Genomic DNA, 57,671 nt, shown 5'->3' with positions numbered 1-57,671 from the left:
ATGGCGGTTGTAACCCACTCCCCTACGCCATCAGCTGTGAGTATAACAGCGTCCTGATAGGGCGAAGGGTAAAAAGCAGAGGCTGCGTGTGAGGTATGATGAGGAACAAAAAGCAACTTCTCAGCATCAAATTTCTGCTCGTTGTTAAGCGTCGTCAGAGCCGATAACATATTCTTTTTTAGGAATATTTTTTCCTTTAACCATACGGGTATGGCTTTTATAAACGAAAAGAAACCTTTTGGCGCAAAAGCCAAATAGGTTTCTAATAGCCGCTCGAACTTTTGAAAAGGTTTCTCATAAAAAACCACGTAGGTTATTTCAGATAGTTTGATCTGGGCTTCGGCAAGGCAATAGCGGATAGATGCTTCCGGGAATTGTTCGTCGTTTTTAATTCTCGAGAACCGCTCCTCTTGTGCCGCCGCCACAATTTCCCCGTTGTGGATTAAACAGGCAGCACTGTCGTGATAATATGCCGAAATGCCAAGGATATACATGTTAAAACAGCGTATAAATAAATGGCGCCAGAGCCGATCCCTGTACTAACACGATCAGCAAACCAATCATTAAAAGAAACAATACCAGCGGCAGTAACCAAAAGCGTTTGCGCGATTTGAGGAAAAGAAAAAACTCTGCTATAACGTTCATTTTTGCCCGATTAAAATTGTTGTTTATAAGAGCTTTCGCTTGTTGTAGCTGTTGTATCGAAATAAGTTTCCCGTGGGGATTTCCATTCCAGATTGAGCAGGTTTTGCCTGAGTAATCTCATTATTAAACCCATAGGGACGATAATAAAGACATAAACCAGCAGTAAGATCAGAACGGTGTTAACTGCTCCCATAACGGCGCCAATCTTATCCCAAACAATTCGCAAAGGGTTTAGCAACCTTGGTATAGCAAGCGCAAGTACTATTAACAACCCACCAATAACCCCAAGGGTAGTGGTTTGATGATGCCTGATGAGCAGCTGATAACCAAAAATGAGCAGCAACATTGCCCCTGTTATCAGGCCAAATTTCTTGTTAACGCTGTCTTTTTTTATCATCTCAGCTTGGGTTAATTATACTTGGCAGCCGCTTCGTCTGCACCTATATGATGGTAGTCAATTGCTATCTCTCGCTTTAGAGCATCATTCTCGGCAATGGAGTTTAATTTGGTTTTAAGCTCAATAATTTGATGAGCAACTTCCAATATTTGAGGTAGCGAAGCATCCTGCGGGTGCATTTCTATTGCCTGTTTCAAATAACTTACTGCTTCCTCCGGCGAGTCTGTTTTCAAACAGGCGATATAGAGGTTTTGCAGGTTTTCAAACGACGGTTCCTGGCTGTAGGCTTTTTTGAAACAGAATAGTGTATTTTCCGGATCGCCAAGTTCTAGACTTATTCGCCCTGCAAATATCTTATAGGTGATGTTTAAAGGGTTATCAAGCATGGTTGCTTCCACCGCTTTTAACGCGGTTTTCTTGTCGTTAGCGTGCATGCTGGCCTGAAAAAGCTGATTCATAGCTTCGCTCCAGGTTATGCGGTTAACAGCCATTGCTCCCGCCAACTGTTCGTCCAAAGAATTGCCCCTTTTAAAATTTTGCGGAATAGGCTTGTTAAAAGGCCAGCCGGATTCGAGCATCATCACCGTGTAGGCACCATACAGAGAATCGACTTTGGTCACCGGCATTTTAATCAACAAGTCTGCAAAGGGCATGCTCTTAACCGACTTAGATTTGATAAGGTTTGCTTTTTGAATGGATTTGTAAAAAGCATCCGACAGCAAAGCATAGCCGTAAAGGTTTGGATGCACGTGTTCCAGCAGTGTTTCATTGCCCAGAATACCCTGTGGCGATGCGGCCGAAAAAGAAGTTCTTGCATCTACCAGATGCACTATACTATGTTTAGCTGCAATGGTATTGATTGCATTGTTAATGTCTTCAGGAGCACGAAAACGAAGCAAGTCGAGATCCCTTGCTTTAATAAAAAGCTGCTTAGCTGTGTTGTAATCCCCCTTAGCATAAGCTGCTTTAGCCAGGGCGAACTGATCTGCAGCATTAACGTTACCTGTGCCCTTGCTGGTAAACGGAGTTAAGTCTTTTTCGTTACTTACCAGGTTGCTTAAAAACACAGGGATGTTTTTCTTCTGCATCAAGTCGCATAGCTCGCCTATGTTTTGTGTAAACTGACGAATACCAGCTTTGTATTCTGGCGAATTGTATGGTATCTCCTGGTTGGCAGCCATACGCTTCATCAGGGTTTCTCTTTCGTCGATTTTGGCAGCGCCACCATTTTTAAGTTTACCTACAAGGCTACCGATTAGTTGAACCAGCCTCGATCTGCGAAGCTGTATCAACGTTTTTACAAGCACCCTGTTATTACCTGCATTACTTGTAGATCCTACCCCCAAGGCGCCGTAATATTCGTTATGTCCCGTGTAGATTAACACCGCATCTGGTTGGTAGTCTAATACTTGTTTGCCAAAATCTAATACGGTGTACGAGTTTACAGCGGTGAGCGAAACGTTAACCACCTCAAAGTTTATATCCGGATAGGTACGCTCCAGGCGGTATTGCAGCCAACGATGAAAAGAACCGTTATGCACATAAGGATATCCTGCGGTAGTAGACTCGCCCAGTACAAATATCCGGAAGGTATTGGCGGTTTTATTGATCCTGAAAGGCTCGATATTACCTCTGGTCTCATTTACCGTATCTGAAAAATAACGCTGCGAAGCATACTTATTCATCACCCAATAATCATGATTATCGGGATATTGAATAAACAGTGCTGTATCATGTCCATACCCAAACAATCGCAAGGCGCCCTCTACCAAAAACAAAACAATAACAGGCAACAGGAACGCCATGAGCTTAAACGCTCTCAGTTTAGTTTTAGATAATCGCTTTTCTTCCATACTCATTCGCCAGATACGGCTTATCTATTTAGTTGGAAACCATACTTGCATTTCGCCTTTGCCTCTGTTTGCCCATGAGTAGTACGGTATAGCAGTAAAAGGCACTTTGCTACCTCTATTTAACACTTCTCCTTTTAGTTCGGTAATGCCATTTAATTTGTTGGCATCAAATACCGGCTGTAAATTGGCGTTAAGCGGCACCGCCATTGCGTCTACTTTCGCGGTATTGTCTGTCCATTCTGCACAGTAAATAATCGGCCCGCGTTGCAGGGCTACTTTATCCTTATCGTTGGGCAAGTTACTGCTGGCCATCACTTTTCTTACCGGCATAGGCAGGTTAAGTTCAATCTGATCGCCTTTTGTCCACTTATGTTTTACCACGGCGTAGCCATTTTGCAGTTCATACTTCACTGACTTACCATTAACTTTTACTGTATATTTTTCGGTATTGGTAGTTTGAAAATGATAAAGATCTAACGGGATAGCATCATTTTTTGCCCAACCCGGTATACGCACATATACATCAAACTCTTTTGCTTTTTCAGGATTTACAGAAATTTTCAGCCCGCCATTCCAAGGGTAATCATTTTGCTGCGATAGTTGAACAGGTGTACCGTCAATCTGAAGTGTAGCGGTGCTGCTTATAAAAAGATTCACATATATCTTATCACCACGATTGGCATAAATATACCCCGGTAACGACGGCAGAAAGCGAACCAGGTTTGTAGGGCAACAAGAGCACTCGAACCAGCTAGAGCGTTGTGGCTCCAGTGAATTATGTGTAAACCCATCGGTTACCTGCATAGCGTTGGTGTAAAAGAAAGATTTTCCATCCAGGCCAACGCCGGATATTAATCCGTTATAAAGCACCTTCTCCAGCAGGTCGATGTATTTAGAATCGCCATGTAGTAAAAACATACGTTGGTTCCAGAAAACGTTGCCTATAGCGGCACAGGTTTCGTTGTAGGCTGTTGCGTTGGGTAATTCATAGTCAGCACCAAAGCGTTCGCCATCGGGTATTGCGCCTATGCCCCCTTGTACATATATCTTTTTGCCTACCATATTATTCCAAATGGTATCTATGGCTTTAATATATTGTTTATCGCCAGTTAAAGCAGCTACGTCTGCTATACCCGAATACAGATACATAGCTCTAACGGCGTGCCCCTCAGCTACGGTCTGATCTGTTACTGGTTCGTCATCCTGCCAATACATTCCGTTTTTCCATTCATCCGGATTACTTTTATCATAAGTCCGTTTGCCCCTTTCGTCAATGAAGAATTTAGCGAGATTCAGATAGTCTTCCTTACCTGTAATTCTATAAAGCCTAACTAAACCCATTTCCACAATCTCGTGCCCTGGTGCTACATGCCGTTTTCCGGGGCCAAATGTTTCAACCAGCAAATCGGCATTTTTTAAGGCGATATTCAGAAAATTCTTCTTCCCTGTAGCAAGGTAATGGGCCGCAGCAGCTTCAAACATGTGGCCCGAGTTATAGAGCTCGTGGCTTAGTTCGTTTTCTTTTACCCATCTTTCGCTGCCCGACCATGGATGTGGGTTAAGCGGATCGATAGTGCGGGCGGTGTACAAATAACCATCCGGCTCTTGCGCTTTGCCAACTATAGCAATCAGCGAATCTACATAATGATCGAGTTGAGGGTCTGGATGAACCTGCATTGAGTATGATGCGCCCTCTATGGTTTTATAAATATCGGTATCATCAAAAGGGTATTTGGTGCAAAATTTACCGCTCTTTGCAGCGGCCATTTCAAAGTTTTTTACCCGACCGGTATTCTCGCATCTGGCAAATGAAGCCGGTATGGTAACAGTTCGGTTAACTTCAATTCTTTTAGACCAGAACTGGTCGGTTAGCTTTACATCCGTAAAACTTACCGGCTGTATAGGGTAATCTTTGTGCTGCGCGTTTGCGGCAAAAGCAACTAAACATAATCCAAATAGTATATTTTTCATCACGTCAATTTTCGTGTCCGATAATCAGGAATGGTTGTTTTTATTAATGCTAAAAGCACAGCGCCAATTTTGGTTGACACTGTGCCCTTAATTTACTAAAGATATTAATACCCTGGGTTTTGCTTCAAGTTTCCGTTAGTGTGAAGCGCACTTGTTGGAATTGGCAGCAAGGTCCGGTAATCACCATTAGGCGAATGTGACAACCAGGATTTTTTAGTAAAAATCCCAAACCTGATCAAATCCTGCCGTCTCCGGCCTTCCTGCGCAAATTCCCAACCTAATTCGTCGAGCATCCTGCCGTACTGAATATCGGAAACCGACTCGTGCGTGGTTGCCAAATGGTTTCTTAAACCATAATCATAAACTGAAGGCCCCTGTATCTGCGCCGCCGTTACGGTTGCTTTTGCCGGGTTATTCATAAAGCTGCGCTGCCTTACCTGCGTTACCAGTGTTGCTGCAGTTCCGGCATCGCCAGATCTTAGGGCAGCTTCTGCTTTCATCATTAATACGTCCCCATATCTTAACAAAGGAAAATCGTTGCTCATCCCCACCAATTCGCCAACCTGAATTTCATATTTACCCAGGCGATAGCCATGTACTTCCTGGCTCGAATCTACACCAGGCAACTCATTGATGTAGGCGAGCGGCTTGCCGTTATATTTATCCATAGTTCCCAATAAAACAGCACCCGAAGCGGTGTATTGCTGTCCTTGCACCCAGTTAGCCTTTAAACGGGCATCGTCCGGGTCGAAGGTGTTGATAAATTGCGGAAGCGCACAAATACCACCCCAAGGCGAGTTCTGGAAATTATAGGTTGCCTGATTTTCTGGCTGCAATGTTTCCATGTGTAAAGTCCACGCGGTAGAACCGTCAGAGGTGTACACATTGTCAAATGGAATAGCGAACACAATTTCTTTTGACCCCGCATTGTTGGTTGAAAAGACAGTTGATTGAACCGCTTCTAAGCCATACAAGCCGGAGTTAATTACCTGGTCGCATGCCTTAATACAATCAGCCCAATCGGCAGTGCCTGTATATACTTCAGCATTCAGATAAACTTTTGCCAAAAGCGCATAACCAGCCCATTGGTTAAAGCGGCCATAGGTTGTACCATCATTAAGCTTACTTAGTAAGGGCACGTTTGCGGTAAGTTCGGATACTATAAAAGTGTATACTTCCTTACGGGTATTTTGCGGAGGCAAGTAACCGGCCTCTACATCAAATTTGGTGATGATCGGCACATTTCCGAAGAAATCGCAAAGCGCATAGTAAAATGAAGCCCTTAAAACTTTTAACTCGGCCTCCAGCTGATCTTTACCCGAAGTAACAGGGATAAGGTTATTATCTAACTGATAAAGCAAACGGTTACAGTTGGTAATACCGGCATAGGCGTTGGTCCAGATCTGGTAACTATTATCTTCGTCGGCAGTCCATTTGTGTTCATGTACGCGTCTGTATATCCCACCATCTACCCATCCGTTTGGCCGGGCTGGTATAACGGTTTCATCAGCCGATATCTCGTTAGTTCTCCATACCGCATTAGCGCTTCGTCCCAATTCGAGGGTACGCCAATTGGTGTAGGGTACGCCTACTAACGCCGCCACATCTTTACTGGTAGGGCTAAACTGACTCGAGACAATGGTTGCGTAATCATTATCGTTGAGTTTTGTACAGGAATAGGCCAGCATTAAGGCGAGTATTCCAAAACATAGTAAATATCTCTTTTTCATGTTAATCTCTTTTTTCAATCCTTAAAAACTTGCAGATAAACTAATCGTGTAGGTTCGTAGAGTAGGGTAAGTATCACGTTGATCAATACCTGGTGCTAAGCCGCTACGATCAACCTCCGGGTCTATCCCTTTATAGCCGGTAATGACGAATGCGTTGAGCATTGAAAAAGCAACTCTTGGATTGTGGATGTATTTTGCCTTTAAATTTCTGAAGGTATAACCTAAATTAATGTTGTCAACTTTCCAGAAATCGCCGTTCTCTACATAATAGCTATTGTATTCCAGCGGAACATTTTTATTAAGTACGGCAGTACCAAAAACCGGATCGTAAGCAGATTTCAGCCTGTTGTAATTAATAATACCCGGGTTCTCGTAATACATTCTTTGAAAGTTGATCACCTGGTAGTCAAAGGCGCCTCTCATAGTTACGCTGAAGTCCCAGTTTTTATAGGCAATACTATTGTTCCATCCACCGTAGTATTTTGGCAAGCCATTTCCGATAATCTGCTTATCGTTAAATGAGTGACCGAATTTATCGTAAGGAACACTTGTGCCGTCTGGCTCCTGGTAAATCCAATAACCATCCTTCGAAACGCCGGTAACTTTGTAACCGTAAAAATCTCCGATGTTATGCCCAACCTGAACAATACTGGTGAAGGTTTGAATAGGATCGCCGGTGTATCCAGTTGTAAAATAAGGCACAGTTGCCTGGTATAGATCGTTAGAAAGGCTAACCAGCTTGTTGGTATTGGTAGAGAAGGTAAACGTACTGGTCCAGTTAAAATTCTTGTTTTTTATTGGTGTAATGTTCAATGTTACCTCAACACCCTTATTCTCCATGGTACCTACATTGGCCATTGTTGTCGGGTAAAGATTTGGTGGGCTTGGTACATTGTAGCTATACAACAGACCTTTAATCTTTCTGTCGTAGTAATCAACACTACCCGTAATAAAACCTTTTAAAATGCTATAATCTAAACCAATATCTGTTTCGTGCTTTTCTTCCCATCTCAGGCTTGGGTTAGCGTTTTGGCTTGGCGACAAAGTTTGAATCCACTGTCCGTTATACAGAATGTAATTGCCGTAGCCCAGCAGGCCTACCGCAAGAAATCCGGCTGCAGGCTGATTACCGGTTACACCGTAGCCTGCGCGTAACTTCAGGTCGTCAAAAATATGCTGATTTTGCATAAATGACTCCTTGGTGATGCGCCAACCTGCTTGTACAGATGGGAATTTACCATATGGCTCGCTGGCGCCGTATAGTTGACTGGCACCATCAATACGTAAGCTGGCCAATAACAGGTATTTCTCTTTATAGTTATAAGTGCCCCGGGCAAAATAACTGATGAGGTTAGTTTGTGTGCGGCCGCTAATTATAAAATCCTGACCGTCTTTTTGCGCGGTTCCTAGTTGGATTTGATTGTAACCAAATTGATCTGTAGGAAAATTGTGGTTAGTAATACCCGAATTAAAATAATCATAATCCTGGTATTCATACCCACCAAGAACGGTGAACCGATGATCGCCAAAGGCTTTTGAATATTCTGCAGAGATATTTAGAAAGCGCTCTACAGTTTGTCCGGTAGAAATATTGGCAACCCCATTTTGGTTATCTCTTAGGGTAGATATATTTTGCGAGTTGGCATAGTAGAGGTTTTGATAACCGCTTTTGGTATACGATCCGGTTGCAGCTATGCGCAAGCCACTAACAGGCAATAAGGTAACCGTAGCGTTATACTTACTTCTGAAAGACGTTTGCGGCTGATCTGTATTATACAAATCCGACACCGGGTTTTGATATTGAAAATTAGTTGGCTCCTGGTAATAGCTGCCATCTGGCATTTTCACCGGGGCTGTAGGGTTCATTATTAATGCCTGTCTGTAATCATAAGGCGCAAATGGGATATCGTTAAAATTTGTTTGAAGTATTCCTAAGTTAAATTTTAACTTTCCGCCAAGCGTAGTATGGTTGATATCTACCCTACCTGTAAACTGCCCGTGGTTTGATTGCTGAAAAATACCATTCAGGAATCTGTAATTGGCAGATGCCAGGTAATTGGTTTGGTCATTACCACCGGTGAAGCTTAAGTTATGAACGCTTGATACCGGAAAATCCTTACTGATGGCTTTTATCCAATCTGTCGAGCTACCTTTATCATAGCTCGGATCTCTTAAGCCAGCAGCAATCTGAGCGCGATAATCATCGGCTGTTAATAGTTTCGGGGTTCTGGTTAACTGAGAAACACTCTCGCTTCCGCTATAGTCAATGCGGTTTATTTTATCACCCTTTGCGCGTTTGGTGGTAATAATGATAACACCATTAGACCCACGCACACCGTATATAGCCGCAGACGATCCATCTTTCAGGACAGACATTTCTGCTATATCTTCTGGCGCTACGGTCAAAAGATCGCCTGGAACACCGTCAATAATTACTAAAACACCAGTATTGGCACCATTAATGGTATTCGTTCCCCGAAGTAAGATTTGAGATTGTGCGTTAGGGTCTCCAGATGGGTTTGATATACTTAAACCGGCAACTTTACCTTTAAGCAATGTTCCCGCATCTGTAACAGGACCCGTAACAAAATTTTCCGATTTTACAGTTGATACAGCACTAGTCACATCGGCTTTTCGTTGAGCACCGTATCCAATAACAACTACCTCACTAAGCGATGCATTATTAGGTGTCATTATTACACTTATTGATACTTTATTCCCTATCGGCTCTTCTTTTGTAACGAAGCCTACAATAGAGAAAACAAGTGTTGCGCTAGGGGACGCATTTAAAGAAAACTTTCCCTCCAGGTCAGTTTGTGTACCCTGATTAGTTCCTTTGATTTTTACGGAGACACCGGGTAAAGGCTGCCCGTCTGCTTCTTTAACGGCTACTTTTATTTTAATTTCAGCATTTTGAGCAAATAAGCTCATTGGCGAAATCAACAAAATTAACCATAAAGACGCCAAACCACAGCATAGATTGAGTCTAAGTTTTTTCATGAAATTCGGTTTAACTGGTTTACTATAATTGGTATGTAAATCAAATATAAAAAGAAATTTATAATTGTATATAAAACACTAAAAAATATTTTTTTAGTGTTTTATATACTGAAAACTAATTTTAGGCCACCTAGCCAAATAGCTATAAAAAGGCCAAAAAAGTCCAAATTTCGCCCAAAATCAAATATTACAAAAATAAAATTTCCAACTTTTAAAAGTTCCATTTATACAATTATTATCAATATAATAGCTTAATCGAGCTTTCATGGCTTGCGAAAAGGAGCAAAAAGAAGCGAAAAAAAGCTCACTTTGAATAAAAAAGCATCTTTGTTGCCAACATTTATTGTAATCAACGCGTATTATTGGCTTACATCGGGACTTATTATGTAAATTTTACACTTAAATAGATCACAAATAACTTTGGTCTTTTATCTTTGAAGCGGAAGAAGTATATTGAACACGATTACTTAACCTATCAATCAAAATTTTTAATCAAAAGAATAGTAAATGATCAGATACGCCAATGAAAGTCGTTTTGTGCAGGCTGTAGATTGTATAGTTTTTGGATTTGACGGCGAAACATTGAAAATCTTGTTGATACAGCGGGGATTTGAGCCAGAGAAAGGCAAATGGAGTTTAATGGGAGGGTTTGTTAAACCGAACGAAAGCCTCGAACAGGCTTCTACGCGGATCCTTAAACAGCTTACCGGCCTTGACGGTGTTTATCTGGAACAGATGCACACCTTTGGCGACCCGAGCAGGGATCCGATGGAAAGGACCATTTCTACAGCTTATTTTGCGCTAATTGATATCCACAAATACGAGCAGCAGCTTAACAATGATTATCATCCCGAATGGTTTTCGGTAAAACGCATGCCCAAACTCATATTCGATCAGCAGGAAATGGTTGAGATGGCCCAGCGCAGCATCCGTTATAAAGCGGCTCTCCATCCTATATTATTTGAGCTTTTGCCCAAAAGGTTTACACTACCGCAATTACAGATCCTGTATGAGAGTGTTTACAACACCACTATCGATAAAAGAAATTTTAGCAAAAGGGTATTGGCAACCGGCTTGTTAATAAAGCAGGTAGAAAAAGATAAGTCGAGCTCAAAGCGGGGGGCGTATTACTATCACCTTAACATGCAAAAGTACTATGCTAACTTTCAGTCGTTCCTCAACTTTATCCCTAATCCTACTAATCTGATAAGCCAATAGCGTTTTTTTATTTCTTCGAAGGGTTATCGGCATTTTTAACACCTTCCGAGGTCATGATTACTCGCTTAATAGTACCATCTTTATTGTAGTAGAGATAATCGATGCATACCGAGCGGTGAAAACTACCGGCATCTGCCGCCAGGGCTCCGTTATGATAGATGAAGTAAGATTTTCCCTTGAAATCAATGATAGCCTGATGGTTGGTATTTGAATTTCCGGCCAATTCGTTAATAATCCCTTTATACTCCCAGGGCCCGTTTACGCTGCGACTCATAGCGTAAGCTATTTTTTCGGGAAATTCATAAGCGTACGACAAGTAGTACCAACCATTACGTTTATGAATCCAGGGCGCTTCTGTATAATGCGGCAGTTTAATGGTTTGAATCGGGCCGTCAAGTTCGGTCATATTTGATTTCAGCTTGGCATAATAACAAATACCGTTCCCCCAAAACAGGTAGGCTTGCCCATCGTCGTCAATAATTACAGTCGGGTCAATATCATCCCAGCTATGTGCAACGGCCTTTGTCATATCATTGGTGACTAAAGCAGAGCCACGGGCATCTTTAAACGGCCCCAACGGACTGTCGGATACAGCAACGCCAATCGCTTTACCCGGTATGGTTCCATGTTCAACAGCCACGTACCAATAAAATTTACCATTTCGTTCAATCACCTGCGATGCCCAGGCATCAGCCTTGGCCCAGGCAAAATCTTTTACATTTAAGGGAGATTGATGCTCCGTCCAGTTCACCATGTCTGACGATGAAAAGCAGGTCCAATTGTGCATCACGTAAGCATTTCTACCGATGGGCGCCTCATCGTGTCCTGTGTATAAATAAACCTGTCCTTTATAAACCATCGCAGCGGGATCGGCAGTAAATTTATGTCTGATAATGGGGTTACCATCGGCATGAATCACCGTATCACCACTTTGGGCATAAATGAAGCTGCCGGTAAACACGAGCAGAAATATCAATATTAATCCTCTTAAATTCATAGTCTTATTTTGATGAAATAGTTTTTACAAGCGGCCAGTTATCCTGCCAGCTTAATTGTTCGATGCGAAGTTTCGATACACCACGATCGGCCGCGTCGTATCCGTGAAAAACGAGGTAATCTTTACCGTCAAAATCGCACACCGCGTTGTGTCCTACCCCGTACCAATGCTCGTCGCCGGCCAGCAAGATATCGCCGCCTCCGTAACGCATTTCAACTCCTTTGCTATCCAGATAAGGGCCGGCTAATTTCTTCGATCGGCCAACAATCATTTTATAAGTACTTTGCGGCCCTTTGCAACAGTAGTCTATCGATGCAAAAAGGTAAAAATACTTTCCTTTACGAAAGATAAATGGTGCTTCTATGGCATTTCCGCCTGCATCGGGCGGGTTATTATCAACGGCAGGCATACTAGCTTTTGGATCTTTCTTTCTGCTGGCAATAGTGGGAAGATCTGTAAGCGACTGAGCGACCGCAAGACGATCCTTAGTAAGCTTAACCAGTTTCAACCCATCCCAAAACGAGCCGAATGCCAGGTAAGGCGTGCCGTTTTTATCAACTATCAAATTTGGATCTATAGCATTCCAATTATCCGTACCCGGATGCGACTGTATAATTTTACCATGATCAACCCATTGATAATCTTTACTGTCCGGATTCAAGGTTTTGTTGGTGGCAAGCCCAATACAGGAAGTGTTTTTTCCGAAAGCTGATACGGCATAAAACAGGTAATATTGCCCATTATAATAAGAAATGTCTGGCGCCCATATATGGTTTTTGAATCCGGGGACTGCATCTACCGCCCATTGCGGCGCTGTTGTAAACACAGGCTTTTCCTGCTTCCAATGCACCCTGTCTGTAGATGACCATTCGTCAATACCAAAACCTGTACAAAAAAGGTAATAAATACTGTCTTGCCGTATCATCACCGGATCGTGCACAGAAATATCTGTCTTTAACTCCTGCCCGCGTGAATGCAATGCGGCGACAGAAACTATTAAAAACAGAACAATGCGCTTGAAATTATTCATTTTTTCTTAATTCATTTTAACACGAATCACATTGAATGAATAGGGCTTTAAAACCGTTTTAATATTATTACTCACTACAGCAATACCTTGCTTTTTGGGGCTTACCGCGTTCATATTGCTAAAAGAGTTTACGGCTGCAAGGTCACCATTCTGAAGTGTAGTTATTGTACCCGCACTATTTATCTTCTTGCCTTTAACCACAAAGTTTACCGAAGCCGCAGCCTTAGCGGTGTTAATAAATTTAATCACCAGTTCGTTAGTGTTCGCATCAAGCACTGCGGATGCAAATGCACCATCCTGCCCGGTAACCGCAGCCTGATTTAAGGTAAGCGGCACCACATCGGTCCCTTTGTTTAATGAGTATAGTTGTTGCACATAATAATTTGGTGTGGCATAAGAGCCCAGATTATTAAACCAGATTAAATCTGGCGTCCACTGCCAGCCATCCACATGGGCAAATAATGGTGCGTACGATGCCATGTTCACCACATCGGCATTACGCTCTAAACCAGTCATAAACGCAGCTTCAGACATAGCGCACTGCCAGTTATTCTTATTATCCGGGCTGGCAATAGCTACACTTTGCGCAGCATACTCACCAGCAAAAATTTTAGGCCCTTTGCGATCGTAGTTGTCATAACGCTTTACATTATCCAGAAACCATTGCGGCGAACGGTAATAATGTTCGTCTAAAATATCTGCATTCAAGCCTCTGAACGTTGTATTCAGAAAAGTAAATTTCTCCCCATCCGGGTCAGGCCCAACACTCGACACCAATTTCATGTAAGGATATTTCGCTTTGATGGCCTTTTCGAACACCTTCCAGCGTTCTATATATTGCTCGCCCCATTGCTCATTACCAACCCCCATCAACTTCAGATTAAATGGCTTTGCGTGACCAAGGCTAATGCGCAGTTTACCCCATTTTGTATCAGAAGAACCATTGGCAAACTCTATCAAATCCAGTGCGTCTTGTAAATAGGGATCCAATTCGTCCATTGGAGCCAGCTGGCCGGTGTTAAACTGGCAAGCCATGCCGCAATTTAAAATCGGAAGTGGTTCCGCGCCAATATCTTCGGCAGTTAGGAAATATTCCATAAAACCAAGTCCGAACGTTTGATAATAGTCGGTAGTTAGGCGATGTTTAAACTCCATGTTCCACCTATTGATGATATTTTCGCGCTTGTCGATATCTCCTATCGATTTTTTCCACTGGTAGCGATTAGCCAGTTCGCGCCCCTCAACAATACAACCACCCGGAAAACGCAGAAAACCCGGTTTCAAGTCAGCTAATTTCTGAACCAGGTCTGCTCTTAAGCCACCCGGACGATTCTTCCAGGTATGCTCTGGAAAAAGCGATACCATATCCAAATCAATTGCACCTGTGTTTTTTGCCCACAGCGTAAGACTGCCTTTCTCTTCCGTTGCGGCTGCCGTAAATTTTACGCTATATCTTTTCCAATCAGTAGCATCGGGTTTTAATTCACCGCGACCAATTACTACGCCTTTCGCATTTTTCAGCTCAACCGCAAGTGTTGCCTTACTACCCGTATGCTGCCTTGCCAATACAGAAAAGCTGTAGGTTTCGCCCTTCTTAATACCCATGCCGCGAAAACCCTCATTAGCCAATCCATACTGGCCCGACTTAACATTAACGGTAATAAAATGCGGGTTTTCCGGCCGTTCTTTAGCCCTGTTAATTACTTCAACGTTTCCCTCTCCGCTTTTATTCAATTCGGTCCAGCCCATTAAATTGGGTATAAATTCAAACGAACGGTTTTTAACCAACTCAGCATATACGCCACCGTCGGCAGCCATATTAATATCTTCGAAAAAGATACCGTACATGGTAGATTTCACATGCGCCTTAATGCTATCCGCTTTAATTACATAGGTTTTTGCAGACTGGCTATGCACCGATGTAAAACCTAAAACTGCCGCGAGTAATAATAAACTTCGTTTCATTGTGGTTAGTTTAAAGTAAGTACCACAACCGAGGTAGCCGGTAAAGCAATGCTGATGTTGCCATCTTTTATCGATGCACTTTTGAATACTTCGGGTTTAATTTTATCAGGCTGATCGAATGTGTTGTGATCCTGAACCTTTGCAGATGCTAGTATGCGACCGGTAAGCCCTTTAAACTTTTCGCCATCTAACTTCAGCGACAGGTTATGCGGATGGTTCGGGTCGATGTTTACTAAACTGATATGTACTACACCATTTTTATCCCTCGAAGCAGATGCAGAAACAGCAGGCAATTTCTCGCTCCCAAACGCGTAATCATCACTTTTAATGGTTAATGGCAACAGCGTAGCATCCTGGTGTACGTTGTACATTTCCAATACGTGATAAGTTGGTGTTAAAATCATTTTCTGTTTGTCGGTCAGGATAACGGCTTGCAACACGTTAACACACTGCGCCAGGTTGGCCATGCGCACACGGTCTGCATGGTTGTTAAAGATATTTAGCGTAACACCTGCAATCATGGCATCGCGCATGGTATTTTGCTGATATAGAAATCCCGGATTAGTTCCCGGCTCTACGTCGTACCAGCCACCCCACTCGTCAACCACTAAGGCTATCTTCTTTTTCGGATCATATTTATCCATAATGGCAGCGTGGTGCGTAACCAAGGTATCCATCAACAAAGCGCTTTTCATTGTTGTGAAATATTCTGCTTCGGTGTAGTTTGTTGCCGAGGTTTTTTTGGCCCAATTAACAGCGTAATGGTGTACAGCAATACCCTCTATCAGGCTTTGTGGGATGCCTTTCATCAAGGTTTCGGTCCAATGATAATCATCATCACTCGCACCAGATGCCACCCTGAATATTTTTCCGCTACCTGTCATAAAGGTTGAATATTTGCGAAACTCGTTCACATAATACTCGGGTGTCATATTACCGCCGCAGCCCCAGGCTTCGTTACCAACGCCCCAAAACTTTACATCCCATGGTTTTTCGCGTCCGTTTGCTTTCCGGAGATCAGACATTGGATTTTTATTGTCCGAACCTACGTACTGAACCCAGTCAGCCAACTCTTGCACGGTACCGCTCCCCACGTTACCAGCCAGGTATGGCTCAGCACCTAGCAGTTCGCACATGTTTAAAAAGTCGTGTGTGCCGAAACTGTTATCTTCTATCGCATTACCCCACCATTTATTTACAATAGCAGGCCGCTTGTCCTTAGGTCCAATACCGTCTTTCCAATGGTAGGTATCTGCAAAACACCCCCCTGGCCATCTTAACGACGGGATCTTCATTTTCTTTAAGGCGGCAATAATATCATTTCGAACGCCGTTGGTGTTTGGAATTTTAGAAGTATCACCTACATAAAAACCATCGTATATGCCACGGCCCAGATGCTCGGCAAAATGGCTGTAGATGTACTTACTAATAACCGGACTGGAGGTATTGCTACTGGCAGATATGGCGATTGTAGTTTGCGCATAGGTGAGTGAAGAACCAAGCAACAAAGCAGCGAGTAATTTGATAGATTTTAGTTTCATCTTATATCTGGAGTTAAAGGACAGATTATTTCTCTACACTGAATTTATAAATTGTTGAGGTATGATAAGTTTGGCCAGGCTGAAGCACCGTTGACGGGAACGATGGTTGATTAGGCGAATCTGGAAAATGCTGTGTTTCGAGGCAAAGCGCCGAACGGTAGCCATAAGTGGCGCCACCCTTTCCATCTGCATCTTTGCCGGTTAAGAAATTACCACTGTAGAATTGCAGCCCAGGCTCTTCGGTATAAACATCCATTACGATGCCTGTGGTGGGGCTTTTAACAGTTGCCACTTTATCGCTTAGGGTATGTTTGTTCAGCACAAAATTATGATCGTAACCTTTGCCATTCTTTAACTGGTCGTCCTGATCGTTGATATTACGGCCGATGGACTTCAATGTGGTAAAATCGAACGGCGTACCCTTTACCGGCTTTAATTCTCCGGTTGGAATGAGTGTAGTATCAACAGGCGTAAATTTATCGGCATTGATAGAAAGCAGATCATTCAGAATAGATTGATCACCGGCTCCGTTAAGATTAAAATAGGCATGGTTAGTTAAGTTGACAACTGTTGCCTTATCGGTAGTGGCGCTATAAGCAATTTTAATCGAGTTATCACCTTGAAGGGTATAGGTAACCTTGGCCGTTAAATTACCGGGGTAACCGCCTTCCCCATCTTTCGAGTGATAGGTGAGTTCCAGCGTGCTGTCACTTAACTGCTTACCATCCCAAACCTGAAACCCAAATCCTTTAAAGCCACCGTGCAGTGTATTTACTCCATCATTAACATCTAATTGATAGGCCTTGCCGCTAAGCGTAAATTTACCTTTAGCAATGCGGTTGCCGTATCGACCAATAAGCGCTCCAAAGTGAGACTCCTTAGGCTTTTGGTAAGTTTTAACATCGTCATAACCTAACACCACATCTACCAGGCTATCTCTTTTATCCGGCACTAAGAGGCTCACAATGCGGCCGCCATAGTTGGTAATACCAGCTTCCATGCCGTTCTTGTTTTTCAGGATGTAAAGACTGGTTTCTTTCCCGTCGACCTTACTCTTAAAATTATTAGTATCGGGAACTTTAGCACTTATATTGCTTTTCTGACTATCTTTAGAAGTATCCTCCCCGGTTGTTTTTGAGCCGGGTGACTGGCATGAAATTTCAAAAAAAACGGCAAACAACGACACCAGAAAAAGTGGTTTTATAAGTTTTCTCATTTCAATAATTTGTTAAGCCCGAAACACACGGACGGTTTTATAAGTGTTTAAAATTGGTTTTGTAGTTGTTTGCACGCAAACGACTGGTCTAAAGTAAAAGAAATTATATTAATTGTGCAAAAAACAATTAAATATTTCCGCCATTAAAGTTAAACAACATACCGGCTTAGGATTTTTCGGATAGTTTATTCGGGGTAGAAATGAGATAAATAAACTAATTACAAGGATATAATATAGGCAATTAGTTATTTTAACACCACAGGGTGAACAAAAACATTCACAAAGCCGTATGCCTTAAATAAATTTGATCGAAAATTTTTTTATTTGAAAAATTAAGTGTTATTTCAACACGAATTATAAACCACTTTATGAATAGCAATCAATTTGTGATTGGAGTTGACTATGGGTCTGACTCTGTTCGCTCTGTAATTATCGACGCCCTAAACGGACGGGAACTGGCTTCCTCTGTTTATGAGTATGCACGGTGGAAAAAGGGACTATATTGTAACGCGGCTGCCAACCAATTCAGGCAGCACCCGCTCGATTATATTGAGGGGTTAGAGATCACCATTAAAGATTGTATCCAACTCGCAGGCGGCGCCGAGATTACGCCTTACATAAAAGGCATTTCGGTAGATACCACTGGCTCATCGCCGGTTGCTGTAGATAAAACAGGCACTCCATTGGCTTTGCTCCCCGAATTTGAAAATAACCCGAATGCCATGTTTGTTTTGTGGAAAGACCATACTGCTGTGAAAGAAGCAGAGCAAATTAATGCGCATGCAACCCGTTTCGATGTCAACTATTTAAAATATGTAGGCGGCATTTATTCGTCCGAATGGTTTTGGGCAAAACTACTTCATGTACTACGGGAAGATCAGCAGGTTCGCAACGCCTGCCATTCGTGGGTTGAACATTGTGACTGGATTCCTTTTCTGTTAACAGGCGGCGATAATGCAGCAGAAATAAAACGTAGCCGCTGCGCGGCTGGCCACAAAGCGCTTTGGGCCGAAGAATTTGGCGGCCTTCCTCCCGACGGATTTTTCTCTTCTCTCGATCCACTATTACTTGGATTCACCGAGCGCCTATTTAGAGACACTTACACATCAGATATTGCAGCCGGTACAATCAGCAAAGAATGGGCCCATCGATTAGGACTTTCCGAAAACGTGGTGATTGGTGTTGGTGCATTTGACGCGCACATGGGTGCGGTAGGTGGCCAGATTGAGCCTTATCATTTAAGTAAAGTGATGGGCACATCAACCTGTGATATTTTGGTTGCACCGACGAAAGACATTGATGGCAAACTGGTTAAAGGCATCTGTGGCCAGGTAAACGGTTCTGTTATACCCGGCATGGTGGGTTTAGAAGCCGGTCAATCAGCCTTTGGCGATACTTACGCCTGGTTCAAAAATATTATTTCGTGGCCGTTGAATAATCTGCTCGATCATTCGAAAGTGATTACCCCAGACGTGGCAGAAGCTCTAAAAGCGGAATTAAGTGAAGAAATTATCCCCGAATTAAGCCGTAAAGCTGCCCTCCTTCCTATCGACGAGGCAAATGAACTGGCTGTAGATTGGTTTAATGGCCGACGTACGCCTGATGCTAATCAGTTGCTAAAGGGGGCCATCACCGGCCTTAGTTTAGGATCTGATGCGCCGCGTGTTTTCCGTGCTTTGGTTGAAGCCACCTGCTTTGGTGCCAAAAGTATTGTAGAGCGCTTTATCCAAGAAGGCATCCCGGTTAAGGGAATCATCGGCATTGGCGGCGTGGCAAAAAAATCGCCGTTTGTGATGCAAACCATGGCCGATATTTTGGGCATGCCTATCCGTATCCACCAGTTTACCCATACGTGTGCCTTAGGCGCAGCTATGTTTGCCGGCGTTGTGGCAGGTATTCACCCTACTGTTGAAGATGCCATGACTGCGATGGGCAAAGGTTTCGACGAAAACTATGAGCCTAACGAAGCCAACCAGAAAATATACGCCAAACGCTACGAACAATACAAAGGCCTGGGCGAATTTATCGCTTTCCAGATAGCGCAATCAAAAGATCAGGTTTCGGCAGCCAACCAAAATCAGGTAGTATCATGAGCAAGTATCACCACATCAAACAAACTGCATACGAAGCCAACATGCAATTGCCAAAACTCGGCTTAGTACTGTTCACTTTTGGTAACGTAAGTGCTGCTGACCGCGAAAAGGGCGTTTTTGCCATTAAACCAAGCGGTGTACCCTACAAAGACCTCACCCCCGAAAAAATGGTAATTGTTGATTTCGATGGTAATATTATCGAGGGCGAACTGAGGCCATCATCCGATACGCTTACCCATGCCGTACTTTACAAACACTGGGACGGCATTAACGGCATTGTGCATACGCACTCTACGTATGCAACTTCATGGGCGCAGTCGCAACGTTGCATCCCAATTTTCGGCACCACACATGCAGATCATTTAACTACCGATATCCCTTGCGCGCCTCCTATGAACGACGAATTGATTGAGGGCAATTACGAATACCAAACGGGTTTCCAGATCCTTAATCATTTTGCGGAATTAGGGCTCGATCATAAAGAAGTTGAAATGGTACTGGTTGGCAACCATGCCCCCTTTACCTGGGGGAAAACCGCTGACAAAGCAGTTTACAACAGCGCAGTATTAGAGTCAGTTGCGCAGATGGCCTACCTTACCGAGCAGATCAACGCACAGGCCCCACGCTTAAAAGACACGCTGATTAACAAACACTACCAACGCAAACACGGACCTGATTCTTATTACGGACAATAACCCGACGGATAAATGAAAAGACTTTATCTTTTTTTTATTGGATTAGCATTAAGCGGCGCTCTTAAAGCGCAACAGATAGCAGCCACTCCACCGATGGGCTGGAACAGTTATAATTGTTTTGGCTCGGCCGTGCACGAGGATGAAGTAAAGTCTAACGCGCAATACCTGGCTAAAAATTTAAAGCCTTATGGCTGGCAATATGTGGTGGTCGATTTTCTATGGTCGTATGACAACCCGCCGGGAAGTAACATCGGCAATCCCTATCAGAAAAATTTACAAGACGGCTCTTTTGTGCCGTGGCTAACAATGGACAAATGGGGACGCTTGATGCCTCAACCTACAAAATTCCCGTCGGCATTTGGCGGCAAGGGCTTTAAGCAGCTGGGCGATTACATTCATAGCCTGGGCCTAAAATTTGGCATCCATGTAATGCGGGGCATACCACGACAAGCCGTATGGGCTAAATCGCCGGTACTGGGTGCAAAAGGCATTACCGCCGATATGGTTGCCGATACCACATCCAAATGCGAATGGATGAACCACATGTATGGCCTCGACATGAGCAAACCCGGCGCGCAGGAATACCTAAACTCAATATTAGCGTTATATGCATCATGGGGTGTCGATTTTATTAAGGTTGATGATATTTCGCGCCCATATCATAAAGCCGAAATTGAGGGCTATCATAAAGCTATTGTCAACAGCAAAAGGCCAATTATGCTTAGCATATCTCCGGGTGAGACGCCTGTTAAGGAAGCCGATCACGTAAAACAATATGCCAACCAATGGCGTATGGCCGACGATTTTTGGGATAGCTGGAAAGAACTGCTGAACATGTTTAACTATGCCCGCAACTGGCAAGGCATTGGCGGACCCGGACATTGGCCCGATTGCGATATGCTGCAAATTGGCAAACTCTCTAAACGCGGCCCCGTTGGCCCCGAGCGCTACAGCAAGTTTACCGACGACGAGCTCTATACACACATGACATTCTGGTGCATTTTCCGTTCGCCATTAATGATGGGCGGCAACATGCCAGAGAATCGCCCAATCGATCTAAAACTCTTGAGCAATAACGAGGTGTTGGCAGTTAATCAGCACGGGCAGAACCCTAAGGAGCTTTATCACAATAACGACAGTATGGTTTGGTACTCGCAAGTACCGGGATCGAAGGATATCTATGTGGCTGCCTTTAACCTGAAGGAAGAGAATAGCCTCGTGACTCTTGATCTTACTGCTTTAGGCTTTAAGGGCAAAGTACAAGTACGCGATCTGTGGAAGAAACAGAACGTTGGCACACATCAGGGAGATTACAAGCAAACAATTAACAAACATGGTGCGGCCTTATTCAGGCTGTCGCCGCTATAGTATATCAAATCTAAAAATTTCACACATGATCGATTTAAAAACATTTGAAGTTTGGTTTATCACGGGTAGCCAGCATTTATACGGAGAAGAAACATTAAAACTGGTAGCCGAACATTCACAACATATAGCAAACGGTTTAAACGGTGCATCGCAGGTGCCGGTAAAGGTGATTTACAAACCAGTTGTTAAAACACCCGAAGAAATTTATGCCACCTTGCAGGAAGCCAATTCAGCACCTAACTGTATCGGCATCATCACCTGGATGCATACCTTCTCACCGGCAAAAATGTGGATCCGCGGGTTAAGCATCCTGCAAAAACCGATGTTGCATTTACACACCCAGTACAACCGCGATATTCCATGGAGTTCGATTGATATGGACTTTATGAACCTTAACCAAAGCGCCCACGGCGACCGTGAGTTTGGTTTTATGGTTTCGCGCATGCGCAAAAATCGCAAGGTAGTGGTTGGCCACTGGCAAGATCCAGAAGTGCTAGAGCAAATCAATACCTGGTCACGCGCGGCTGCAGGCTGGTACGATTGGCAGGGGGCCAAGTTTGTTCGCTTTGGCGACAACATGCGCTACGTTGCAGTAACCGATGGCGACAAAGTTGAGGCTGAGCTGAAATTCGGCTTCTCAGTAAACACACACGGCATCGGCGACCTGGTGAAGGTAATTAACGAAGTAAGCGAACAGGAAATTGATACATTGATCGGCGAGTACGAAGCCACTTACACGATGGCTGATGCTTTGAAAAAAGGCGGCGAAAGCCACTCCTCTGTTTATGAAGCCGCTAAGATAGAAGCCGGGCTCCGTAAGTTTTTACAGGACGGCAACTTCAAAGGCTTCAGCGATACATTTGAAGATCTGCACGGCATGATCCAGCTACCAGGCATTGCTGCCCAACGTTTAATGGCCGATGGCTACGGCTTTGCAGGCGAAGGCGATTGGAAAACCGCAGCTTTGGTGCGTGCTTGTAAAGTAATGGGGGCCGGACTGGAAGGCGGGAACGCTTTTATGGAAGACTACACCTATCACTTCGACCCAAACAACGCACTGGTATTAGGCTCGCACATGCTGGAAGTTGATGCCTCATTGGCTAATGGTAAAGCAGCACTGGAAGTCCACCCCTTAGGTATTGGCGGCAAAGCAGATCCTGCACGCTTGGTTTTCAACGTAGCAGGCGGCCAGGCACTTAATGCATCTATTGTAGATATGGGGAACCGTTTCCGTTTAATTGTGAATGAGGTTGAGGCTATTGAACCAATAGAAGACCTTCCTAACCTCCCAGTTGCGCGGGTGCTTTGGAAACCATACCCGGACATGAAAACCGGATGCGCAGCATGGATTTACGCCGGAGGTGCGCACCATACAGCTTACAGCCAAAACTTAACGGCCGAACACATGCAGGACTTTGCCGATATGGCAGGTATTGAGTTTGTGTTGATAGGAAAAGATACCCGTTTAGATCAATTGCGTAACGAACTGCGCTGGAACGACGCCGCCTATAAATTATAACCTTAATATAAACCTAATTAATTATGAGCAGACTTTCTACAGCCGATTATGTGGTATTCCTGGTTTACTTCATTATCGTCTCTCTTTACGGTGTTTGGGTTTACAGGCGAAAAAGCCACGGCGACGCCACATCGAAAGATTACTTTTTGGCCGAAGGGTCATTAACCTGGTGGGCTATTGGCGCATCGCTTATCGCATCTAACATTTCGGCGGAGCAGATGATCGGCATGAGTGGTTCGGGTTTTAAAATGGGGCTGGCAATTTCCACTTACGAGTGGATGGGGGCTTTAACGCTCATCATCGTTGGTATCTTTTTTATTCCGGTATATCTACGAAATAAGATCTTTACTATGCCTCAGTTCCTGCATCAGCGATACAACGGAACAGTGGCCATGATCATGGCCGTTTTTTGGCTTCTACTTTATATTGTTGTTAATCTGATGTCCATCCTATACCTGGGCGCGTTGGCCATTAGTGGCATTTCGGGCTTGGATATTAATTTATGTATTGGGTTCCTTGCGGTATTCTCTATCATCATTACCCTTGGCGGCATGAAGGTAATTGGTTATACAGACGTTATCCAGGTATTTTTCCTGATTCTGGGTGGATTGGTGGCAACCTATATTGCGCTAAATCTGCTGAGCGAAAAATCGGGAACTACCGGGCTGCTCAACGGATTTGCTATAATGAAGAATGAAGCGGCAGATCACTTCCACATGATCTTTAAAAAAGACAACCCCAACTATCTCGACCTCCCGGGTTTATCTGTACTCATAGGCGGTATGTGGATCGTTAACCTTAACTATTGGGGATGTAATCAATACATTACCCAACGCGCTTTAGGTGCCAACCTTAAAACAGCAAGAGGTGGATTACTCTTCGGTGCGGTTTTAAAGTTGCTGATGCCTGTTATCGTGGTATTGCCGGGAATAGCTGCCTACGTGCTTTACCAAAAGGGCATGTTCCATCAGGAAATGCTAAGTTCTAAAGGTGTAGAGGATGTGAACAAAGCCTATCCTGCTTTATTGAATCTTTTGCCCACTGGTTTAAAAGGGCTTTCATTTGCAGCTTTAACAGCAGCCATTGTAGCGTCTCTGGCTGGTAAAGCCAACAGTATTGCGACCATATTCACGCTCGACATTTATAAGAAAGCCATAAAGCCAGACGCAACAGACCGTCAATTGGTAAACCTTGGTAAGATCTCGGTAATTGTTGCTATGCTACTGGGTGTGGTTATGTCGCTGCTCATTGGCGAGCAATTGATGGGCGAAGGCAAACAGGGCTTTCAATACATACAGGAATATACCGGCTTTGTATCGCCGGGCATCCTCGCTATGTTCTTATTAGGCTTCTTCTGGAAAAAGGCAACCTCTAGTGCTGCATTATTTTCTACCATTGGCGGTTTTATCTTTTCGGTATTCTTTAAATTCCTGCCACGCTTTATGAATCTTTCGTTCCTTACGCCATATGGCTTTGCCAAATTGAATGGCGATGGCGTATATGAAATTCCGTTCTTAGACCGGATGGCGTTTGTATTCGTAATTTGTATGGTGGGTATGTACGTTATATCACTTATCGGAGCGTCGAAAACTGAAAAAGACGATGCGCTGATGGTGGACGTCTCCATGTTTAAAACATCGCGTGCGTTTACAGCCGGGGCTTTATTAGTGGGCGGCATCCTTGTTGCACTTTACTCCATATTCTGGTAGAAAATAAATTTAACAAGGAGATAGTTTTTCTATTTGTCAAATATAAAAAAGGCCGTTATCTAAGCGATAACGGCCTTTTTTAATTATGCTCTTAACTAATGAGCTTTAAATCATTGGCTATCTAGCAAAATGATCGCGTAATGCTTTGGCTTCTTTAGCAGATATATGCATAACCGTTCCATGCCTTGGATGAAAGTCCATAGAGACTTCGTTATCAATCACCGAGAACTTCTCCAAGTCGGTGCTTTTGCAGAACTGATATTTGCCCTTCATGTATACGTCATACATCAATATCCATTGGTCGGAGTTAATCATTTTAAAAACATCTGCGCCTTCTACAGCTTCTGTTGTTTGGTTAAGCACGCCGCCCGTTAACTGGTAACCCGAAGTTAGATTTGCAGAGACTGCCTTTCTGATGCCATTGCCGTTACCTTCTGTCTTGAAAAACAAGTGGTATTTGCCATCCTTCATCACAATATCACCATCGATGCATGCGCCGCTATCTGGCTTAAAGAAAAGTTGCTTAGGTTCCGTAGCAATATTCTTAAAATCGTTAGTGGCATAGGCATAATAGATTTTGTCCGCACCTTTACCAAAACGCATGGACCAATAGAGCATATATTGCTTTTTTTGTTTATCGTAAATAGTTTGAGGCGCCCAAACCCGGTTTACAGCCGCAAAAGCCGGAAACAATTTAGGTATGTTTACTACACTCGATTGCCAGTGCACCAGATCTTTCGACTTCAGTAGCACCATCGAAGAATCTGGGGTGTTCCAGCCGTATTTAACGGTATTCATATCTGTTGCCACCATAAAAAATGTTTTGCCATCCACACCACGAATAATGTGTGGATCGCGCAGTCCTCCAGTCGAGCTAATAGCTCCTGAACTGATGACCGGTTCGTTATAGTTTAAGGCTTTGTAGTTATATCCATCATCACTTAACGCAAAGCGAATGCTTTCACCATTCTCGCCATTCCCGGTAAAGTAGGCAAAGAGATAAACGCTATCTGCAACTCCATGATCTTTTTTAGTTGCAGCTGTCAACGGCCTTTCTTTAACAAAAGACAATAGTATTAGGCTAATCGCCACGAAGTATAAAGTTCTTTTTATCATAACTACTTATTATATTCCAACTATTTAAGCTCGCTTAAAATTGGCTTATCCAATCCACTTATTTTATCTTGTCCGGAAGCCAAAAGTTCAAATACTTCAATTGAATTTACGCCCTTTTTGAGCCATTCCGCTGGCAGATATACAGTCTGCTGAGGGCCAATACTCCAGTATTTGCCCAAATTATGGCCATTTACCCAAACCACACCTTTCCCCCACTTGCGCATATCCAAATAGGTATCAGCCACTTTATTCAATGTAAAACTACCCTTTTTAATTACGGGGGCATTGAAGCCCGAGGGCAACTTTTGATATTTAATATTGCTATCGTTAGCAAACGGCAAACTATACATTTTCCAATTAGTCAGTTCTTCGTTATTAAGCAACACCCTTTCTGTGATACCTTTTTTATTATCCAGCAGGTATTTACCAAAGTTAATTCTGCCCATGTTTTCAACCAAAATATCCAATGTTACCTTGCCTGGGGGCAGATCAATGGCAAGGCTATCCTGCACATGTCTGCGATCCATAGTGCCAACCGTTTTACCATTAACCATAACCACCGCGTAGTCGCGTAACTGCTTAACCTTTAATAAGCCGCTCTTTCCTCCTTGTATGATTGTGCGATATAAAACGTAACCATAATCTTGTTTCAACTCCTCAAATGTGAGCGGGTGGATGTTAGTTTTAGCAGCGGGCAGATTATTAAGCAGGCTGCCGCTTTGCATTAAATTAATTGCCGGAATTACCATAGCAGGTTTTGCAGCCGGAACAGCAGGCAATTTATGGCCAGGCGGCAGGTGCTTTTCTATAACGGCTCTAAAGGCCGCAAATTTAGGCGTAGCGTTACCGGCCTCGTCCAAAGGGGCATCGTAATCGTAGCTGCTGGTTTGCGGCTCGTAAGGAGAGATGTCTTTATAATTAGCCCCATTCATAAAGCCACGCGTGGTGCCTCCATGAAACATGTACATATTGATCGAAATACCGGCAGCCAATACAGAGTCTAAGTGTACGCTATATTGCGAGGCTGGCACCGTATGATGTTTAGTACCCCACCAATCAAACCAGGCCGGGTACCATTCGGCAATATAATATGGCCCTTTACCGTCGTGGTTATCATTAACCAGTTTCTTCACCTTAGCAGGGTTGTCGGTCCCGTTAATTGCGGGCAACAGGCCGGGTAAGTGCCCGGCAGCCACATCACTTGCAGGGTCGCAGGTGTATAACAGTCCGTCAAAACCAGCTTCTTTAAAAAGCTTTTGATTAATGGCCAGGTAGTCTTTGTCGGCAGCGTATGACCCATATTCGTTTTCGATCTGCACCATCAGGATGTTTCCACCGTGGTTTATCTGTAAGGGAGCAAGTTGTTTTCCAACTTCTTTGATATACGATTCGTATTCTTTAAGATAAGTTGCCTCCTTGCTTCTTACAACCAACCCTTTTTCATTTTGCAGCCAGTACGGGTAGCCGCCAAACTCCCACTCTGCACATACATAAGGGCTTGGCCTAAGAATTACCCATAAACCCTCTTCCCTGGCTATTTTTACAAATTCTGCTACATCATTATTTCCGCTGAAATCGAACTTCCCTTTTTGTGGTTCGTGCAGGTTCCAGAAAACATAAGTGCCTATGGTATTAAGGCCCATTGCTTTGGCCATTTTCATCCGGGCACGCCATGCCTCGCGTGGTACCCGGGGGTAGTGCATCTCGCCACTTATCATCTGAAAAGGCTTTCCATCCAAAAGGAAATCGCTATCACCAAAAGCAAAAGTATGTTTAACCTGTGCCTGCGCCATTGCGCAAAACACCATTATCACGCCGGCTAGCAGCGTAATTAATCTTCTTTTATAAGGCATATCAGTTAGTTTGTGCTTTGTTTTTTATTTCGTTGTACCAGGCATTCAGGATATAGAAAGCTTTCTTTTTATGGCCCTTATCATCATATAAACCTTTACGGTTCCAGCCTTCCTGGTATAATGGGTTGTTACGTTTGGGTGAGCGAAAGTCATTAAGTACCCAAGGCGAAATGCCGACGAAATTATCGGGCATACGTTTTAACATGGCCACTTGCTCCTTATAATACCACTCCTGAAATTCTTCGTCGAAACGGGTCAGCGAGTCGGCATGAAAGCCCCATTTACCTTCGGCACCTGTTTCGCTTACAAATAATGGCTTATTATAAGGGGTGCTCCAACTGGTTTTGCGGCATTGGTCGGGCAGGCCACCGTACCAACCTAGATACTCGTTAAAGGCTACCAGGTCTACAAATTGTCCGAGCGGGTCATCGACAACATTTACATTTTTTAGCGAAGCATAATTCACTTCGAGTGCGGCTGATACCATCCGTGTTGGATCGAGTTCTTTTGCGCGGGTAATCAGGCTGTGCATAAAATCGGTGCGTGTTTGGCTAATCGGTGTTTCGTTACCAACCGACCAAATGATGATGCTCGCGCGATTATGATCGCGGGCTATCATTTCCTGTAACTGCGCCTTGGCCTTGTTCAACACCGCCTGACTGCCAAAATTAATGGTCCAGTAAACCGGTATTTCCGACCATACCAATATCCCAAGCGAATCAGCCAAACGGGTCATTGCTTCATCGTGCGGGTAGTGCGCCAATCGCACCATGTTACAACCTAATTCGCGCGCCTGGTTAAGTAATTGCAAGGCATCCTGCTCTCCAACAGCGCGCCTTACATCCTGCGGAATTTCGCCATGAATACTAATACCCCGCATAAAAATGGGTTTGCCATTAAGCAGCACATGCTTACCTAATGCCTCGATGGTACGGAAACCGATCTTATCTTCAATTTTCTCATTAGCTGTACTTACAATAACCCGATAAAGCTTTGGATTTTCTGGTGACCAAAGTTGCAGTTTGGGTAAAATGAAATTAAGCTGGGTAGTGTCGGCAGTAGCAACAAATTGCTTTTTAAACTTTAGCTCGGGGATAGTAATAGTAATTGTTTCACCAGCGTTGGCGTTTCGCATTTTTACCCAGCCCGAAACTTCGGGCTTTATTGCCGGAGCTTTTCCTGCCACAGGCTTTTTCAACTGGATCATATAATCCTGTATGAAGCTGTGTGGCAGCTCAACCAGTTTTACATCGCGGGTTATACCTCCGTAATTCCACCAGTCGGTGTTCAAAGTTGGCACTTCATCTGCTCCGCGCTTGTTATCTACCTTTACCACTAGAAAGTTGCCTTTCTCTTTTAATAAAGACGCAGGTATCTCGAAGTTAAACGGGGTGAACCCGCCTATATGAAACCCTAATTTCTTTCCGTTGAGATAAACATCCGCACGATAGTTAACCGCCCCGAAATATAGAAAGTATTTTGTTGCGTTATCTACCGCATGAAAATCAAAAGATTTTTTATACCAGATTGTACCTTCATAGTACAAAAATTCAGTTTTTTGGTGGTTCCAATCACCAGGAACTTCCAGACTATACTTATCGATGTAGCCATGTTCTTTTTTTTCGGTTTTATCTTTCGGAACGTCAGTATTCCAATAAGCATCACCGGCTTTTTCATTCAACTCCTTGTAACGGTAATCGTAAAATCCGGTTTCGTAAGGATCTACGATGTATTGCCACCTACCATTTAACGACAAAGATTTGCGGGCGTTAATATTTGCAATGAGGCTATCCTGTGCGTATGCTAAGGCTGTTACGCAAATGCATACCAAGATTATCAATAACTTTTTCATACTACTTCTTAAACACATTTAAGTCCCACTTATCCATCCAGTTAATTTCCATATCATCACCTTTGAAAGTAATCGGCAGCCATAGGTAACGCCCATCAATGGCATCTTTCGGGGTCCATTTATCTGCCATAAAAACAAAGGCGTCCTTTTTGCCGCTAACTGGTAAAACATAGGTACTCTGGCCGCCAAAAGTTAATTCTGATCCGGCACCAACGCATGGGTTGCCATGATAAGTCCATGGGCCGTAAATAGATTTAGCCGAGAACCAGCGTGCCGGATTTGGCGCCCAACCGGTAGTTCCCGAACCTATCATATAATATATTCCGTTGCGCTTAAAAATTGCCGGGGCCTCTGTTTGATGGCCTGCATAAACACGCGAAAATTTGCCGGTATGGCCTGTATAGTCATCGGTTAGTTCTGCAATATCAAGGGTAAAATTCTCTTCTGCCGAAAAAATGTGGTAAGCTTTTCCATCATCATCCACAAAAACGTTCATATCACGCGCCATTTGGCCACCGCTCAGGTCGCGACAAAAGAAGCCTTCGCTTTTATTTTTAGGGTTTGCACAATCAACCTTGTCTTCAACAGGTGTTCCCTCGGGATAAAAAGGCATAAAGCCTGCGTTAGGCCGATAGCTTTTTATAAATGTAAACGGACCGGTAGGCTTATCACTTGTTGCTACTCCGGCGCGGGCTGCTTTATACCCCTGCCCTAACAGTTCCAGGTGGAACCACATTACATATTTTTTGGTCTTCTTGTTGAAAACAACTTTAGGCCGTTCTAAAATACAGCCTTTGGCAATATCGCTTGTGGTATCGTTAGAAACCGGCAGGGCAATGCCCTCGTCTTTCCAGTTATAAAGATCTTTTGATGAATAGCAGTGTACGCCAACCATGGCCCGATTACCAGCACTACCAGCAATTTTATGTTCGCCATACCAATAGTAAGTACCCTTTTGATAAAAAAGGCCACCGCCATGGGCGTTAATATGCGTACCCTTATCATCGGGCCATAGCTGGCCGGGGGTAAAATAATTTACTTTAGATTGCGCCCGGCTTGCAAAGTGAGAGACCAGCAGGCATAAAAACAGGGTTAATATTTTTCTCATAGGAGTTAGATTGATTTTATTTTCTAAGATCGAGTGCATGATCTGCGGGCACATCCTGGCCGCTCCAAATTTTCACAGAAGTCCATGGGGCGTCGGGCGCCGACCAAAATTCGTCGGTTTCGGGCAAGCCGAGTGGAACGAAAATATTACTGCAGATATAAAGACTACCGGTTGTAATGTAAAAATCGGCCAAGCCGGGCTGCTTACCATACAGGCCAATGTTCAGCCATCCGTCGGCAGTAAAAGTTTGAGGCGCACCCAGGGTTTTCTTAATCACAGCCGTTAAAGCGCAGCGCACTTCCGCAGGTTTCAAACTGGCTGGCAACTGTTTGGCTAAAGCGATATTGGCCAGGTGGTGAAAAACGCCGCCGCGATAAACGATAGAACGGCCTGTTGCCGGATAACTTCCATCTGCGTTAATCTGTCTTTCCAGTATTTCGGCATAACGTTGCCCTATCTGGGTTTCACGTTCTTCTTCGTGTACGTAGGTTTTCTTTTTGGCATTTACTTCTGCCAAAATAGTTGCCAGATTAGGATGAATAACAATGCTGTTATAGTAGTCGTTGTGAAACTGCATGCCATCAGAATACATGCCATCGCCAACGTACCAATGTTGGGTAAATTCGCGTACACCAAACTCAACCCTAACCGGATCATAGCCTAAATCATATTTACAAAAAAAGGCTTCTATCATTCCCGAAAACAAGATCCAGTTGGTATATACGGGCACAGTATTGCGTGTTATTTTTAAAACGTCGACAACTTGTTTCTGAACAACGGTATCCAAATGTTCCCAAAGCCATGGCGATCTCACCAAAGCAAAGGCAACATACGAGGCATCTACCAAAGGCTGCCCGCCACTCCACTGCAAATAATCTTTTGCTTCGGGATTCACTGCATTTGCGATAGCCTTTAGTGCCCACTGACGATATTGATCGCGCAATTTAACTTCATCATTATTGCCACCCTCTAATTGTAACCATGGTGCTATGCCGCTCAATGTTCGGCCAAAGGCTTCGAGATAGGCAACTTTAGCCCGGCTCTCCTTGTTATCGATACGGTCTGACAAAGCTACCGGCATGTTTTGTTTGAGCTTATCTTCGGCCATATTGCGCATAACCGGTCGTGCAACCTTGTCCATATAGCTAATCCATAGCTTCCGGTCTGCACCACCTTGAGCCTTTACCATGCAGCCCACAGATGTCAACAGCAAGACCATCACAACCTTTATCATATTTACTCTCATAACCACTTATCTTTTTAGCTTAATTTTTACTGGCTTAATTTTCTCGAAAACATCCACGGGGAGTATATCGCCGTTAGCGTCGAAATGTAATGGAGAGATACAAGTTTCCCGGTTGTAGCCATTGCCATCCGGAATTTTAAAACGATGGTAGGCGATATACCAATTATCGGTGCCCGGTACCTGCACAACCGAGTGGTGGCCCGCTCCTTTTACCACGCCTTTTCCTTTTAACACCGGAAAACCTACTGCCTTTTTAAAAGGCCCCATAGGGGAAGTCGAGGTGGCATATGCGATGGAGTAACGCGGATCGCGGGTATCGTACTCCGACCACATGAGATAATAAATCCCTTTACGTTTGATCATAAAAGGGCCTTCGTTATAGCCCTCTGGTTTAAAGGAAACAATCTTTGAGGTATCCAAACTGACCATATCGGCACTCAGTTTTGCTATGTTGCACTGGCCCTGGCCAAAATAAAGATAGGCCTGCCCATCATCGTCAACAAAAGCCATGGGATCTATCATTTGGCCGCGGCGCGTTCCTTTTGGAATCAATGGCTTTCCAATTGGATCGGTAAATGGCCCCGTTGGCTTGTCGGCAACAGCAACACCAATATTTACATCGGCCGAGTAATAGTAGTAATACTTATTGTTTTTAAAAGCGATGGTTGGCGCCCAGGCGCGCTCTTTTGCCCAGGTTAAATCTCGCGGTAAATCAAGTATCACACCCTCGTTTTTCCAATCGATTAAATTAGCTGAAGACCAACAGGTGAACGAGGTGGATTTCCAACCGGTTGTTCCATCTGTTGTGGGATAGATATAAAAGCGGCTGTTAAATACCGCAATGTTAGGATCGGCATAAACACCGGGCAACACGGGCGACGGCGCATGCAGCGTATCGGTAGTCTGTGCGTTCGTAATGCCCGCAACACTGGCACACAAATAAAGCAAGGCAATTAACTTCTTCATGGTCGGTCAAATTGTTTATAACGTGTAAGCGCCTCCATAAAATAATAGTCGGCATAGGTAAGCGGTACATCCACTTCCGAATTTTGGGGCAGGCTGCCTACACTATGTTGCAGAATAAAACCTGCATTAGTTCCCTTTGCGGCTAGATACGGCGACTTAGATAGGTTACGAATGATAGCTTCGGCCGTGTTAAAGTATAATTGGCCTGTTTTAGCATCTGTATACTGGCATAACTCTAACAATGCCGAGGCCATAACTGTAGCCGCCGAGGCATCGCGTAGTGCATTAGGAATATTCGGCGCGTCAAAATCCCAGTAAGGAATTTTGTCTGCAGGTAGATGCGGATTAGTGAGTATAAATTGCGCTATTTGTTTCGCCTGTTCCAGATACTTCTTGTCCTTTGTTTCACGGTACATCACAGTGTAGCCGTACAGCCCCCAGGTTTGGCCGCGTGCCCAGGACGACTCATCAGCATAACCTTGTTGGGTACGTCTCTTTTGCACTTCACCTGTTTGTGGGTTGTAATTAACTACATGGTAGGAGCTATAATCTTTCCTGAAATGGTTTTTCAAGGTTGTATTAGCATGAGTGACCGCAATTTTATAAAAGCTGGAATCGCCTGTAACTTTTGTTGCCCAGAACAGCAGTTCGAGGTTCATCATATTGTCTATGATCACCAGGTATTCGGATTTATCAGAATCCCACGATTTGATGCAGCCTACTTTCGGGTCGAAACGCGATGCTAATGACCGAGCGCTGTTGATCAATATATTATTGTAATAAGGTTTAGGTTCCATTTTAATGGCGTTGCCAAAACTGCAGTACATCATAAAACCCAGATCGTGCGTGGTTTTGTTGTACTGCTGTGAGGCTAACATATCTAATGTCCGGTTAGCTTCATTTAGTAGCGCAGCATCGTGTGTTTGCTGATAGATGTAGAGCAAAGTGCCGGGATAAAATCCACTGCACCACCACTCCGGTCCGCTAACCGCAAAGCTATCTTTAGCAGCAAAGTAAGTTTTGGGGAAACGCTCTGCAGGCAGGCGTTTCATTAAAGTATGGTATTGAGTGTCGGCAACTGCAAAATCCCGGTCAATCGCTTTCAGCAATTTCTTGTCGACGTGGTATTGCGGCTGCTGAGCCATGGCAAGCATAGACGCAAAACACAGCAAAAAGAAAAATAAGCCACTTTTTAGTTGGTACATGTTTTTATTTTTTCAAAGGTTTCCATTCAATAATCTCTACGGGCTGCGAGGGTATATTTGCCCGCCCTTCACCATCAACCTGCGTGTTGTTTTGTATAAAGAGATCCAGCACGTGCTTATTTTTCCACAACTCGGTATCATAAGTTGGCTCCCAAGAACCTACTGACCGGCTATCGAGATCGCTGACTGTCCAGTTCGATCCGGCAACATCACTGCTGATGGCAACCGAAACTTTGCTTCCGCGTTCCTCATCGCGAAATATCAGTGCAGCGGCTGTCGACTTTCCATTCGCCCAGGCTACAATTTGCGGGCGAGATATTGGTATCCGTTTGGTACCTCCACCGCTTAAACTAAAAGCTGTTTTGCGAAAGCCAAGGTTATTTACCTGCCATTTGTCGCCGGTTTTATAAACCAGGTGATATTGCGGTACTGTCTGACCCGCTTCTCTCCAGTAAGTAGCAATAAAGGGATGGCCCTGGACATCGGCAAACATCGACGTTTGGTTAATTAGTTCGCTTTGTTGAGGAATTTTGCAAGCGTATTCGGCGCTGGCAGCTGTGATAGGGAGCTTGTATTTTTCGCCTGTTGAAGTTTGCCAGGTTATGCCTCCATCTTTAGAGCAGGCATAAGCCAAGTCGTGGTTACTGGCAACATCGGGCGTTTCGCGCCACACCCAGGAGATGTGGATGGTGCCACGTTGGTCTATCGCGGTTTGCCAATAGGCATTGCGTTGCCCTTCCCCATCTATCAAATTATTTTGTAACCGCTCCCATTTTTGAGTGGTTGTGTTATAAAGGTTTATTATTAAATCTCCGTTGCCAGAGCCGCCGTCGCGGTATAAAAAAAGCAGGTTACCGTTGGCCAGTTTATAAAACTCAGGGTAACTTAGTTTTGATTCTTTGTTACCGACCATTGATAACCTGCCAGATAAATTGAGTGTATATGGAGCTGTACTTTTAGCATAGTTAAGCGGATTGTTGTGTTGCCCCCAAACTACGTGCAAATAGCCATTCCCGTCTACCATAATGCTGATAGACTTATGGGCATCCGTTGCATCACCTTTAAATAGGGTTCGCTTAATTTGCCAGGCAATGCTTCCTGTTTTTCGTCGACCTAATACTACAAACTGGGCCGAGTCATAATAGGCAACGTATTGATAGCCGGTTGCAGTTACCAACGAGTTTTTACGGAAAATTACGGTGTTAACAGAATTAGCTGCCCACCCATCATTAGCGATCAAACCCGACTGCGCGTTTGCAGTTAAACAAAGCGGGCCAATAAATAAACACAACAGAATATACCGGAATGACATTTGATTTTTATTTTTTTATAAAGATAAAGCTGCCGGACGTCCGGCAGCTTTACGCCTGCGTTTTTAATATCCAGGGTTCTGGGTTAAAACTGCATCTTTATTCAATTGAATTTCGGAAAGCGGAATTGGCAATAGTAAATTCTTAGTCGCCAGGCCAGTGGTTGGATGCACAGCATCATTGCTATTTAAGCGCGTTGCACGGTCAACCAGCGTTTTGGTTCGCATCAAAGTCTGCCTTCTGTTCTCTTCGCCAATTAACTCGCGAGCGCGCTCATCAAGTAAGAAATCCATCGTCATTTGACTTGCGGTAACTTGCGGAGCTTTTGCGCGGGTACGTAAAGCATTTATATTGTTAGCAGCCAATGCCGTTTTACCCTGTTGAATCTGTGCCTCTGCCAATAGAAGATAAGTTTCTCCCAAGCGCATCATAATAAAATCCTTTATCATGGCATAGCCAAACGTATCATTAGGGTCAAACGCACCCCACTTGGTAGTACTTGGGCAAATTCTAAATAAAGTATCGGCACCTGCGTAAGGCACTGGTTTGCCATACAAAGCTTTATATGTAGGCGATGGATCATTATAGTAATAGTGGCGCTTAATGCTGTTTTCAGAATTACGCATATCGCCCGCAGGATAAAGGCCATAAATTACCCAGTTGCTTAAACGCAACCTGGCAATGCCACGGCCGCCTAAAGAGTCGCAAGGCAGCATACCTGGTATGGCATAATAAGCTGCACCCCAAACCCGGCGTTGTTGAGCGTTATCTACGTTACCACCAACTACCTTCGAAGAGTTTTCCTGCTCCAGCACCCATAAGGCCTCAGAGTTGCCTTGCGAGCGGCGCTGGTTACCATAAACAAACATGTCAGAATAATAATCTCCGGCTCCGCTTACACGCACACCATAGCGTGCATTTACCAAATTGAATTTGCCGCTATTAATTACAGCCTGGGCTTGTTGCTCTGCCAGATCGTATTTACCCATTCGCAGATAGGCTTCGGCAAGCAGTTGCATGGCCATGTATTTATTGGCACGCGACACTGGCTTACCCTGTGTATTTGTCAATCCACCGGTGGCATTTAAATCGGCCAGGTAAGTGCTGGCGTAGGTAAGATCGCCGGTAATCAAAGCATCGATATCAGCTTGCGGGGCACGTGTAAAATCAGCACGGAAGCTGGAAACAGGCTCGGTAACCAATGGCACCGTACCAAAAAGCGTGGTGAGGTTGTGGTAAGCATAAGCCCTAAAAAATTTGGCTTCGGCTTCTACCTGGTGTTTGCCAATAGATGTGATTTTGGTAGTTGCAGGGTCTTCGGCAGATTTAATGATGATATTAGCGTTATTGATCAAAGCATAATATTTAGTCCAAATATACTGAGCAGCTGCGTCGGTATTAGTTAACAAACCATAGTTATAATAAGGTACTTCTATCCCTTCCTGCTGAGCTGTTGCGTTCGCCACGTCGGTACCTACTTGCCATACGCTAGGCCATCCCTGGCGGCTTGAATAGGTTAAAATACCCGTTTCGTAGTTATAAAGGCCTATAGCCGAAGCTTCGAAACCTAACGAATCGGTTAACGTAAGTGGAGTATATGATGAATATGGCTTTTCGTCCAGATAGTTCTTTTTACAAGATGTGATAGCTAAGGCAAGCATGCCGGCAACCATCGCCAATGAATATTTTCTCATCGTCTTAATTTTGCTATTTTAATGAAACATTAAGTCCTAAAATGATTGTACGGGTTTGCGGATAGTTATTGGTCCAGTCGCCAGAGCCACGGGTCGAATAATTATCTTCCGGATCCCATCCAATCCAGCTGGTAAAGGTGTGCAGGTTGCGGCCGCTGGCGTAAACGGTTAAGCCGCCTAAGTGCATTTTATCGAGCACCGCTTTTGGAAACACATAACTTAGCGTAACATCTTTTATGCGGGTATAACTTCCATTATGCGGATAGCCGTAGCCGCGTGTGTTGGTATAGGCTAATCCTTGAAATTCCTGACTGCCGTTTGTAGGTGTCCAATAGCCAATGTCTGCAGGCGTATTACGTCTGCCTGCCTCATCGGCATAGTTATAATCAGCATTGTTTTTCAAGATACCTTGCGCGGTTTGGATAAACACACTTAGGTTAAATTGCTTGTAGTGGAATGTGTTTGTAATGCCACCAGTCCATTTTGGCGCTGTTTGGCCCAAGATGCTTTTATCATCAGCGGTTATTTTACCGTCGTGGTTGATGTCGGCAAATTTCAAGTCGCCAGGTTTAGCGCCCGGGTCTTGCTTAGATGCATCTTCGCCCTGCTGCCAAACGCCCTGCATGGTGTAATCATAAATTACGCCAATTGGCTTTCCAATAAACCAGCGGTTACCCAGGTCGTCTTTACCATCGCCGTATAGATCTACTATCTTATTTTTGTTAGCTGCAAAAACGATATTAGTTTCCCATTTAAAATCTCTGCCCTGAATGTTTTGAGTATTAAGCGAAACCTCGATACCCTTATTATTGGTTTTGCCAATATTATCCAATACAGAGGTATAACCGGTTATGGTTGGTAAACCACGGCTTAACAGCAAGCCCGAAGTATTAGCGTCATACAAATCGACTGTACCGGCTATACGGCCTTTAAATAAGGAGTATTCTACGCCGACGTTAGCGCTTTTGGTATTTTCCCAATGCAGGTTGGCATTACCCAGGTTGCTTGCCTGAACGCCGATGGTGCTAACCCCGTTAAATGGAAAACGGACTGTACCATCGGTAGTAATTGTTTTGTATACCGGCAAAGCCTCGTTACCCGATTTTCCGTAAGACACTTTCAATTTCAGGTTATCAACCACTTTAGAGTCTTTCAGGAAGGCTTCGCGATTGATGTTCCAGCCAATTGCTGCAGATGGGAACCAACCATATTTATCTGTATTTGCACCAAAAACAGAAGATCCATCCCGACGGGCAGTAAGTGTTAACAGGTAGCGGCTATCGTAACTGTAGTTAATACGGCCCATTTGCGAATTGGCGGCATAACGATCAGCGTAAGATGATGAACTTAAGGTATTACCTACGCCTATATTATTGAAAGATAACCCATCATTAATGTAACCTGTACCAGAACCCGTAGATGTGAAATATTTGCGGCGTTGAGCACTGTATAACCCGGTAAAGTTTAAATGATTTTTTCCGAAATCACGATCATAGTAAAGAAGGTTTTCGATAGTATATGCTTGCGTTTCGGAACTAGCTGCGCTGGCTGCACCAAGCGGTGTATTTGCCAATCGCCCGCTGTAGCTATCAACACGGGTAGGCAAATAGTTATAGCCTGCATTTAAACGGTATTTTAAACCTTTTATAGCACCGCCAAATTTTACCTCAGCATAGCCGTTACCGCTAATGTTTACGCTTCTGTTAATCTGATCTGTGGTTAAACCAAGCATTGGGTTAGTATACAATTGCTCAGGCGATTGCGGATAGATCATGTAAGTGCCGTCTGGATTATATTCGGTTCCATATGGGCTCATCGCTGTTGCGAATAGCAAGTTAGCACGGCCGCCATCATAGTTATTATTTGCAAAGTATGTTGAAGTACCGATGGTTAAAAAGTCGGTAACATTCATATCCAGATTAGAGCGAATGCTGATACGGTTGTATTGATAGCCCTTCACCACGCCTTTTTGGTCGAGGTAATCGCCGGAAATAAAATATTTAGAAGTTTCGCTACCACCAGAGATACTCACGTTATGGTCTTGCATGAAGCCTTGTTGCGTGGCTTCTTTAACCCAGTCGGTGGTAATTCCGGCGTCGTAGTTTGCACGCTCACCGTTATTATAAACCGGTTCAGGAAACTGCTGTTTACCGCCGGTTTGCGACAGGTAGTCCAGGTACTTTTGCGTGAACGAAGCAGGGTCGCGCGGAGTAAGCATGTGCGAAATATTTTCGTAACCTGCGTAACCGCTATAACGAATAACCGGCTTGCCTGTGTTGCCTCGTTTGGTTGTTACCAAAATAACACCGTTCGATCCGTTCATTCCATAAATAGCGGTTGCCGAAGCGTCTTTCAGTACCTCTACCGAAGCAATGTCGTTAGGGTTGATATCGTTTAATGAACCACCGCTTTTACTCAACGGAATACCATCAACTACTACATAAGGGCCGGAGGTTGCGGTTATAGAGTTCTGCCCCCTAACCAATGCCGCGGGTTGCGAACCTGGGATAGACGAAGTGGTTGTTACGGTAAAGCCGGCAACTGCACCCTCTATAGATTGCAAGACGTTTGTAACGGGTAATTTCTCTAAACGAGATTTCGGTACGGAAACGATTGAACCTGTTACGTCAGATCGCTTTTGCGTACCGTAACCTACTACCACTACCTCGTTTAGTTGCTTGCCGTTATCCATAAGCCGCACCGTAATATTTTTGCTGGCGCTGGTTACCTGTACAGTTTGCGTTTCGGCCCCGAGAAAGGAAACGGTTAAGGTTTCAGGGCCGCTTAGGTTAAGGGTAAACCCTCCATCTCCATCTGTGGTAATACCGCGTTGCGTACCCGCAACTTTTACCGATGCTCCGGGTAAGGGTTGGTTTTTGCTGTCAACTACTTTGCCCTTTAACACATAAGTTGTGTTTTGTGCAAAAGCTTGCTGACCTGTGCAAAGTATTACGTTTATGATCAACGTAAACACAATGAAATAAGTAAACTTTTTTCTCATGATTTGATTTTTTGGTTTTTAAAATTTGTTGGGGGCGCTGTATCCATTGGCGGAATACAACATTGGTTTAATTGGGAATAGTAAATTTTTTCCTCATTCGTATTGGTTTTATAATGGTGAAACAGAGCGGTGAAAGCCGCTCTTTGAAATAACTGGCACAACGAAATAAGGCTATTTTGACTTGGGAGGTAGGGGGTAAATTAGGAAAATAAGGGGGTAAATTATGATTTCGCGGGTTTAGCTAGACCAGGTTGTGTTTTAGGGTATAAGATTTTTGAAACGCCGCGCGATGGCGTTTAATAAAATCGGAAGGGTTTAAGCCGAACTGCTTGTTGAATTGCTCACGGAAATATTTCATATCATTAAAGCCCGTTTGAAAAGCGGCTTCGTTTACATTACAGTTAGTATTGATCATTAATTCGGCTGCTTTTCTTAATCTAACAAATCTTATAAACGCAGATAAAGATTGCCCGGTAACAGACTTAATTCTTTTGTATAAAGAAGAGTGGCTCATGCCAATCCGATCGGCTATGACATTTACATCCAGCTCGGGATCTAACAACTGATTTTCGATGATGTCAATACATTTATATAAGAATTCTTTGTTTTCTTCAGACACATTCCGATTTTTCCCTTTGAGTGTAATTTCGCTATAGAAATAATTTTGCAGTTCAGATTTGTTCCTGATAATAGAGCGCACACGCGCCACTAATAACTCTTTATCAAAGGGTTTATTAACAAAGTCAACCGCGCCTTCCTTTATACCTTGCAGGCGTATACTTGGTTCCGACTCGCCGGTTAATAAAATAATAGGGATGTGGCTCAATGCCGAATCTTGTTTAATGGTTTTGCATAACTCTAGGCCGCTTAAACCGGGCATCACAATGTCGCTGATAATTACGTCGGGCAGTTTCTGCCTTATGAGCTCCAAGCCTATTTGGCCATCGCCTGCTTCATAGATCACATAGTCTGCCTGGAAGATTTTTTTAATATAAGTCCTGATCTCCTGATTGTCGTCAATAACCATAATCGACTGGCGATCCGAGATCAACAATGCCAGGTCGTCCGTGGCAACTTCGCCCGTATGGCTTTCATGGTTGTTATGGTCTATCAATTCTTCTACCGCATAAGAATACCCCTGGCTTGCCGATTCTAAAATAGGCTGATTACCAAAGTGTGCTTTCCCCCGCGGCAGGCAGAGGGTAAAAGTAGTTCCCCCGTTTGCATTCGAGGTGTAATTTATGGTGCCAAAATGATGGGCGATAAATGTTTTTACCAAGTATAAGCCAATGCCGAAGCCGGTTTTTAAAGAAGTAGTGTCTTTTATCTGGTAAAATTTATCAAACAATTTTTCGCCTACATCAACATTGATACCAATTCCACTATCCGCAATTTCAAAATATACCATTTCTTCGCTTTGCCGAATAGTGATATGGATATGCCCGCCGTCTGGCGTAAACTTTAACGCGTTGGAGATCAGGTTAAACAAGGATATTTCTATTTTTTCGCGGTCGAGATATAACTCTACTAAATCTTGCTCACTCTCGAAAACATAATTGATCTGTTTAATCTTGGCCTGATGAATGAAACAGGTATAAACATCGCGGGAGAGATCTGTAAAATTAACCTTGGATAGTTTTAATTCAGCACTTTCACTTTCTGTTTTCCTAAATAAAAGCAGATGATCAACAAGGCCTAATAAGCGTCGGGCATTTCGGTAAACGATATTTAATTCTTCGGCGTGCTCTTTATCCGATTTAAGCAAATCCTTTATCGGGTTAATAATTAAGGTAAGCGGGGTACGGAATTCGTGCGAAACGTTGGTGAAAAAGGATAACTTTTTTTCATTCACTTCCTTTTCTTTTTCAACCTTCAGGTTGGCAATTTGCACTTCATATTTTAATCGGGTTTGCCTGATACGGTAAAGCCAAAATGCATAAGTAACCGAACCCAAAATAACGATATAAAATAAATAAGCCCACCACGCGCGGTACCAGGGTGGCAAAACGGTAATAAGTACCACCAACTCTTTTTTAGTCCAAACGCCTTCTGTGTTGGTGGCTTTTATTCTTAAAGTATAAGTGCCTTCGTTAAGCCGGGTGTAATAGGCTGTTTTTAACTTACCTACATAATTCCAATTATGATCCCATTTTTCGAGATAATAGGCATAGGAGATTTTTTCGGGGCAAGAATACTCTAAGGCAGTGTAATTAACCGTAATTGTGGCTTGGTTATACGGTATAGTGATGTTCTTAACCTCGTACAATGGTTTGTTGCCGCTATAGGTATGGCTACCTTCTATCGAAGAATTATTAACTCTAAAATCGGTTAGCTGCAAGCGGGGTTCGTGTACGTAGGAACGGATGCTATCCGGAAAAAATGAGTTGAACCCCTTCAGTCCGCCAAACAGCATTTCACCGCTATTTAGCTTTAATGCCGCGTTGTAACTAAACTGATTACTTTGTAACCCATCTGATGCATAATAGTTAGAAATTTTACCGGTTTTTTGATCAAATTTCGATAGGCCGTTATAAGTACTACACCATAAATTATCGCGATTGTCAACCAGTATATTAAGAATTGAGTTACCTGGTAATCCATCTGCGGCCGTGTAGCGTTTAAATGTATTGTTTGCTGTATTAAACTTAATAAGCCCGCCCCCCTCTGTTCCAACCCACAGGTGGTGTGCCGCGTCCTCTACAATAGCGCGGAGTGGTTGGCCGATGGTGAAAGCTTTATTTCTGTGGCTCACAGGATCTATATTGATCAGATTGCTATAATCTCCGGCCCAAAGCTTATTATCATGGCTCTGGTAAATGGTATGGATGTTTCTGAGCTGATCATCAAAGAGATCGAACCTGTTTTTTTCGGGGTTAAATTTATATAGAGCACCACCCCAGGTACTGCCTGCCCAGATATTGTGCTGGGCGTCTTCAAATAATTTCCAGAAATTTTTTTCCTCTTTTTGCGACGAGGGGTCAAAACAACTATAATGCTTAAATTCTTTTGTAGCGTTATCAAAGGCATCAATCCCCCCGCTAAAAGTTGCAATCCAAATTCTGTTGGTATGATCTTTAAGAATGCTTACCACAAAGTTGCTGCTTAAAGACGCAGTGCCAGGCTGGTGTGTAAAACCGGTAAAATGATTGGCTTGCCGATCCCAATAGCTTAGGCCTCCGCCATCTGTGCCAATCCAAACGTTGTGCTTTTCATCTTCGCAAAAAGCCTGCACAAAATTATTTATAACGCTGTTTTTGTTAAACGCATCGTGCGTATAAAGATGAAACGGAATCTCCTTGTTGTCAATAATGTTTACCCCGCCACGAAGCGTAGTGATCCATTTCCGGCCCTCATTATCTTCAAAACCCGACGTAATTGCCCCGCTGCGCAGCGAATGGTCGGTTTCGCCAGGTAAAAGCGCGCTCAGTTTACGCTGCGCAATATTCCAGATGTTTATACCACCACCATTAGTTAGTATCCACAGCTCGCGTTGCTTTGTGAAGAAAAGGTTGAAAATATTTGCACTGTTTAGTTTAATAACCGTATCAAAACGATCTATGGCGTGACTCGCAACATTAAAAGTATACAAGCCATTATCGGTACCTATCCATATCGAGCCAGCCCCATCCGCAACCAGGCAGTTTGCCGAAAATCTAACGTCGGCCTCAACTTTCATTTCCGCCCCTAGCTTATATCGGCACAGGCCTACTCCGTTAATAAATAACCAAAGCCCGTTATTATTATCTAACGTAATTCCCTGTACACTGTAGCTGTATGTTGTTTTCTGCGGTACTTGTGTTGCTACGGTGTCCGACTTTCGGAATACAAGCAGTCCTGCATTTTCGGTAGCAACATAAGTATTACCAAGCCCGTCGCCGATAATTTGATTAATACCCGAACTTACTTTAACCGGTTGCCTGCTACCTTGCTTTTTATAATAAAGATTATGAAACTGGGCATCTGTATAACAATAATACATTAAGCCTTTTTGTGTACCCACATATATGCTATTCCCATGGGCAAAAACACTTTTGATATGGTTGTTTGTTAGCGACTTTCCATCGCCCCACAGGTTACGGAAAATTTTAAACTGATACCCGTCATACCTGTTAAGCCCATCATAAGTTCCCATCCACATAAAGCCGTATTGATCCTGGGTGATACAGGTTACAGCATTATTGGACAATCCTTGTTCAATACCAAGATACTTAACCTTTTGAGCAATCGAAGTTAAGGGCATTAGTAACAAAAAAATTGCAATAAGTGTAAAAAAGTATCTTAATAAAAAATACGTATTTCTCAAAGCATTTGAATTAGCGGCAATTATTGGTATCGCAATAATAACTTAAAATTACATTAAAGTCAATCCTATAAAGCAGAGTTTTATACGCATGTTGTTGACGAATAATTTTATTTTTCTGTCAAAATCGCACAAATTCGATTTGGGAGAGGTCTCTGAGCCTGCAATCTATTCTGGTTAAAATTTTTGAAATTTGAATATCTCCAATCCGACTTTACTATACTTAAGTGAAAAAATATTTACTTTTTTAATAATCGTTATTTTAACAATTATAACTATTCTCAGAAAGACCGCACTGTACGTTATGCTTTAATCAACCGGCATCACCTGTTGTTAAATTCTCCCCCTATTATTGTGGATTTGCCCCCCTTTGATTCAGTAAATTATTGGCTAATTGCTTAATCAAAAGCGGTAGAGAAGTAAACGATCTTTAACTGCCAGACACTAGCTATATTTCTTATGCTCCCGAGTAACAAGATCACCCTGAAAAAGATCGCACATGATTTGAACATGTCGACCTCGACAATATCGCGTGCCCTACGCGACAATCACGAAATTAATGCAGTTACTAAAGAGCGGATCCTTGCATATGCCCGGGAACTAAACTTTCGGCCCGATACTATTGCACGCACGCTTAGAAACGGGAAAAGTAAAACCATTGGGGTTGTATTATCAACGGTCGAGAACCCCTTCTATTCGCAAGTGATCAATGGAATTGAGTCTGCAGCTTACCAAAGCGGCTACAATGTTTGCATTACGCAAAGTCACGAGTCTTACGACCTCGAAAAAATGCAGGTGGCTCACCTCACCCGAAACTCGGTTGATGGAATATTGATGTCGTTAGCGGCCGGGACCACAGATACCACCTACTTAAAGCGCATTAAAGACGCCGGTCTTCCCATCGTGTTTTTTGACAACATAGATCAGGGAATAGATTCTCATAAAGTGGTAGCAGATAATTTTAAGGGTGCATTTGAGGCCACTTCACAACTGCTTAACTCGGGATATAAGAACGTTGCATTTATAAGCGGACCAGCCAATAACTCTATTACCGTGGAAAGGATGGCCGGGTATCTTAAAGCATTGACCCAAAACGGGATTATCGCTAACGAAGCCACAATAAAATATTGTATGCATGATGGTGAAAACGACTGCGAAATTGAAAATGCGATTGACGAGTTGTTTTTGCTTGATAATAGACCAGATGCGATATTCACAGCAACAGACAACGTTTCCACAAAGGTATTTCAGTCAATACGTCGCAGGGAAATTCAAATCCCGGATGAGGTGGCTCTTTTTGGCTTTACCAATTCTAAACTGGCAGAATTAACATTTCCTGCTTTAAGCGCTGTACACCAACCTGGTTTTGAAATGGGAAAGAAGGCCGCCGAAATGCTTTTAGATCTTATAAAGAACAACCGCAGCAACACCGAATATCAAACAGTGGTGTTGCCCGTACAACTTTTCTCAAGAGCATCTTCAGGGAGCATTACCATATTAGGATGATGTTTTTAAGCGGATTTTTGTCAGTCGTTTTCTGTTGTTTCGGCACTTTTGGAATGATGAGAATGATGTTGTACATGCGCTAATTTTTCGCGCAACCAATGTGTAAGGTTATGATGTATAGGAGCTAAAATTGCTGCTAAAATAACCAATATCAATAATTCGACCGCCGGTAAATGATTACTGATCAAAAGCACCAGCGGATGGATAAGTAATGTAACAAACTCGAAAAACATTAATAGAGATAACACACTCATAAACTCTATCACCCTGCGATGGACACGACTTTTGCTTAACAATAGCATACACAAAAAAAACATCGGAATAAATATAGCTATCCCTATAAGCTGGAGATTGATAAGCCTTTGCTCATTCTCGTGCTGCCTTTCCTCTTCCAGATCGTGCTGGCGCTCTGCTTCATTAAAACTTAAAATTTGTACTTCTTTTATTTTTTGAGCGTTAAACATGGTGTCTTTTGCCGCAACCGCCTGTTTATAATACGTTAGTTCGAGATGCTCATTTTTGCCCTGATAATGTTCTGTAAGGATATTACTGGAGTTATAGATGCCCTCGGCATAAGCGGCGCTTTTTGCTGTTTTAAGCGCATTCAGGGCATAATATAGGCTTGAATCTGCCTGGTTAGTCTTATTAAATAGCTTGGCCATACTATTATAAGTATCTACAATAGCGCTCTGGTCGTCATTTTCAATGGCGTATGGAATGCTTAGACGGTAGTACTCCAGCGCCATTGGAATATTACCGAGTTTATAATTTATATCTCCCAATATAGAAAGGGTATTGGGCATCGAAGCCCTATCATTTAGTTGATGCTGTATGGCGTATGCCTGCAGTTCGTAACTTAATGCCGATTCAATTTTGTTTAGTTTAAGATAGCAATTGCCAATATTTGATAATACAATGCTTAACCTCTTTTTATCATGAAGTGATTCTGCAACCGCTTTGGCTTTAAAATGATAGGTAAGGGCTTTAACGTTATCGCCTTGATCTGCATAAATGATCCCAATATCGTTCAGGCTTTTTAAAACGCCCAAACGATCGTTTATTTCTTCCCGCAATTTTAAGGAGCTAAGTAAAAATGATAAAGCGCGGTCGTACCTGCCATTTTTCCAAAAAAGCACACCTAAGCGGTTAAGGCAGTTACCTTCACCTATTTTGAAACCGATTTTTCTGGAAAGACTAAGTCCCTGCTCCGCGTAAATTAAAGCGCTATCCGGCCTTGATGATTGCAACTTTCGGCTTTTATTGCGCAGCGACTCAACAGTTGCCGTATCGTCAGAAAATTTGTGGCTATCCTGCTTTATAATCTGCGCAAACGCAGGTGCGCCTATGCATATTAAAATACATACAAAGGTCAGTCTGCTTTTTAGATTTAGGCGCATGTATTTACAATACCCTAAACAGGGCAACACTTAAGAAGGCAAACTTTTAAACTACTTCCGGTTAAATTATTCTCCGGCAGGTTCTGATTCGGGTTCCTGATCGTCAACGATGTCGCTAACGATATCCGAAATGCTTGGCTGTTCGCTGGTGTCAGCTCCCAGACTATCGTCTTGCATGGCAACCGCTTTGGTTTTGCCCATGGGTGTATTTTTGTCAAAAGCCATGGTAATTGTGATTAAAATGAATGCCTACTTCTAGTCTCGGTTTTTTCGGCTTATTCCCCATTAAATTTAGGGCATTATTGAATTTCTTTTAGGTTAAATATTGTGCAATTATGTAACGATAAAGTATACACTTTTTCTCATATTAAATATCCAAACGTCCCCAACACTCTTAGGGCTACCGGCTTTTTATGCTTGCAACCGATGACAAATAATTTATTTACATTTGTAATATAACACGCTATAAAGCTTTGAGCCATGTAATCGCCATCGCATAATTTATTTATGATTTTTCCCACTCCAGGGAAGAAAGCGATAATCTATTTTCTTATTTAATCTAAAAACATGGCTATATCACAAAAATATGGTCGTACCTATCATTACCCGTTTTCGCCGGGCACCACGAGCGATGACCGTATAGCGCACGACTACTGGGAGCACTTAAAGTGCATACCTAATCTTATACATACAGAAAAGCTGGATGGTGAGAATAATTGTCTCTCTAAACTTGGCGTTTTTGCCCGCTCGCATGTTGCTCCAACAGCATCAGCCTGGACTGGAAATCTCCGGCGTTTTTGGCAGTTAATCAAGAATGATCTCGGAGATCTGGAAATTTTCGGGGAGAACTTGTACGCCATTCACTCCATCGAATACAGAAAACTACAACATCATTTTTATGTGTTCGGCATCCGCGAACACGATAAATGGTTGAGTTGGGAGGAAACTCAGTTTTATGCCAACATGCTTGATTTACCTACCGTGCCAGTAGTGAAGAGAGAAGCAAAGCCAACAGATCAGCAAATTTTTGAAACCGAAATACTAACACTGGTAAACGGACCCGGGATCTTTGATCCTTATGACGTACATGATCAAAAAGCAACGACCATGGAAGGCATCGTTAGCCGTAACGCGGATAGCTATCCTGTAGAATCATTTGCGCAAAATGTATTTAAGTACGTACGAAAAGGGCACGTTAAAACTGATGCCCATTGGACACGGAACTGGAAACGCTCAGCACTAGTAAATGAAGGGAGGCAACATGTGGACCTTTAGTAATCAGAAAGCCTGGTTCTTGCTGGAACAGCGCTTTGATTGGCTTAAACGTATGAATGATGTACCGCAGGACCCGCGCTATCATGCAGAAGGCAATGTCGCTATCCACACACAAATGGTATTGGAGTCGTTGCAAAAGCTGCCTACATTTGTGGCCCTGCCCGAACAGGATAGGGAGATATTATGGGCTGCTGCCTTATTGCACGATGTGGAGAAATATAGCACCACTGTGATTGAGGCAGATGGCAGCATTACATCAAATGGTCACGCCCGCAAAGGCGCTCAATTTAGCAGGCAACTGTTCTATATGGATAATCCGGCACCATTTGCCATCCGCGAACAGATAGTAGGATTGGTACGCTATCATGGCTTGCCGATATGGCTATTTGAAAAGCCCGACCCATTAAAAGCATTGGTAAAGGCCAGTATGGAAATAAACACACAGTGGCTGGCATTACTGGCCCGTGCCGATATGCTTGGCCGTATTTGTGAAGATCAGGATGAAATGCTTTATCGTATCGATTGTTTCGAAGCCCTTTGTCAGGAAAATGATTGTTGGGGTAAAGCCCGTGAGTTCAGTTCCGACAAAGCAAAAATGTACTACTTGCAACATGATGATGCTTATTTGAATTACGAGCCATTTGAAGAACCGTTAGCGGAAGTTATTTTAATGAGTGGGTTACCCGGGGCAGGAAAGGACAGTTATATAAAAAAGCATTATGCTGACTGGCCGCTCGTTTCGCTTGATGATATTCGTGTTAAAAAGGGCATTTTGCCGACTGATAAAACGGGTAACGGGCAAGTAATACAAGAAGCAAAAGAACAAGCCCGAATTTATCTGCGCAAGCATCAATCTTTTGTATGGAATGCTACTAATACAACTAGCCAAATGCGCATGCAGTTAATCGAATTGTTTATGCTTTATAAAGTAAAAGTGACGATAGTTTACTTGGAAGTATCTCATCAAAACCTACACAGTCAGAATAGAAATCGGGAGGCAATTGTCCCGCCGATAGTTCTGGATAAACTGGCTCATAAGTTGGAAGTGCCTGCTTTATGGGAGGCGCATCATGTGGTATACCATGTGAGCTAAATCAGGAGGAGGCCGCCCCCCAAAATGGTGAGACGGCCTCTTTTGCTATGACCTAATAGCGGTAATACTAAGCATGAGGCCAGCTGCCCGCAGACTTTTATTTCATAAATTAGTTATATGAACAGAGAGGCATTGGCTCAACTTTTTCATAGTACCAACCTGGTTTCCTTGTCGACGGCTAACACCATCGCAGATCAGTTTGAGCATAAGCAACTCTTAAAAAACCAATACCTGCTTACGGCAGGTAAAATTTGCGACGAATACCTTTTCCTGGAGCAGGGCTACATGCGCGCTTTTGCCCAAAACACCGCGGGCGAAGAAGTTACTACCACCTTTTACGTACCCGGGCAAATGGTTTTTGAGGTAGCTTCATTTTTTAACCGTACCCGTTCTAAAGAAAACATCCAAGCCCTAACGGATTGCGAAGGCTGGTTTATCACCTTTAAACAACTTAACGAACTCTTTCACACGCTGCCCGAGTTTCGGGAGTTTGGTCGGTCTGTGCTGGTAAATAGCTTCGCGTCGTTCAAAAACAGAATGCTCTCTGCCATTACCGAAACCGCCGAAGAACGTTATCTCTCTTTATTAAAATCAAACCCCGAGATTTTGCAGCATGCGCCTTTAAAACATATCGCCTCGTACCTCGGTATTACGGATACTTCTCTAAGCCGCATTCGCGCAGCAATGTCAAAGAAATAACACGTAATTCTTTCTTGCCATTTGGCAAGATGCTGCTATAACCGATTGCCGTCCTTTGTCATATCAAATCAACACAGACAATGGAAACTTTACCCATTTACATCCCCGCCACATTTGTAATTACCACTCTACTTACTGTAGCCTTATTTTATAAAGCAAGTAATTATGCTAAGCCATTAATAATAGTAACACTGTTGTGGTTGGCATTACAAACGATAGTAAGCCTCTCCGGATTTTACAAAAACAGCTCGGGTACGCCGCCAAGATTTACTCTGCTATTAATACCTCCCGTTTTGCTGATCGTGGTATTATTTATTACAAAAGCAGGCCGGAGATTTATAGATAGCTTTGCTCCTCAAACGCTTACCCTGCTACACCTGGTACGTATACCGGTTGAACTAACCCTGTACTGGCTATATCTGCACAAAGCAGTACCAGAGGTGATGACTTTTGCCGGAAGAAACTTCGACATCCTCGCAGGAATCACGGCGCCAGCTATTTATTACTTCGGTTATATTAAAAAGTCGCTAAGCCCAAAAATCTTATTAGCCTGGAATATTGCTTGTTTAATATTGCTTGGCAATATTGTGGTAACTGCTGTGTTATCTGCTCCTTTCGCTATCCAAAAATTTGGTTTCGAGCAGCCTAATATTGCATTGTTTTATTTCCCCTTTGTTTGGTTGCCGTCCTTTGTGGTTCCCACTGCATTATTTGCGCATCTCGTGAGCATTAGAAAAATAATCGGACATAAATTTTAATTAAAAATATCATGACCAGCCCGTTATTGCATTAGTGCTGTTTTTGCTCCGCAACCAGGGCTGCGAGCTTCCCGTTATTTTTTATAGCTTTTAAGCCTTCCTCGTAGCCTATCATAAATATTTCATCGGCAGCACCAGTGTCAAATATGCCGTAACCACCTAAGCCGTGTGGTTCAATTACAAAATCGCACAGATTTTTGTGCACGCCAAGGTTGGAGTTTATGGCGATCATGGCTGCCCTGTCTATCAGGTTGCCGAAAGATTTAATCTCCGTGATCTCGGGCAGGTGGTTGCACGATGAACCAATGATCACATCGCAGTTGCCTACCAATGGCTCAACAGGGAAATTGTTGAGGATACCGCCGTCTACATACATACGGTCGTTAATAACAATAGGCCTAAAGATCCCTGGCAAGCAGCAGGAAGCCAATATGGCAATATCCAGATCGCCTTCGGTAAAATAAACCAATTTGCCCGAACCCAGATCGACTGCTGCAATAGTTACGCGGGTTTCCAGTTCTTTAAAGGAATTATGTGGAATGTATTTTTCGATAAGGAAGCGGGCATTTAATATGGAAACCAAACCCGTACTGCCGAAGGCAGGACGCAACAGCTTGAGCAGCTTGGTTTCTTTAATAATATTCAATACGTCCTTCGGTGCAAAACCCGCCGCAATAAATGCAGCACCGATAGCACCTGCGCTTGTACCAGAGATATGGGAAAATCGAATCCCATGATCTGTTAGCGCCTGTATAACGCCTAAATGCGACACCCCCCGTATACCACCGCCAGATAAGGCCAAGCCTACTGTTTTAGATTTATGCTGCTCAGAACCCGAATTCATTTATAATAATTTAACCCGGTCTGAATATAAAAGTTTAATATTTAACGCCGTAAACTTTAGGTTTTTTTGTGGTCTTTATTCCAGCTCATTTTAACCTTGCCGGTGCCATCGTCCTGCGCCTTTACGTGGATCACGATGCCTTTATATCTTTTCTTCTGCCGCTCGGCCTTATCGGTAATCGATAAATCCTTTTTAGGGTTCCGTAGTGGCACATCGATCGCCACATTTGTACCGCGACCAAGGCTATACACCCCCTCAACGTCGGCATTAATTACGCTCGACGAAATCTGCATCGGTTTAATAGTTATTTTATCTCCATTAATATCAAAATCTCCATCAAGATTCGGGATCTCTATATTATTAAGGTCTCTGAATGGAAAGGCAATCTTACCTATTGTTTTCAACGGGTTAAAATCAATAAGGGCACCATCCGTTAAATTTAGTAACACGTTCCCTGTCATAGACTTTTGCGCTATTCCTCCTTTACCGTCAAATTTCCCGTTTACCATTGCCTTTGCAGATAAATACCCTTTCAAATTTTTATAGGTTGGCGCAGTTAAGCCAAAATTATCGAAAGCGTAAAAAAACTCGTGAATATCCACGTGCCTTACCACAGTGCTTATACTAAACCGGTTCGACACATTATCCTGCAGGATTCGGCCACGTATGGCCAGCGCCCCTCCTGCGTGGTTAACAGTAATGTTTTTCATTTCGATGCCATCTTCAGACAGCAGCAGATCGGCGTTGGCATTGGTGGCTAAAAACTTTTTATAAAAAACCTTGCCTACATGCATGTGCAGTTCGGCATGCGATTTATCAAGAATAGTATTCACTTTATCTACGGTAGCTGCCGTGCTTCCTTTTGGTGCAGGTTTAACCGGTGCAGATTTGCGCCTGTTTAAATAGCCCAAAAATTCGGCGAGGTGCAGCTGTGGGCTGTTGATATCCCAGTTTACGATCAGCTTTTCGGGCGCGTTATAATACAGGTTCAAAAAGTTATTAACCCTACCCTCCATTTGCACCACGCTGCGCCCGCTTTGAACCCTGATGTTATTGATAACCAGGTTACCATTATTTACATGCAGGGATAGCGAGGTGTTCTTTAAATTGAGGTCACGGGGTATATAATTAAAGTTAGCGTTATTGAGGTTAATGTAGCCGGCAACGTAGGGCTTGTTAATTTGTAACGCAACCACATCGGCTTTAAATCGCATGCTTACATCGGCTGAGCCTTCGTTAAATTTAATAACCCTGGCAAAGGTTTGGTTTAGATCCGTAAGCGGGAATCTTGCATGAAAATTACCTTGCGCAATCGGCGTAGTAAGATTAATAACGCTGGCGGTATCAATTTTAAATGGCACATTACTAAATCTGCCTTCCAAACGGTATAAATTGATGATGGAGTTTTCGTCGCCCAGTTCTTGCCCCTTAACGTAATTATTGGTAAACATACCATCAAAATTACAGTCGTTAATAACTGCACCGGGTATGGTTAAGGTGTTATTTCTTACAACGGTGGTAATGTACAGCAGAGGGTCGCCGCCACTAAAGTTGCCAGATATCAGGGCGTTAACCGAAATAGGCTTATCCAGGTTAAACTTATAAAGTGTTTTAGAGATGTTAGGCGATACCAGCGAAGCTGCACTTTTCCATAGAATTTTGTCGGCAACCAAATGGAATGTAAAATTTTTTGAAACCTTAGCTGGGGCAAACAATGCATCAAGTTTAAATACATCACCTCCGATATTGAAGTTTTTCGAAGTTACATTGATTTTACCGGTGGTATGGTTCGAGCCCGCTACCAGATCGCCCTCTATTACTTTATCTTTAATAAAACTGCCGTGTACCGTTTTAAAAGCCAGGCTTCGGGCCGTTACTTTTAAATAAGCCTTAGCCGTCCACCCCGAGTCGGGAAAATCCATTTTCCCTTTTAATTGGTTTACATCAAATTTAAAAAGCTTTTTACCCTTTTGATTATCTATCGTGAGGCTTACGTTGTTGAGGTTAATGTTAGACAACTCTGCTTCCAGACTGCTTTTGCCAGATGGCGTTTTAGGTTTATTGCTCTTCTTAAAAATGGATGTATTGCTATATCCAGTTGAATCGGAATAGATATAGATTGCCGAGTTGCTGATATCGATATGGTCTATGCTAATCGTGCCCGACAAAAGTTGGCCGGCATCTACAACTACATCCATGTCTTTAGCATCTAACAAGGTATGGTGATGCTCCATCCATTTTTTATCGCGAACCAATACATTGTCCAGCGATAAGGATGCATGAGGAAAGTTTTTAAACAACGAGATGGATATATCGCCAATAGAAAGTGAACCGTCTATCTTTTCGTTAAGCTTTGTATTAAGTTTGGCCAGCAACTTTGCCTTATTGCTATTAATATAAATGGTAACTGCCAGCAAAAGAACGATGACAAGCGCAATAATACCGCCTAATATTTTTAATACGATCTTTAACCAACGTGGCATGTTACAAACTTTTACAATTATTAAATATGCTTATTTACAAGCTATTAAAGGCATAACCTTACATTTATATTAATAGTTTTAAAAAACAAAGCCCTCAGGGTAAAACCGAAGGCTTGTTTTGGATTTAGGATGAAAATATTTATTTCCACACATTAAATCTGTGGGCGTGGTTTTCCTGTCGTTTAATAAGCCGTACTTTATGTACAACCCCATATCTGAATGCGTCTTTATCATTTTTATCGCTATCCAGCTTTACGCTTTTTTCATAATTCGATTCGCTAACTTCATCTTGTTCCTCGTCGGCATTTATCAGCCGGCCTACTTCATAGTGAATCATCACCATTAAAATAATGTAGAATAAATACTTAGGCTTCATAACCATATTATTTTAAGTTCAACAAACAGCCCTTTAAAAATCGTTTATTTAAATCAGCCCTTAGCCAAAACTTATATCCGGTTTATCAAGGGCTCGTTCTTAACAAAGGCATCTATATTTTCATAAGTTGTTGTGGCAATCTCGGTCATGGCTTCTTGAGTAAAAAAGCCCTGATGCGAAGTGATGATCACATTAGGGAAACCGATAAGCCGCATAATCAGATCGTCTTGAATAATATCCTCCGAGTGATCGTGAAAAAACAGATTAGCCTCCTGCTCATATACATCCAAGCCCAGGTAGCCTAACTTTCCTGTTTTTAATGCTTCTAAAGCATCACAGGTTTCTATCAACCCTCCCCTGCTGGTATTAATCAGCATAGCGCCATGCTTAAAATACTCCAGCGATTTAGTATTGATCAAATGCCTTGTGCTATCCATTAAAGGGCAGTGCAAGGATACAATATCTGCATCCGCAATGGTATCTTCAAAAGAGTGATAGGTTACCCCAAGCGCTTTAAGTTCTTCGTCTTCCACTATATCGTATGCTTTAACCTTGCAGCCCAATCCCCTCATCATGCAGCAAAACGATTTACCTATTTTGCCGGTACCTATTACAGCTACTGTTTTCTGGTACAGGTTGAAACCCATTAATCCTTCGAGCGAAAAATTACCTTCTCTAATGCGATTATAGGCCTTATGCGTTTTTCTGTTCAATGTTAAAATAAGCGCCAATGCGTGTTCTGCAACAGCCTCGGGGGCGTATTGCGGTACCCTCACTGTTGGAATATTAAGCGACGTTGCATATGTAATCGCCACATTATTAAACCCGGCGCAGCGCAACGCTATTAATTTCACATTATTTTGGTGCAGTGCATCCAGCACCGCTTCATTCACAGTATCGTTAACAAATATGCAAATAGCATCAAAGCCTTTGGTTGCCGATACCGTTTGCTCATTAAGCGGAAATGCAAAGAAACTTAGCTCGTGGCCTGTATTATGTTTTTCGAAATAAACCTTGTCGTAATCGTGGGTGCTAAAAACGGCGATTTTCATAAGTACTTTGAATTGTTATGGTGTACGTTGCTTAAAGATAAACCTTTTGGTATTTCAAAATTTAAGGCTTAAAAAAAATAGCCAGGCCAAAAGGCCTGGCTGACTACTTATGAAAAACATGTGCCGATCTACCCCTAATACTCAGCACATACAAATCTTGAGTGATTTTTATTAATAATGAAGTTTTTTGGAAGTTTTGAAGTACCAAATTAGAATTTGAAACATCAAAAAAGATGACCATTTAAAATTTGGCAAATTATAGAATATGCAACACTATATTTTAAAGACAAGAACGAGTCGGTGATGAACACAATGCAGACCTGCGCATCCCTCACCGCGGATTATAGCGCACTGGGTCGACAAGAATTTGTGGGTAAATCTATCATTACTTAACGCTGTATGATCTGGTTTAGATCATACAGCTCATTGGAGAGCGGTCGTTAGAATAATTATGAGAGGCGAGATAGTTATCTGGGCTGAATAGGCGTTTGCCAGTTCATGAGGCCTTCGGACGGTTTTTTTTTAGATTGTTAAAATACTCCGATGGCGATAGCCCGGTAAATTTAATGAAAGCACGAAAGAAGGTAGTACGTGAAGTAAACCCAATTTCCCAGCAAATACCTTCGAGGGTTAATTGTCGCCAGCCGATGTCATTGATGTTGCTTTTCAGGTATTCAATCCTTCGCAGATTAATAAAGTCTTGAAAATGCAGATTAAACTCACTGCTTATCAAACTGGATAAATGATGCGCAGGTATGCCGGTTAGTTCTGAGAGGTCTTTAACTGTTATCCCTTTATTAAGGTAAGGGCGGCTTTGAGTCAGCACATCGTCTAATATTAACAGGTATTCTTCCTTCTTTTTTGTGGTGAACAGTTGCTTTACAAGAATTATCTTTTCTTCCTCGTTTTTAGGTTGCTTGGCAATCTTTGGATAAACATATTCTGTTTCGGCATGTGGTTCGATGGTTAAGTTTAGGCCAACATGTTCTAAACTATACAGAATATGAGGATTAGCAACCAGGAAACCCAGTGTAAGCAACAAGATAAACGACATGGTGGTATCGCTCACAAAATCCAGGCTGATGAAGGTAATATCTATAAAGCGTTGAATTAACAGCGAGCTAAATAAAACGATAAGTGTGATGTTGAATATTTTTAACCAGTTAATTAACCTGTAATTATAACGCGATGGTGTAGCATGCCTGCGGCGCTCGAAATTGATAATGCACATGCTTTGCAAAAAGGTGTAAAATAGCCACAATACCGATTTGGCAATAGATAGCCCATAATACCAACCCGCTTGCGACGAGTCAACAAACCAATTTATAGAGCTATCGGCAAGTGCCCGTTGGATAGCACCGGGGTCGCGCAGGCTTATATTGGTGAGTACCAATATAACGATAACAAAAGGCATAAAATTTAGCCAGTCGTACGGGCGATACATATCCGCCGGCCGAAAAATATTACGTATGCGAATCAAGGGTTAAAAGACAAGATAAATAAAAGCGGCAGCAATTTTACCAAAAACATGAATAAGCAAACCCTTTGTTGATCTGACCTTACTGGCTCTCTGTATATCCGTTTTTGTTA

General features: G+C 43.0%; 41 protein-coding genes (1 of these 41 running past the window's edge). 11 read left to right on the top strand and 30 right to left on the bottom strand.

Annotated features, from left to right (window positions below):
• From GSY63_RS02120 to GSY63_RS02090, 7 genes are all read right to left on the bottom strand, one after another.
• Positions 1-494, bottom strand: partial view of a carbamoyltransferase family protein gene (locus tag GSY63_RS02120; RefSeq protein ID WP_166584171.1) — the 5' end (the start) only. It extends 1,351 nt beyond the left edge of the window; the window shows 494 of its 1,845 coding nt (coding positions 1-494); its start codon is at positions 492-494; its stop codon lies beyond the left edge, outside the window.
• Between the two features lies 1 nt (position 495).
• Positions 496-645 (bottom strand): DUF5989 family protein, encoded by a 150-nt coding sequence (locus GSY63_RS02115; RefSeq protein WP_166584170.1) that lies wholly within the window; start codon positions 643-645, stop codon positions 496-498.
• Between the two features lie 10 nt (positions 646-655).
• On the bottom strand, positions 656-1,042 hold the full coding sequence (locus tag GSY63_RS02110) for an SxtJ family membrane protein (RefSeq protein ID WP_166584169.1): 387 nt from the start codon (positions 1,040-1,042) through the stop codon (positions 656-658).
• 11 nt (positions 1,043-1,053) lie between these two features.
• Positions 1,054-2,901 (bottom strand): SGNH/GDSL hydrolase family protein, encoded by a 1,848-nt coding sequence (locus tag GSY63_RS02105; RefSeq protein ID WP_166584168.1) that lies wholly within the window; start codon positions 2,899-2,901, stop codon positions 1,054-1,056.
• Between the two features lie 18 nt (positions 2,902-2,919).
• Positions 2,920-4,866: a glycoside hydrolase family 127 protein gene (locus tag GSY63_RS02100; RefSeq protein WP_166584167.1), complete on the bottom strand. Its 1,947-nt coding sequence runs from the start codon at positions 4,864-4,866 to the stop codon at positions 2,920-2,922.
• 104 nt (positions 4,867-4,970) lie between these two features.
• Complete coding sequence (locus tag GSY63_RS02095; protein ID WP_166584166.1) at positions 4,971-6,596, bottom strand: RagB/SusD family nutrient uptake outer membrane protein; 1,626 nt, start codon at positions 6,594-6,596, stop codon at positions 4,971-4,973.
• A 21-nt stretch (positions 6,597-6,617) separates the two neighbouring features.
• Entirely contained in the window at positions 6,618-9,596 is a 2,979-nt protein-coding gene (locus GSY63_RS02090) for a SusC/RagA family TonB-linked outer membrane protein (RefSeq protein WP_166584165.1), read from the bottom strand.
• Between the two features lie 507 nt (positions 9,597-10,103).
• On the opposite strand from GSY63_RS02090, the gene GSY63_RS02085 reads away from it, so the two are divergent.
• Positions 10,104-10,814, top strand: coding sequence for an NUDIX hydrolase (locus GSY63_RS02085; protein ID WP_166584164.1), 711 nt, complete (start codon positions 10,104-10,106; stop codon positions 10,812-10,814).
• A 7-nt stretch (positions 10,815-10,821) separates the two neighbouring features.
• On the opposite strand, the gene GSY63_RS02080 is transcribed toward GSY63_RS02085, so the two are convergent.
• The 5 genes from GSY63_RS02080 to GSY63_RS02060 are packed head-to-tail and all read right to left on the bottom strand — an operon-like array spanning position 10,822 to position 17,563.
• On the bottom strand, positions 10,822-11,811 hold the full coding sequence (locus GSY63_RS02080) for a glycoside hydrolase family 43 protein (protein WP_166584163.1): 990 nt from the start codon (positions 11,809-11,811) through the stop codon (positions 10,822-10,824).
• 4 nt (positions 11,812-11,815) lie between these two features.
• Entirely contained in the window at positions 11,816-12,841 is a 1,026-nt protein-coding gene (locus GSY63_RS02075) for an arabinan endo-1,5-alpha-L-arabinosidase (protein WP_166584162.1), read from the bottom strand.
• Positions 12,842-12,847: 6 nt separating this feature from the next.
• Positions 12,848-14,806: an alpha-L-arabinofuranosidase C-terminal domain-containing protein gene (locus tag GSY63_RS02070; RefSeq protein WP_166584161.1), complete on the bottom strand. Its 1,959-nt coding sequence runs from the start codon at positions 14,804-14,806 to the stop codon at positions 12,848-12,850.
• A gap of 5 nt (positions 14,807-14,811) precedes the next feature.
• Complete coding sequence (locus GSY63_RS02065; protein ID WP_166584160.1) at positions 14,812-16,347, bottom strand: alpha-N-arabinofuranosidase; 1,536 nt, start codon at positions 16,345-16,347, stop codon at positions 14,812-14,814.
• A gap of 25 nt (positions 16,348-16,372) precedes the next feature.
• The gene (locus tag GSY63_RS02060) at positions 16,373-17,563 is read right to left on the bottom strand and encodes an aldose epimerase family protein (RefSeq protein WP_166584159.1); all 1,191 of its coding nucleotides are present in this window, start codon (positions 17,561-17,563) and stop codon (positions 16,373-16,375) included.
• A gap of 368 nt (positions 17,564-17,931) precedes the next feature.
• Between GSY63_RS02060 and GSY63_RS02055 the strand changes: the two genes are divergently transcribed.
• Genes GSY63_RS02055 through GSY63_RS02035 form a run of 5 tightly spaced genes read left to right on the top strand, consistent with a single transcriptional unit; the run spans position 17,932 to position 24,947 of the window.
• Entirely contained in the window at positions 17,932-19,656 is a 1,725-nt protein-coding gene (locus tag GSY63_RS02055) for a ribulokinase (RefSeq protein WP_166584158.1), read from the top strand.
• Entirely contained in the window at positions 19,653-20,351 is a 699-nt protein-coding gene (locus GSY63_RS02050) for an L-ribulose-5-phosphate 4-epimerase (protein WP_166584157.1), read from the top strand. The genes GSY63_RS02055 and GSY63_RS02050 overlap by 4 nt, the downstream gene beginning before the upstream one ends.
• A 12-nt stretch (positions 20,352-20,363) precedes the next feature.
• On the top strand, positions 20,364-21,719 hold the full coding sequence (locus tag GSY63_RS02045; protein ID WP_166584156.1) for a glycoside hydrolase family 27 protein: 1,356 nt from the start codon (positions 20,364-20,366) through the stop codon (positions 21,717-21,719).
• 25 nt (positions 21,720-21,744) lie between these two features.
• A complete protein-coding gene (gene araA / locus GSY63_RS02040; protein ID WP_166584155.1) occupies positions 21,745-23,238 on the top strand; it encodes an L-arabinose isomerase in 1,494 nt (497 codons plus the stop codon).
• Between the two features lie 23 nt (positions 23,239-23,261).
• The gene (locus tag GSY63_RS02035) at positions 23,262-24,947 is read left to right on the top strand and encodes a sodium/sugar symporter (protein ID WP_166584154.1); all 1,686 of its coding nucleotides are present in this window, start codon (positions 23,262-23,264) and stop codon (positions 24,945-24,947) included.
• A gap of 117 nt (positions 24,948-25,064) precedes the next feature.
• Here the strand turns inward: GSY63_RS02035 and GSY63_RS02030 are convergent, their stop codons facing one another.
• The 11 genes from GSY63_RS02030 to GSY63_RS01980 all read right to left on the bottom strand — a co-directional run bounded on the left by GSY63_RS02030 (position 25,065) and on the right by GSY63_RS01980 (position 44,538).
• Positions 25,065-26,063 (bottom strand): glycoside hydrolase family 43 protein, encoded by a 999-nt coding sequence (locus GSY63_RS02030; RefSeq protein WP_166584153.1) that lies wholly within the window; start codon positions 26,061-26,063, stop codon positions 25,065-25,067.
• A 20-nt stretch (positions 26,064-26,083) separates the two neighbouring features.
• On the bottom strand, positions 26,084-27,916 hold the full coding sequence (locus tag GSY63_RS02025) for a glycoside hydrolase family 35 protein (RefSeq protein WP_243749132.1): 1,833 nt from the start codon (positions 27,914-27,916) through the stop codon (positions 26,084-26,086).
• A 1-nt stretch (position 27,917) separates the two neighbouring features.
• Positions 27,918-29,768 (bottom strand): glycoside hydrolase family 2 protein, encoded by a 1,851-nt coding sequence (locus GSY63_RS02020; protein ID WP_166584152.1) that lies wholly within the window; start codon positions 29,766-29,768, stop codon positions 27,918-27,920.
• A gap of 1 nt (position 29,769) precedes the next feature.
• Entirely contained in the window at positions 29,770-30,876 is a 1,107-nt protein-coding gene (locus tag GSY63_RS02015) for a glycoside hydrolase family 43 protein (protein WP_166584151.1), read from the bottom strand.
• A 16-nt stretch (positions 30,877-30,892) separates the two neighbouring features.
• A complete protein-coding gene (locus tag GSY63_RS02010; RefSeq protein ID WP_166584150.1) occupies positions 30,893-32,122 on the bottom strand; it encodes a DUF2264 domain-containing protein in 1,230 nt (409 codons plus the stop codon).
• Positions 32,123-32,128: 6 nt separating this feature from the next.
• Complete coding sequence (locus GSY63_RS02005; RefSeq protein ID WP_166584149.1) at positions 32,129-33,088, bottom strand: family 43 glycosylhydrolase; 960 nt, start codon at positions 33,086-33,088, stop codon at positions 32,129-32,131.
• A complete protein-coding gene (locus GSY63_RS02000; protein WP_208094437.1) occupies positions 33,085-34,293 on the bottom strand; it encodes a glycoside hydrolase family 88 protein in 1,209 nt (402 codons plus the stop codon). The genes GSY63_RS02005 and GSY63_RS02000 overlap by 4 nt, the downstream gene beginning before the upstream one ends.
• A 4-nt stretch (positions 34,294-34,297) precedes the next feature.
• Positions 34,298-35,605 (bottom strand): BNR repeat-containing protein, encoded by a 1,308-nt coding sequence (locus GSY63_RS01995; RefSeq protein WP_166584148.1) that lies wholly within the window; start codon positions 35,603-35,605, stop codon positions 34,298-34,300.
• Between the two features lie 63 nt (positions 35,606-35,668).
• A complete protein-coding gene (locus GSY63_RS01990) occupies positions 35,669-37,297 on the bottom strand; it encodes a RagB/SusD family nutrient uptake outer membrane protein (protein WP_166584147.1) in 1,629 nt (542 codons plus the stop codon).
• Between the two features lie 13 nt (positions 37,298-37,310).
• Complete coding sequence (locus tag GSY63_RS01985) at positions 37,311-40,298, bottom strand: SusC/RagA family TonB-linked outer membrane protein (protein ID WP_166584146.1); 2,988 nt, start codon at positions 40,296-40,298, stop codon at positions 37,311-37,313.
• Between the two features lie 241 nt (positions 40,299-40,539).
• Positions 40,540-44,538, bottom strand: a complete 3,999-nt coding sequence (locus GSY63_RS01980) for a hybrid sensor histidine kinase/response regulator transcription factor (RefSeq protein ID WP_166584145.1) — start codon at positions 44,536-44,538, stop codon at positions 40,540-40,542.
• A gap of 519 nt (positions 44,539-45,057) precedes the next feature.
• Here GSY63_RS01980 and GSY63_RS01975 point away from each other — a divergent pair.
• Positions 45,058-46,104, top strand: a complete 1,047-nt coding sequence (locus tag GSY63_RS01975; protein ID WP_166584144.1) for a LacI family DNA-binding transcriptional regulator — start codon at positions 45,058-45,060, stop codon at positions 46,102-46,104.
• A 20-nt stretch (positions 46,105-46,124) separates the two neighbouring features.
• Here GSY63_RS01975 and GSY63_RS01970 read toward each other — a convergent pair whose 3' ends face one another.
• Together GSY63_RS01970 and GSY63_RS01965 are read right to left on the bottom strand one after the other, a co-directional pair.
• The gene (locus tag GSY63_RS01970; protein WP_166584143.1) at positions 46,125-47,501 is read right to left on the bottom strand and encodes a tetratricopeptide repeat protein; all 1,377 of its coding nucleotides are present in this window, start codon (positions 47,499-47,501) and stop codon (positions 46,125-46,127) included.
• A gap of 66 nt (positions 47,502-47,567) precedes the next feature.
• On the bottom strand, positions 47,568-47,726 hold the full coding sequence (locus tag GSY63_RS01965; RefSeq protein ID WP_166584142.1) for a hypothetical protein: 159 nt from the start codon (positions 47,724-47,726) through the stop codon (positions 47,568-47,570).
• 342 nt (positions 47,727-48,068) lie between these two features.
• Between GSY63_RS01965 and GSY63_RS01960 the strand changes: the two genes are divergently transcribed.
• From GSY63_RS01960 to GSY63_RS01945, 4 genes are all read left to right on the top strand, one after another.
• Entirely contained in the window at positions 48,069-48,776 is a 708-nt protein-coding gene (locus GSY63_RS01960; RefSeq protein ID WP_166584141.1) for an RNA ligase family protein, read from the top strand.
• A complete protein-coding gene (locus GSY63_RS01955) occupies positions 48,748-49,869 on the top strand; it encodes an AAA family ATPase (protein WP_243749131.1) in 1,122 nt (373 codons plus the stop codon). The genes GSY63_RS01960 and GSY63_RS01955 overlap by 29 nt, the downstream gene beginning before the upstream one ends.
• A 117-nt stretch (positions 49,870-49,986) precedes the next feature.
• Positions 49,987-50,568 (top strand): Crp/Fnr family transcriptional regulator, encoded by a 582-nt coding sequence (locus GSY63_RS01950; protein ID WP_166584140.1) that lies wholly within the window; start codon positions 49,987-49,989, stop codon positions 50,566-50,568.
• 80 nt (positions 50,569-50,648) lie between these two features.
• Positions 50,649-51,326, top strand: coding sequence for a hypothetical protein (locus GSY63_RS01945; RefSeq protein WP_166584139.1), 678 nt, complete (start codon positions 50,649-50,651; stop codon positions 51,324-51,326).
• A 31-nt stretch (positions 51,327-51,357) separates the two neighbouring features.
• Here GSY63_RS01945 and GSY63_RS25205 read toward each other — a convergent pair whose 3' ends face one another.
• The 5 genes from GSY63_RS25205 to GSY63_RS01920 all read right to left on the bottom strand — a co-directional run bounded on the left by GSY63_RS25205 (position 51,358) and on the right by GSY63_RS01920 (position 57,525).
• The gene (locus GSY63_RS25205) at positions 51,358-52,170 is read right to left on the bottom strand and encodes a patatin-like phospholipase family protein (protein ID WP_166584138.1); all 813 of its coding nucleotides are present in this window, start codon (positions 52,168-52,170) and stop codon (positions 51,358-51,360) included.
• Positions 52,171-52,226: 56 nt separating this feature from the next.
• On the bottom strand, positions 52,227-54,653 hold the full coding sequence (locus GSY63_RS01935) for an AsmA-like C-terminal region-containing protein (protein ID WP_166584137.1): 2,427 nt from the start codon (positions 54,651-54,653) through the stop codon (positions 52,227-52,229).
• A gap of 139 nt (positions 54,654-54,792) precedes the next feature.
• Positions 54,793-55,029 (bottom strand): hypothetical protein, encoded by a 237-nt coding sequence (locus GSY63_RS01930; protein ID WP_166584136.1) that lies wholly within the window; start codon positions 55,027-55,029, stop codon positions 54,793-54,795.
• A gap of 71 nt (positions 55,030-55,100) precedes the next feature.
• A complete protein-coding gene (locus GSY63_RS01925; RefSeq protein WP_166584135.1) occupies positions 55,101-56,081 on the bottom strand; it encodes a 2-hydroxyacid dehydrogenase in 981 nt (326 codons plus the stop codon).
• Positions 56,082-56,577: 496 nt separating this feature from the next.
• Positions 56,578-57,525, bottom strand: coding sequence for a helix-turn-helix domain-containing protein (locus GSY63_RS01920; protein WP_208094436.1), 948 nt, complete (start codon positions 57,523-57,525; stop codon positions 56,578-56,580).
• Between the last annotated feature and the right edge of the window lie 146 nt (positions 57,526-57,671).

The sequence above is a fragment of the Mucilaginibacter agri genome (assembly GCF_009928685.1).
Taxonomy (GTDB): domain Bacteria; phylum Bacteroidota; class Bacteroidia; order Sphingobacteriales; family Sphingobacteriaceae; genus Mucilaginibacter; species Mucilaginibacter agri.
This window is presented reverse-complemented; position numbering and strand designations above follow the sequence as displayed.

Coding starts and splice junctions, on each gene's coding strand:
- GSY63_RS02115 (WP_166584170.1), bottom strand. CDS start 645: ATGAACGTTATAGCAGAGTTTTTTCTTTTCCTCAAATCGCGCAAACGC.
- GSY63_RS02110 (WP_166584169.1), bottom strand. CDS start 1,042: ATGATAAAAAAAGACAGCGTTAACAAGAAATTTGGCCTGATAACAGGG.
- GSY63_RS02105 (WP_166584168.1), bottom strand. CDS start 2,901: ATGAGTATGGAAGAAAAGCGATTATCTAAAACTAAACTGAGAGCGTTT.
- GSY63_RS02100 (WP_166584167.1), bottom strand. CDS start 4,866: ATGAAAAATATACTATTTGGATTATGTTTAGTTGCTTTTGCCGCAAAC.
- GSY63_RS02095 (WP_166584166.1), bottom strand. CDS start 6,596: ATGAAAAAGAGATATTTACTATGTTTTGGAATACTCGCCTTAATGCTG.
- GSY63_RS02090 (WP_166584165.1), bottom strand. CDS start 9,596: ATGAAAAAACTTAGACTCAATCTATGCTGTGGTTTGGCGTCTTTATGG.
- GSY63_RS02085 (WP_166584164.1), top strand. CDS start 10,104: ATGATCAGATACGCCAATGAAAGTCGTTTTGTGCAGGCTGTAGATTGT.
- GSY63_RS02080 (WP_166584163.1), bottom strand. CDS start 11,811: ATGAATTTAAGAGGATTAATATTGATATTTCTGCTCGTGTTTACCGGC.
- GSY63_RS02075 (WP_166584162.1), bottom strand. CDS start 12,841: ATGAATAATTTCAAGCGCATTGTTCTGTTTTTAATAGTTTCTGTCGCC.
- GSY63_RS02070 (WP_166584161.1), bottom strand. CDS start 14,806: ATGAAACGAAGTTTATTATTACTCGCGGCAGTTTTAGGTTTTACATCG.
- GSY63_RS02065 (WP_166584160.1), bottom strand. CDS start 16,347: ATGAAACTAAAATCTATCAAATTACTCGCTGCTTTGTTGCTTGGTTCT.
- GSY63_RS02060 (WP_166584159.1), bottom strand. CDS start 17,563: ATGAGAAAACTTATAAAACCACTTTTTCTGGTGTCGTTGTTTGCCGTT.
- GSY63_RS02055 (WP_166584158.1), top strand. CDS start 17,932: ATGAATAGCAATCAATTTGTGATTGGAGTTGACTATGGGTCTGACTCT.
- GSY63_RS02050 (WP_166584157.1), top strand. CDS start 19,653: ATGAGCAAGTATCACCACATCAAACAAACTGCATACGAAGCCAACATG.
- GSY63_RS02045 (WP_166584156.1), top strand. CDS start 20,364: ATGAAAAGACTTTATCTTTTTTTTATTGGATTAGCATTAAGCGGCGCT.
- araA (WP_166584155.1), top strand. CDS start 21,745: ATGATCGATTTAAAAACATTTGAAGTTTGGTTTATCACGGGTAGCCAG.
- GSY63_RS02035 (WP_166584154.1), top strand. CDS start 23,262: ATGAGCAGACTTTCTACAGCCGATTATGTGGTATTCCTGGTTTACTTC.
- GSY63_RS02030 (WP_166584153.1), bottom strand. CDS start 26,063: ATGATAAAAAGAACTTTATACTTCGTGGCGATTAGCCTAATACTATTG.
- GSY63_RS02025 (WP_243749132.1), bottom strand. CDS start 27,916: ATGCCTTATAAAAGAAGATTAATTACGCTGCTAGCCGGCGTGATAATG.
- GSY63_RS02020 (WP_166584152.1), bottom strand. CDS start 29,768: ATGAAAAAGTTATTGATAATCTTGGTATGCATTTGCGTAACAGCCTTA.
- GSY63_RS02015 (WP_166584151.1), bottom strand. CDS start 30,876: ATGAGAAAAATATTAACCCTGTTTTTATGCCTGCTGGTCTCTCACTTT.
- GSY63_RS02010 (WP_166584150.1), bottom strand. CDS start 32,122: ATGAGAGTAAATATGATAAAGGTTGTGATGGTCTTGCTGTTGACATCT.
- GSY63_RS02005 (WP_166584149.1), bottom strand. CDS start 33,088: ATGAAGAAGTTAATTGCCTTGCTTTATTTGTGTGCCAGTGTTGCGGGC.
- GSY63_RS02000 (WP_208094437.1), bottom strand. CDS start 34,293: ATGTACCAACTAAAAAGTGGCTTATTTTTCTTTTTGCTGTGTTTTGCG.
- GSY63_RS01995 (WP_166584148.1), bottom strand. CDS start 35,605: ATGTCATTCCGGTATATTCTGTTGTGTTTATTTATTGGCCCGCTTTGT.
- GSY63_RS01990 (WP_166584147.1), bottom strand. CDS start 37,297: ATGAGAAAATATTCATTGGCGATGGTTGCCGGCATGCTTGCCTTAGCT.
- GSY63_RS01985 (WP_166584146.1), bottom strand. CDS start 40,298: ATGAGAAAAAAGTTTACTTATTTCATTGTGTTTACGTTGATCATAAAC.
- GSY63_RS01980 (WP_166584145.1), bottom strand. CDS start 44,538: ATGCCCTTAACTTCGATTGCTCAAAAGGTTAAGTATCTTGGTATTGAA.
- GSY63_RS01975 (WP_166584144.1), top strand. CDS start 45,058: ATGCTCCCGAGTAACAAGATCACCCTGAAAAAGATCGCACATGATTTG.
- GSY63_RS01970 (WP_166584143.1), bottom strand. CDS start 47,501: ATGCGCCTAAATCTAAAAAGCAGACTGACCTTTGTATGTATTTTAATA.
- GSY63_RS01965 (WP_166584142.1), bottom strand. CDS start 47,726: ATGGCTTTTGACAAAAATACACCCATGGGCAAAACCAAAGCGGTTGCC.
- GSY63_RS01960 (WP_166584141.1), top strand. CDS start 48,069: ATGGCTATATCACAAAAATATGGTCGTACCTATCATTACCCGTTTTCG.
- GSY63_RS01955 (WP_243749131.1), top strand. CDS start 48,748: ATGAAGGGAGGCAACATGTGGACCTTTAGTAATCAGAAAGCCTGGTTC.
- GSY63_RS01950 (WP_166584140.1), top strand. CDS start 49,987: ATGAACAGAGAGGCATTGGCTCAACTTTTTCATAGTACCAACCTGGTT.
- GSY63_RS01945 (WP_166584139.1), top strand. CDS start 50,649: ATGGAAACTTTACCCATTTACATCCCCGCCACATTTGTAATTACCACT.
- GSY63_RS25205 (WP_166584138.1), bottom strand. CDS start 52,170: ATGAATTCGGGTTCTGAGCAGCATAAATCTAAAACAGTAGGCTTGGCC.
- GSY63_RS01935 (WP_166584137.1), bottom strand. CDS start 54,653: ATGCCACGTTGGTTAAAGATCGTATTAAAAATATTAGGCGGTATTATT.
- GSY63_RS01930 (WP_166584136.1), bottom strand. CDS start 55,029: ATGAAGCCTAAGTATTTATTCTACATTATTTTAATGGTGATGATTCAC.
- GSY63_RS01925 (WP_166584135.1), bottom strand. CDS start 56,081: ATGAAAATCGCCGTTTTTAGCACCCACGATTACGACAAGGTTTATTTC.
- GSY63_RS01920 (WP_208094436.1), bottom strand. CDS start 57,525: ATGTATCGCCCGTACGACTGGCTAAATTTTATGCCTTTTGTTATCGTT.